General features: G+C 59.7%; 33 protein-coding genes and 1 pseudogene. 8 read left to right on the top strand and 26 right to left on the bottom strand.

Annotation, left to right across the window (positions count from 1 at the left end):
* The 7 genes and pseudogenes from VE23_RS26940 to VE23_RS03230 all read right to left on the bottom strand — a co-directional run.
* Positions 1 to 253 (bottom strand): annotated as a pseudogene (locus tag VE23_RS26940) (hypothetical protein); the annotation flags it as partial.
* 12 nt (positions 254 to 265) lie between these two features.
* On the bottom strand, positions 266 to 1528 hold the full coding sequence (locus VE23_RS03255) for a glycosyltransferase family 2 protein (protein ID WP_049867280.1): 1263 nt from the start codon (positions 1526 to 1528) through the stop codon (positions 266 to 268).
* Between the two features lie 4 nt (positions 1529 to 1532).
* Positions 1533 to 2882, bottom strand: coding sequence for a hypothetical protein (locus tag VE23_RS03250; RefSeq protein WP_049867279.1), 1350 nt, complete (start codon positions 2880 to 2882; stop codon positions 1533 to 1535).
* Entirely contained in the window at positions 2872 to 3714 is an 843-nt protein-coding gene (locus VE23_RS03245) for a GGDEF domain-containing protein (protein WP_021880197.1), read from the bottom strand. The genes VE23_RS03250 and VE23_RS03245 overlap by 11 nt, the downstream gene beginning before the upstream one ends.
* Positions 3684 to 5174, bottom strand: coding sequence for a glycan biosynthesis hexose transferase WsfD (gene wsfD, locus VE23_RS26935; protein WP_049867278.1), 1491 nt, complete (start codon positions 5172 to 5174; stop codon positions 3684 to 3686). The genes VE23_RS03245 and wsfD overlap by 31 nt, the downstream gene beginning before the upstream one ends.
* 286 nt (positions 5175 to 5460) lie before the next feature.
* A complete protein-coding gene (locus VE23_RS03235; protein ID WP_049867277.1) occupies positions 5461 to 5961 on the bottom strand; it encodes a GrpB family protein in 501 nt (166 codons plus the stop codon).
* A 12-nt stretch (positions 5962 to 5973) separates the two neighbouring features.
* Positions 5974 to 6450, bottom strand: coding sequence for a Fur family transcriptional regulator (locus tag VE23_RS03230; RefSeq protein ID WP_048749542.1), 477 nt, complete (start codon positions 6448 to 6450; stop codon positions 5974 to 5976).
* Positions 6451 to 6599: 149 nt separating this feature from the next.
* Here VE23_RS03230 and VE23_RS03225 point away from each other — a divergent pair, with 149 nt between their 5' ends.
* Positions 6600 to 7646, top strand: a complete 1047-nt coding sequence (locus VE23_RS03225) for a CobW family GTP-binding protein (protein ID WP_049867276.1) — start codon at positions 6600 to 6602, stop codon at positions 7644 to 7646.
* A 216-nt stretch (positions 7647 to 7862) separates the two neighbouring features.
* Here VE23_RS03225 and VE23_RS03220 read toward each other — a convergent pair whose 3' ends face one another.
* The 6 genes from VE23_RS03220 to VE23_RS26330 form a co-directional block, all read right to left on the bottom strand.
* Entirely contained in the window at positions 7863 to 9119 is a 1257-nt protein-coding gene (locus VE23_RS03220) for a GTP-binding protein (RefSeq protein ID WP_232316782.1), read from the bottom strand.
* 111 nt (positions 9120 to 9230) lie between these two features.
* Complete coding sequence (locus tag VE23_RS03215; RefSeq protein ID WP_049867275.1) at positions 9231 to 10205, bottom strand: metal ABC transporter substrate-binding protein; 975 nt, start codon at positions 10203 to 10205, stop codon at positions 9231 to 9233.
* A gap of 27 nt (positions 10206 to 10232) precedes the next feature.
* Entirely contained in the window at positions 10233 to 11129 is an 897-nt protein-coding gene (locus tag VE23_RS03210; RefSeq protein ID WP_049867273.1) for a metal ABC transporter permease, read from the bottom strand.
* Entirely contained in the window at positions 11075 to 11782 is a 708-nt protein-coding gene (locus tag VE23_RS03205; protein ID WP_048749550.1) for a metal ABC transporter ATP-binding protein, read from the bottom strand. The genes VE23_RS03210 and VE23_RS03205 overlap by 55 nt, the downstream gene beginning before the upstream one ends.
* 273 nt (positions 11783 to 12055) lie before the next feature.
* Positions 12056 to 12505, bottom strand: coding sequence for a Fur family transcriptional regulator (locus VE23_RS03200; RefSeq protein ID WP_049867272.1), 450 nt, complete (start codon positions 12503 to 12505; stop codon positions 12056 to 12058).
* Between the two features lie 170 nt (positions 12506 to 12675).
* On the bottom strand, positions 12676 to 12822 hold the full coding sequence (locus VE23_RS26330; RefSeq protein WP_157053899.1) for a hypothetical protein: 147 nt from the start codon (positions 12820 to 12822) through the stop codon (positions 12676 to 12678).
* A 161-nt stretch (positions 12823 to 12983) separates the two neighbouring features.
* Between VE23_RS26330 and VE23_RS03195 the strand changes: the two genes are divergently transcribed.
* Positions 12984 to 13256 (top strand): hypothetical protein, encoded by a 273-nt coding sequence (locus VE23_RS03195; protein ID WP_021880206.1) that lies wholly within the window; start codon positions 12984 to 12986, stop codon positions 13254 to 13256.
* Between the two features lie 74 nt (positions 13257 to 13330).
* Here VE23_RS03195 and odhB read toward each other — a convergent pair whose 3' ends face one another.
* The 3 genes from odhB to VE23_RS03180 form a co-directional block, all read right to left on the bottom strand.
* Positions 13331 to 14599 carry a 2-oxoglutarate dehydrogenase complex dihydrolipoyllysine-residue succinyltransferase gene (gene odhB, locus VE23_RS03190; RefSeq protein WP_049867271.1) on the bottom strand — a complete coding sequence of 423 codons (1269 nt, stop codon included), beginning with the start codon at positions 14597 to 14599 and terminating at the stop codon, positions 13331 to 13333.
* 6 nt (positions 14600 to 14605) lie between these two features.
* The gene (locus tag VE23_RS03185; RefSeq protein WP_048744247.1) at positions 14606 to 17458 is read right to left on the bottom strand and encodes a 2-oxoglutarate dehydrogenase E1 component; all 2853 of its coding nucleotides are present in this window, start codon (positions 17456 to 17458) and stop codon (positions 14606 to 14608) included.
* A gap of 334 nt (positions 17459 to 17792) precedes the next feature.
* Entirely contained in the window at positions 17793 to 19241 is a 1449-nt protein-coding gene (locus VE23_RS03180; protein WP_049867270.1) for an aldehyde dehydrogenase family protein, read from the bottom strand.
* A gap of 204 nt (positions 19242 to 19445) precedes the next feature.
* Here VE23_RS03180 and VE23_RS03175 point away from each other — a divergent pair, with 204 nt between their 5' ends.
* The 4 genes from VE23_RS03175 (at position 19446) to VE23_RS03160 (ending at position 23965) form a co-directional block, all read left to right on the top strand.
* Entirely contained in the window at positions 19446 to 19775 is a 330-nt protein-coding gene (locus VE23_RS03175) for a helix-turn-helix domain-containing protein (protein ID WP_048744245.1), read from the top strand.
* 438 nt (positions 19776 to 20213) lie between these two features.
* On the top strand, positions 20214 to 21077 hold the full coding sequence (locus tag VE23_RS03170) for a class I SAM-dependent methyltransferase (protein WP_021879804.1): 864 nt from the start codon (positions 20214 to 20216) through the stop codon (positions 21075 to 21077).
* 4 nt (positions 21078 to 21081) lie between these two features.
* A complete protein-coding gene (locus VE23_RS03165) occupies positions 21082 to 21858 on the top strand; it encodes an RluA family pseudouridine synthase (RefSeq protein WP_049867269.1) in 777 nt (258 codons plus the stop codon).
* Between the two features lie 217 nt (positions 21859 to 22075).
* On the top strand, positions 22076 to 23965 hold the full coding sequence (locus tag VE23_RS03160; RefSeq protein ID WP_049867268.1) for a copper amine oxidase N-terminal domain-containing protein: 1890 nt from the start codon (positions 22076 to 22078) through the stop codon (positions 23963 to 23965).
* 42 nt (positions 23966 to 24007) lie between these two features.
* On the opposite strand, the gene VE23_RS03155 is transcribed toward VE23_RS03160, so the two are convergent.
* Complete coding sequence (locus VE23_RS03155) at positions 24008 to 24418, bottom strand: MarR family winged helix-turn-helix transcriptional regulator (protein WP_048744242.1); 411 nt, start codon at positions 24416 to 24418, stop codon at positions 24008 to 24010.
* Between the two features lie 224 nt (positions 24419 to 24642).
* Between VE23_RS03155 and VE23_RS26325 the strand changes: the two genes are divergently transcribed.
* The gene (locus VE23_RS26325) at positions 24643 to 24822 is read left to right on the top strand and encodes a hypothetical protein (RefSeq protein WP_048744240.1); all 180 of its coding nucleotides are present in this window, start codon (positions 24643 to 24645) and stop codon (positions 24820 to 24822) included.
* Between the two features lie 153 nt (positions 24823 to 24975).
* Here VE23_RS26325 and gyrA read toward each other — a convergent pair whose 3' ends face one another.
* The 6 genes from gyrA to purT all read right to left on the bottom strand — a co-directional run bounded on the left by gyrA (position 24976) and on the right by purT (position 33855).
* Positions 24976 to 27429 carry a DNA gyrase subunit A gene (gene gyrA / locus VE23_RS03150; RefSeq protein ID WP_021879809.1) on the bottom strand — a complete coding sequence of 818 codons (2454 nt, stop codon included), beginning with the start codon at positions 27427 to 27429 and terminating at the stop codon, positions 24976 to 24978.
* Positions 27430 to 27441: 12 nt separating this feature from the next.
* Positions 27442 to 29424 carry a DNA topoisomerase IV subunit B gene (gene parE / locus VE23_RS03145; protein WP_048744236.1) on the bottom strand — a complete coding sequence of 661 codons (1983 nt, stop codon included), beginning with the start codon at positions 29422 to 29424 and terminating at the stop codon, positions 27442 to 27444.
* A gap of 85 nt (positions 29425 to 29509) precedes the next feature.
* Positions 29510 to 30496, bottom strand: coding sequence for an ABC transporter permease (locus tag VE23_RS03140; protein ID WP_048744234.1), 987 nt, complete (start codon positions 30494 to 30496; stop codon positions 29510 to 29512).
* Positions 30493 to 31488 (bottom strand): ABC transporter ATP-binding protein, encoded by a 996-nt coding sequence (locus VE23_RS03135; protein ID WP_373864552.1) that lies wholly within the window; start codon positions 31486 to 31488, stop codon positions 30493 to 30495. The genes VE23_RS03140 and VE23_RS03135 overlap by 4 nt, the downstream gene beginning before the upstream one ends.
* A 136-nt stretch (positions 31489 to 31624) precedes the next feature.
* Positions 31625 to 32440: a GDSL-type esterase/lipase family protein gene (locus tag VE23_RS03130; RefSeq protein WP_049867267.1), complete on the bottom strand. Its 816-nt coding sequence runs from the start codon at positions 32438 to 32440 to the stop codon at positions 31625 to 31627.
* Between the two features lie 230 nt (positions 32441 to 32670).
* Positions 32671 to 33855 (bottom strand): formate-dependent phosphoribosylglycinamide formyltransferase, encoded by a 1185-nt coding sequence (gene purT, locus VE23_RS03125; protein WP_048749050.1) that lies wholly within the window; start codon positions 33853 to 33855, stop codon positions 32671 to 32673.
* Between the two features lie 18 nt (positions 33856 to 33873).
* Between purT and VE23_RS03120 the strand changes: the two genes are divergently transcribed.
* Positions 33874 to 34104, top strand: a complete 231-nt coding sequence (locus tag VE23_RS03120; RefSeq protein ID WP_048749052.1) for a hypothetical protein — start codon at positions 33874 to 33876, stop codon at positions 34102 to 34104.
* Between the two features lie 305 nt (positions 34105 to 34409).
* Here the strand turns inward: VE23_RS03120 and VE23_RS03115 are convergent, their stop codons facing one another.
* The 3 genes from VE23_RS03115 to VE23_RS26930 form a co-directional block, all read right to left on the bottom strand.
* A complete protein-coding gene (locus tag VE23_RS03115; RefSeq protein ID WP_049869614.1) occupies positions 34410 to 36215 on the bottom strand; it encodes an ABC transporter ATP-binding protein in 1806 nt (601 codons plus the stop codon).
* A gap of 62 nt (positions 36216 to 36277) precedes the next feature.
* Positions 36278 to 38053, bottom strand: a complete 1776-nt coding sequence (locus VE23_RS03110) for an ABC transporter ATP-binding protein (protein WP_049867266.1) — start codon at positions 38051 to 38053, stop codon at positions 36278 to 36280.
* Between the two features lie 463 nt (positions 38054 to 38516).
* Positions 38517 to 40374, bottom strand: a 1858-nt coding sequence (locus VE23_RS26930; protein WP_198156128.1) for a dynamin family protein, incomplete at its 5' end; no start/stop codon positions are given.

Here is a 40374-nt window from a genome sequence, read left to right as displayed (position 1 = left end):
CGTCGGCCGTCGGCTGGGCCGCGGACGGCGTCGCTGCCGCATTTGCCGTCGGCTCCGCGGCGGACGGCGTCCCTGCCCCGTTGGCCGCCGGCTGGGCGGCGGACGAAGTCCCTGCCGCGTTGGCCGCCGGCTGGGCGGCGGACGAAGTCCCTGCCGCGTTGGCCGCCGGCACCGCTCCGGCGCTGCCCGCGCCGGGAAATGACGCAAGCAGGATGGATGCAAGCAACAAGGCGGCGATCGCTTTTATCTGCATTTCATTATCCTCCTAGAATCGTTCCGTTTTGTACCATCTGGCTTCCTTGCGCAGCACAGCGTCGCGGACGTACTGGTAAAATCCGATCACCGCCACGACGAGCCACAGCTGGCAGTAGGTGAAGTACATGACGGCGATGAGTCCGATGTTGCGCGGCCGGCTCTGTCCTTTCTCCATGCTGAGCGCGATCGCCATCTCCAGGATGAAGACCAGATAAGCCATGAACCAGAGAAGCACCGTATTTCCGGCTACATTGTATTCGATCAGCCCCATCATCCCGAGGATGAAAATGACGTCGGACAGCAGAGCCGAGCTCAGGAACAGGAAATAAACCGTGCAGAAATAAAGGAGATCGAACCGGATCCGGCGCGAATCGCGGGAAAAGAGAAGGCCCAGGTTTTTGAGCAGCACGTAGATGTTGCCTTTCACCCAGCGGCTGCGCTGCTTGATCCATACCGGGACCGTCTCCGGCTCCTGCTCCCAGGTCACCGACAGCGGCATGTACTGAATCCGGTAGCCGAGCCGGTAGATCCGGAAGCTGATCTCGGTGTCCTCCGCGATCGCTCTCGTATCCCATCCTCCCATCTCTTCGATGATGGAGCGCCGCACGACGAAGTTCGTTCCCGGTATCGTGCTCAGTCCGAACAGCTGCCATCTACCCGCCTGCACCATCCATTGGAATCCGAGCGTCTCGATGTTGATGAAGCGGGTAAGCCAATTTTTGGACACATTGCGGGTGCGGAATTTGCCGATGACGGCACCGAGCCGCTTATCCCGCTCCAGAGCGTGGACCAGAATTTTGAGCGCGGAGCGCTCCGGCGTATTGTCCGCGTCATATACGGCCAGAACCTCGCCGGCGCTGGCGAGATATCCGTTGTTGAGCGCTCCCGATTTTCCTTTCCCTCCGGTGACGGCATCGGTCGTCAGCACGCGCAGATTCACCTCGGGATGGTCGGCCTGCAATTGCGCCAGAATCTCTCCGGTACGGTCCGAGGAGTTGTCGTTCACAACGATGATTTCCAGCCTGTCCCGGGGATAATCCAGCTGGATGAGAGCCGATACGGTCTGGCCGATTACCCGTTCTTCGTTATGGGCGGGAATCAGCACCGATACCGAAGGATAGCTCTGCAGCGGCTCATCCACCCGCATCCTCAGCGTCTTGAGGTAATAAATATAACCGCCGATCGTGAGTACGATATTGATGAGCAGCATGACCCAGATGCAGATCATGCAATACAGGAAAAGATAGTCGACAACGCCAAGCTGCCCGTTCATGGTCTCACCTCAAAAACTTTCTGCGGTTGATCTGCCTGCCGACGACGAAAAAGGTGGCGAACGCCGCGGCGACGAGGATGGAAACGACAAGCAGCACGACCATGGCCGATTGGATGCTTTTGTTCACCAGCGTGAGCGACGTTTCGGCTTCCGGCTGGGCAGGGTCAGCCGGTTCGCCGCCGGGAGGAACATGCTCGGCGGGGAGATTGCCGTCGATCAGCAGCCTCCCTCCGGTCCGCTGGACGTCGCGGTCCCATTGAATCCGGCCGTCTACGAGGGATGCCTCGGCAAATACGGTGCCGCCGCTGGCCGCTTCCTCCAGCATCGAGGACATCGCTGCAGGATCGGCGCCGGCTTCAAGCCCGATGACGCGGGAAGCCGCCGCGGGCAGCTCCCCTTCGGAAGCGGCCGGCTTCAGCCCTTCCCGATAGGGAAGATAGATTCCGTCCCAGGCCTCCTCCGGGCCGATATCGCGGGAATACCCTTGCCAGGCTCCATCCTCCACGAATAGGCCGGTACGCCGAAGGATCGGCTTCCAGGACGGATCGAACAGCAGATCCAGCGGCCCGCTCATCCCGGCGATGTAAATTCCTTGCTGCGCGTAGGCATCCCACGCCTGCTTCATAAGCCGTTCGGGCTCCAATGAATCCGTCACTCCCGCGACCATGGAGCCTTCCACGTAGGACTGCCACTCATCCGGAGGCGACCAGCCCTTGAGCGGGGCGAGCAGCGGAATGCCGCCTCGTTCCAGCAGGCTTCTGACCTCGGCGAAATAAGCTTTTATTCCTTCCGATTCCGCGTTCACGAATACGGGACGAAGCTCCACGAAAAAGGAGATGTTCCTCTCCTGCAGCCACTCCCCTTTGCGCTCCAGCTCATTGAGATCCAGAAAGGGATTGACATCTTTCAGCATGAAATAGGAAAGGCCTGTCGTCGTGTCCCGGATACCCGGCTTCGGCACCCCAGGCTCTCTCGGTTCGTCCAGCGTTTCCAGGCCGATGCCTTCTTCAGCGAAACGTTTGCGCCAGGCGGAGGCGGCCGCCTCTGCCTGCTCGCCGATCACGTAAGCTTTCGCCAAGCCGGCCCACTCACCCGGCATCTCGGTACCGGCCAGCTGAAGCGCGACGGAGTCGTGAATCGACTTCAGCATCCGGTACTGGGCCATGAGCCTGTCTCTAGGAACATCGTTCCCGTAGAGCAGCATGACCTTATCCGGACGCTCCGAGGCCGAGGGAACGGAATGGCTGCTGCCGTTGCTGCCCGCAATGGTCAGCGCGGAGGCCGGAGCGGCGATCCATGCGCCGGCTATAAGCCCTGCTGCCAGCAGGGCGAGCAGCCGAGTCCTACACATCATATTCCATGTCCTTCTCCGCGATGCGCCGCAGCATGATGGCGTCCTGGTTCTGCTCGGAATCGTATTCCGCTACCCCTATTCTCAGCTCAAGCCGGACAGAGACGGTTTTGGCCGACCGCTCCAGCTCGTAGGAGTAGATCGTATCCTTGATTCTCCGCTTCACGATCTGGGCGCCGTCGGCATTGCCCAGCAGCAGCAGCGCGAACGTTCTTCCGTCCTCCAGCATATAGGCGGAGTCCTCCGTTCGGGTGCTGTTGACCAGCTGCTTGCCGATCCAGCGGACAACGTCGCCCATCGCTTCGTTGCCGACGATGCTCCGGATATCGTCGTAATAATCAAGCCGGACGAGCATCACCGACAAGGGAAGCTTGTAGCGTCTGGACAGGCCCATATACTGCTGCAGGACGGTGTGGAACACCTTGGCGTTGTCCAAGCCCGTCTTCTCGTCGATCGTCACGTATTCCGAATAGCGTTCCCGCAGGCGACCGTTCTCCCTCTGGATGGAACGGATGGACTGCCCCGCGGACGCCGTCATGATCGCGGCAGCCGGCAGCAGCACCAGCCAGTAGTAGACATGGGATTCGATTCCGCTTCCAAGGACGACGGCCCCGTACATGACATAGCTGCCGTAGAAGAAAATAGCGATGGCCGATACGCACAGAGCGACGACCAGGCTGCTCACATAGGAGACAAGCACGATCGCGAACAGCACGCTCATCAGAATGGCGTTTTCCAGATAGGTTTCCTTTGGCAGCAGAGCGAACCAGTTGACGATTCCGTACGCCAGGATGATGAGCGCCATCATCCAGATATCGAGTTTCTTGATTTCCACCGATGCATTCCTGCCTTCCATCGAATAGTCAGCCAACCGGCCAAGCGGCTGACCGCATGCACGAGCATGACGCCGAACATGAGATCGAAACAGACGTTGAACAAAAAGAGATGCTTGGCGAGGTCCGCATCTCCCGCCCCGAGAAAGGCGATCGCAAGCTGCGACAAGCCGATGACGCCGGGTAGCGCCATGACTTCCAGGCGGAACAGGTCCGCATGGCGACGCCGCCGCCATGCGCGGGCGTAATAGAAGGCCAGCCCGCCGTAATAGACGCCGTAATAAAGCAGAATGAAGCGGAATCCGTCCGGGAACAGCGACTTTTTCAGCGAGCTCCAGCCGGAGAAGAAGGCGGTCTTGGCCCCATAAGGCTTGCCGGCGCTTTTCTCGTAGTTGCCCATCGCATCCGGACGGATGGAGTAGGCCTGGGAGGCGGCCATGTCCAGCTTTTCGAAAGCGCGGTCCGCATGGCGGAGATAATAGCCGATAATCGTTCCGTATCCGAACTTCGAGTAGAACTCTTTTTCCATCAGCGGAGATTCGACCGGTTCAAGCTGATATTTGTCATAGTAGGTCGTCCCTGCAAGAACCGCGAACTTGGGGTCCAGGCCGAGCTCCTTCAGGTCGCGTTCCGGATTCAGGGAGCCTTCCAGTATTCCGCGGGTGACGGCATGGTACTGGTTGATATGCTTGATATCGTCCGTCATAAACAGATAGACGCCCACGGACGCGGCTGCGATTGCGGCCGTTCCGGCGAGCGCGGCACGCCGCCATTTGCCCTTGTCCATCCGAAAGGAAAGTCTTAGCCCCATCAAGGCAAACAGAATTCCGGCCGGGGCGTTCTGCTGCTTCGCTGCGGCGAACAGTACCGCGCATGCTGCCCAGGCGATGAACCACGCCGTCCATCCCGCCTTGCGCTCCGGCAGCCTCATCATCAGCACCAGCGACAGAAGGAGAAAAATATAGGAGGCCGGCTCGCCGTAGAAGGAATTGAAATAGACCGTATAGCCGGTATCGGCCAGAATGAAAGCCGCGGCAGCCGCGGCAAATGCCGCCATGCCCGGCTTCAGCCTGCTCGCCGCTTCCTTTACGATCAAATACACCGCGGCCAGGAACAGGACGGAATACAAAGCTGCAAGAAACCGAAGGTCGAATCGGTTGTCCCCCGTTATCGCGAGATCGATGCCGAGCGCGGCCCGAATCATCAGCGACAGCGAGGAGACGAAGCGGGAATTCGGGTCGTAAGGGTATTCCCGAATGCCGAATTCACGGTTGAAATAGCCGAAATGCCGGTCCTCGAAGCTGTCCGTCAAATAATAAAGCCCCGGATTATGGATTTCCCGGAAGTAATCTCCGTTGTCCGCCATGCCCGCGTAAGGCTTGGTGAAGAGAAGGACGATCAGCAGCATCCCGACCGCAGCGGCCGCGGCCGCTGCGGCTCCCGGTTTTGGAATTTTTCTCATGCCTGTCCACCCTTCATGGAGCCATTTCATCCCGGTCATGAAGAACTTGCTGAAATGCGTCTCTCTGTAACACGTTATGTATACATACCCGGTTCACTAGTAGCCTTATCTTATTTCTTTTAATAGAATTCGACAATAATCTACATTTTTCTAGTTTTGTCCTTACGGAAACGATTCTCCGCACCCTTTAACGCCGCGGGACGAAAAAAAAAGCCCCTATTAAAGGGGCCTCGTTTACTTCCTCACATTGTCATCGAGCTCGGTCCGGATTGGCCATATGCCAGTCCTAATCCAGCTCTTTGAACGCCTCCGTCGTCATCAGCCGCTCGAAGAATGCATTCTTCTCCGCCCGGTACTCGTCCATGCCGCAGCCCTCGTATCTCCGTTTCAGGGAATCATATTCCTGTAGATACGACTCGTTCCTGGCCAGAACCTCCCTGAACTTCCAGAAAAAATCGGTCTCCGAGCCTGCCACGGTGAGCTGGATGCCGAGCGGCGGCAGGGCGCCGTCGTCCTTGAATGCCCTGAAGTGCTCCGTGCTGGAGCTGCCTTCGTTACGCTCATAAAGGGAAGAGAGCATCACGACGGCTTCCGCGAAGCGGTCGGCCCGCACGCGTACTTGAATGTCCAGGTCGCCTTTGGTCAGTCCCCGGGGAAGGGAGGTGCTGCCTACATGCTGGATATCCGCCTCCGGAAGAACGGCGAGCAGCTTGGCTTTCTCCGCCAGGAACAACGACTCCGCAGCCTCCCTGAAGGCGCTGCTGTCCTGAAACCGGACCTCCTCCATCCTATCGTCCTATCACGAAACGGCTTTGCGCCGGCAGCTCTTCCTGCCGCAGTGCATGTAGGTGCCGGTGAAATCCAGCCTGTGATCGGTCACGGCAAAGCCGTATTCCTTGGCCACTCTGGCTTCCAGCTCAGCGAGCCAGTCGTCCTGGATCTCCTTGACGAGGCCGCATCGGCTGCAGATGAGATGATGATGCATATGCGCCTGGCCCGACGCCCGAAGATCATAGCGGACAACACCGTCGCCGAAATGCATCTTCTCCACGACGGCGAGCTCGCTCAGCAGCTCCAGCGTCCGATAGACCGTCGCAAGGCCGATTTCCGGATGCAGCTTTTTGACTTTCAAATAGATGTCTTCTGCGCTGAGATGGTCGCTTTCGTTCCCGATCAGCACTTCCAGCGTCGCCCGCCTTTGCGGGGTCAGCCTGTACCCTTTTCCGATCACCATGCTGTTGACAGCATCCATGAGCGCAATCGCATGCTGGGACATGAATCTGATCCCCCTTTGCCTGTGCTATTGTTTAGAATCATTCTTATTTGATTGTACCTCAATCGCCGAAAAAGATCAAAACGCCTCGTTCTAAGACAAGCCGGACAAGAGTACTTCTTGTAATACCCTTCGATGCGAGGTGAGCTTTCATGTCCATTCCCGTATTTATATTGACTGGATTTCTGGGCAGCGGCAAGACGACCCTGCTGCTGAACCTGCTCGTGGAGACGGAGCGGCGCGGCTTGAAGCCGGGAATACTGATGAACGAGCTCGGACGCGAGGATGTGGACGGCGCGATCGTGCAGGAGAAGATCAGCCTGCCGGTCCAAAAGCTGCTGGACGGCTGCATCTGCTGCACGAAAAGAAGCGAGGTCGAGGCAAGCCTGAAGCAGCTGGCTTCGGGAGAACCGGATCTGATCTTCATGGAATTGACGGGAGTGGCGGACCCTGCCGAGCTTGTCGCCATGTTCTCCCCGTCGAATGACGAGCTTCCTCCGGGACTTCAGCTCGAACGGGTCCTGACCGTAGTAGACGCATCCCGATTTCTGGAGCACAACAGCCGTTTCTCCGCGGAGAGGCAGCTGGTGCGCCTGCTCCGCAGCCAGGTAAGCGAGGCCGATATCGTGCTCATGAACAAATCGGATCTGGCTCCGGCCGGCGAGCTCGACAAAGTCCAGAAATCCCTGCGCAAGCTGAACGGGAAAGCGGCTCTCCTGCCGTCCGTCCGCAGTTCCATGGACGTTGCTTCGCTGCTCCACTCCGTTCATCCCCGTCCTCAGGCGCCGGATCGCCGGCAGCCGGCTGCCGGGAAGGCGATGCAGCCGGCGGGGATGCTGCAGGCTTCCCGCGCAGCGACGCTCGCTCCATTTCGAATGGCGTCCCCCGCTGGCCGTCAAGGGCATTCCGAAGGGAATCCAGCGGCAGCGATCCGCTCGTTGACCCTTCCGATGCCGCCGGACACGATGCAGCTGGACACCGAAGCCGTCGAAGCCTTCCTGTCCCGCCACGAAGCGTGTCTGCTTCGCGCCAAAGGACACCTCGTCTCCGGCGGCCGGATGCTGCTGCTGCAATTCAGCAGCGGGAGGGCGGAGTGGAGTCCGTCCAATTATCCCGGCAAGCCTTATCTGGTGCTGATCGGCACCGATCTGCCCGAACAGAGGCTGGCCGAGGAATGGAGGTCGCTGAAGCGGTCATGAAATGAAGGAAAGGCCGGGCTGAGCAGCCCGGCCTTTCCTTCGTTCATGCGATGCGCATTGCTCGTGCAGGCTTTGCTCGCGAGGTCTTTTCCCGTGCACGCATTGCTCGTGCAGGCTCTACCCGTGCAGACTTTGACCGTGTGGGCTTTGCTCGTCCGGGCTTTGCCCGTGCAGGCTTTGCCCGTGCGTGCTTTGCCCGTGTGGGCTTTGCCGGGACTAGGACGCTCCCGGCAATTCATCTTCAAGTCGGCTCCAATCATCCTCCATTTCCTCATCCGTAAGCAGGCAGCCGTCCAGGGACGCGGCAATCTGATCCGCTTCGAGCCCGATTCCGATGAAGACGACCCGGTTGATCCTGTCTCCGTAGAGCGGATGCCAGTCCTGCTTCAGATCCGGCTGCTCGCTCATGAGCAAGTCCAGCTCCTCGTCCGGGAGCGCCGCTGCCCAGTATCCCATCGGCCCGAAGCTGATGGATGGTCCCGCCTGGCTGATGGACTGAGCCGTTTCCATCCGGCTCGCCAGCCACATGAAGCCTTTTGCGCGGACGATCTGCTCCGGCCAGTCCCCCATCCATTCCTCCAGCCTTCGCGGATGGAAGGGGCGCGCGCGTTCGTACACGAAGCTGGAAATGCCGTACTCGTCTGTTTCCGGAACATGGACCGGCTGCTCCAGCTCTTTCAGCCACCCCGCCGACATGCTCGCCTCTTCGAAATCGAAGCGTCCGGTATTCAACAGCTCCGATGGAGCCACCCTGCCATGCTCGGCGCGGATCAGCTTCGCCCGGGGCTGGAGACGGCGCAGCGCCGCTTCCAGCTTCGCCAGCTCCTGCTCCGGCACCAGATCGCATTTGTTCAGCACCAGCACATCGCAAAACTCGATCTGGTCGATCAGCAAGTCGGCCACATCCCGGCTGTCGCCTTCGCCGACAGCCTGCTTCCTCGCCAGCAGCGAATCTCCGGAGCCGAGATCATGCCAGAACCGGCTGGCATCCACGACGGTCGCCATCGTATCCAGCCGGCAGAAGCGGGACAGGTCGATGCCCGATTCCTCGTCGGCATACGAGAACGTCTGGGCAACCGGCACCGGCTCGCCCACTCCGGTCGATTCGATCAGGATGTAATCAAAGCGGTTCTCTTGAGCGAGCCGCTCGACTTCCCGCAGCAAATCTTCGCGAAGCGTGCAGCAGATGCAGCCGTTGGACATCTCCACGAGCTTTTCGTCCACACGGGAAAGCCCTCCTCCATCCCTGATCAGGGAAGCATCGATATTGACTTCGCTGAGATCGTTGACGATGACCGCCACCCGCATTCCATCCCGGTTGGCCAGAATATGGTTCAGCAGCGTCGTCTTGCCCGACCCCAGGTATCCGCTCAGCACGGTAACCGGCAAAATCCGTCCTGGACCACTCTCCGCATTTCCTTCTACCCGCGCATAGCTGCTGCTGCCTTCAATCGTATGGGAATCCATAGTCAAAACGATCCACTCACCTTTTTGTAAATTTTACGATTTAATGGAGAGAATAAAGCCGGACGAATCCGGCAAAATAGTTATATTTACGATCATTCGACGTAAAGAAAGCGGCGGTTACTCGTTCAAGGCTTTCTTCAATGCAGCCAAATTCTTCTCCATGATGGAAATATAGTCTTCCTGCGCGGCCGTTTCTTCCTGCGTCAAGCCTTCCAGCGGATTGAGAACATCCGTGCCCGCGCCCGTCTCGGCCGCGATCGTATCGGCGATTTTGGAGTCGGCCAGCGTTTCGAAGAAAATGGTGCGGACGTTGTTGTCCTTGACGAACTTGACGACCTGAGCCATCTGCTCCGGCGAAGGCTCCTGCTCCGGCGACAATCCCGATATCGGAACCTGCTTCAAGCCGTATTCCTTGGCCAGATAAGCGAAGGCGGCATGGGACGTGATGAAGTCCTTGCGCTTGACGTCGGCTAGTTGGAATTTGAATTGTTCATCCAGGTCCTGGAGCTTGGAAGCATAAGCATCCGCGTTCTGCTTGTACTGCTCCGCATGCTCGGGATCGGCCTGGCTGAAAGCCGCTTCAATATTGCGCACTTCCTTCATCGCCAGAGCCGGGCTCAGCCACACATGGGGATCGACGGGGTGTCCATGGCTCTCTTCGGCGCTGTCGCCTTCATGATCGTGGCCTTCATGCCCTTCTTCCTCGACGCCTTCCAGCAGCTCGATGCCGCTGCTCGCTTCGACGGCAACCCGCTTGGTGCTTCCGGCGCTATCCAGCGCGCGCTCGGCCCATTCCTCTACGATGCCGTTGTAGACGAATACATCCGCATCGCTGATCTTGGACATGTCCTTTGCGCTCGGTTCCCAGTCATGCGGCTCCGTGCCGACCGGGACGAGAGCGGCGACATCGACGAGATTCCCTCCGACCTGACGGCTGAATTCCGCCATCGGATAAAAGGTGGCGACAACCTTGAGCTTGCCTTCTGCGCTGTCAGGGGAAGCGGCGTTCCCGTTCGTCTTGGCGCCGCAGCCCGCTAGGACCAGCGCCAGCGCCGCGGCTGCAGCCGTGCTTCGAATCCACTTGCTGTTCATGATGGTACATCCCTTCTTTCCGCTTGATTAATGGTTATGTGAATCCCCGCTCAGCCTTGGAATCGGGCCGTAGGTATGCATCTCCGTATCGGCAGCCGCCACATGGCTGCTTTTGGAGCGTACGAACCGGACCGCTTTCTTGAGTCCGACGCCGATCAGCAGCAGAGCGAGGAGAACCAGCGCGATCGTGCCGCCCGGAGGCAGGCTCAGCTGGTAAGAGGCCGTGAGGCCGGTAAATACGCCCGTCAGGCCGATGCCGACAGCGAGCAGAAGCGCGGCGCTGAAGCGGCTGGCGATCCGGATCGCCAGCGATGCCGGCAGGACGATCAGCGAGGAGACGAGCAGCACGCCGACGACCGGCATTGCGGCTGCGACGATCATGCCTGTGAGCACACTGAACATCATCGAGATGAGCCCGACGGGAAGGCCGCTGACTCGCGCCGTCTCCTCGTCGAAAGTCATCTGGTACAGCGGACGCCGCAGCAGGAAGAAGAACAAGCCGCCGATGACCGTTACGGCCGCCATCAGGACGAGCTGGGTCTGATCGACCGCGACAACGGATCCGAACAGATACGACGTGAAGCTTTTGCTGATGCTCTTGTTCATGCTCATGAGGACAACCGCCGTCGAAAGCCCTCCGACCATGATGATCGCAACCGATATCTCGCTGTACGTCTTGTAGGAACGGCGAACATATTCGACCGCTACCGCCCCGACGACGGCGGTTAGGAAGCCCGACAAGGTCGGGTTCCAATTGAGGTATGCTCCTGCGGCGACACCGGCCAGAGATACATGGGAGAGCATGTCCGCCATGAGCGCCTGCCGTCTGAGCATGAGGTACACGCCCAGCACGGAGGCGATGATCGCGATCAGCCCGCCGGCACAAAATGCCCGTTGCATAAAGTCGTACTGCAGCATTTCCATCCGCCCTCCCCCTTTCTCTCCAGCTCGATGATCCGGTCCAGGTAAGGTCGGCATTCATCCAGTCCATGCGTCACCATGACGATGGTCATGCCGTGGACTTCGACCATATGGCGCATCAGCTCGTAAAATCCGGCCCGGCTTTCCTGATCCATGCCCGTCGTCGGCTCGTCCATGATGAGCAGATCCGGCCGCTGGGTCAGCGCCCTGGCGATGATGATGCGCTGCTTCTGCCCGCCCGACAGCTCGCCGATGCGGCGGCTGCGAAGCTGCCACATCCCCACCTGGCGAAGCGACTTTTCCGCCGCAGCCCGGTCCTTCTCCGTCACCTTGCGGAGCCAGGAGCCGCGGCTGTGGACGCCGGAGAGGACGAACTCCTGCACGTTGCTCGGAAAGCCTCCGTTGAAGGCGGCGATCTGCTGCGGCACGTAGCTGACGGTCAGCCTGCTGCCGTCGTCCCGTTTCCGCGCCAGCTGCACCTTGCCTTTCCACGGCTTCAGCAAGCCGAGCATGAGCTTGAGCAGCGTCGTCTTGGACGCTCCGTTCGGTCCCGTCACGGCGACAAACTCGGCGCTGTGCACCTCGAGGGAGGCGTTGTGGAGCGTCGGCACATCGCTGTATCCGAAGTCGACGTCTTTCAAGGATGCCAGAAGCATGGCCATCCCTCCTTCTATGTTCTATCGTAATTATTACATATTTGGTAGATTGCTTGCCGCCATTCCTGCCTGTCGGAAGGAATTTCAGCTTAATAGTAATCATTACACCTCGACCATTCTATCAGGGTCGGTTCTCAAAGTCAATGACCGGGGCTCCCCGTCAGAAGGCATGTCACGGAAACAAGCTGGAGCCCTGTCCGGAAAAATCCCGGCCGCCTCTCTGCAGGCCGTCATCCAGCAGCGCAGCTCCGCAAAAAAAGAACAAGCCGGCCATCAGCTCCCCGCTTGCTCCTTTTGGCATTGCTCGCAAATGCCGTAGACTTCGAACCGGTGGTTCATGATCTTGAAGTTGCCCGGCAGCCGCATTTCCTGCTCCATCGGGCAGTAGTCGAAGGTAAGCGTCTTTTCGCAGTTCGTGCAGATCAGATGATGATGATGGTGATGGAAGCAGGCGGCCTTGAACTTAAGCCCAGCATCCATGGAATAGAACTGTTCGAGCACGCCCATCTCGCTCATGAGCCGCAAATTGCGGTACACCGTATCGAAGCTTACGCCGGGGTAAGAGACCGCCATCGCCTCGTACACATCCTTGGGAGACAAGTAGCCTTCGGTCGCAGAGAAAATATCCGCCAGCTTGCGGCGCTGATCGGTGATTCTCCATCCGCTCCTGGACATCGCGTCCAGCATCACTTTGGCTGTTCCGTTCGTCTTCGTTCCCGCCATCGCAAGTCTTCCTTTCCGCGTAACAATCATAGGATATCCCAAGTATACCATAGGAATGCCTTTCCTCGAAATCCGTCCATTCCGGGCTTTGCCTGAATGCGGCGCCCCCGTCCCCGCAAAAAAGCGGACAGGGAACCTGAAAAGTTCCCTGCCCGCCTGCGGTGCAGCCGTTACAGCTTGCCGTTGCGCCCGGCCAGCTGGATGATCGATACAACCAGCGCCAGCAGCGCAATCAACGTGTCCGTGCCCATAAGTGCCGCCTCCCGAAAGACATGCTTCCGTCGGCCGGCGTCCTCTCCCATGAACAAGCGGATCAAGCTTGGCTCCCCGTACAATCCTATGCGGCAGCGGCCGGAGACATTCCGATTATTCCGCAATAAAAACCATTCCCACATCCTGGAATGCCGACGTATAATATAGGATACAGCGCGCTCACCGGCCGCCTGACCCAGCTCATCAACAAGGGGATACAGCCACCATGAATGTGTATCTGCTGCTGCTCGCTCTGATCATTTATGCCGTCGCCTATTTCACCGGCGTCAGACGCACTCCATGGCTGCTCGCCGCCTTCGCGCCCGGCCGCATCCGGGACCGCGACAAGCTGTACCGGACCGTCGCCATGTACAATCTCATCGCCAGCGTCGTCGTCCTTTTTGTCGGCGTCATCAACCTTCCCGAAATGTCCTACCTCCTCGTCTGCATCGGGGCCGGGTATGTCATTCTGCTCCTGTACTGCAACCGCAAGATGTAAGGGATAACCAAGGAAGAATATAAAAAGCCCGGAGATGCCATGGCATCTCCGGGCTTGTCTGTTTATGGGCTGTATCAGCCTTCGAGAAGGAGCGATTCCGGATCTTCCAGCAGTTCCTTGACGGTCACGAGGAAGCGGACCGCTTCGGCGCCGTCCACGATACGGTGGTCGTAGGACAGGGCGATGTACATCATCGGACGGTTCTCCATGCGCTCTTCGTCGATGGCTACAGGACGGATCTGGATCTTGTGCATGCCCAGGATGCCGACCTGCGGAGCGTTCAGGATCGGAGTCGACAGCAGGGAGCCGAAGACGCCGCCGTTCGTGATCGTGAACGTGCCTCCTTGAAGATCGGAGAGCGCCAGCGTATTTTTGCGGGCTTTGCCTGCAAGCTCGGCGATCGATTTCTCGATGCCGGCGAAGCCGAGGCGATCGGCGTCGCGCACGACCGGAACGACGAGGCCGTCCGGAGCGGCGACGGCGATGCCGATATCATAGTATTTCTTGAGAATCAGATCGTCGCCGTCGATTTCCGCATTGAGCAGCGGGTATTTCTTCAGCGCGCCGACGACAGCCTTCGTGAAGAAGGACATGAAGCCGAGGCCGACTTCGTTCTTCTCCTTGAAGGCGTCCTTGCGGCGCTTGCGCACGTCCAGAATCGCCGTCATGTCGACTTCGTTGAACGTCGTCAGCATGGCAGCCGTATGCTGGGCTTCCACCAGGCGCTTGGCGATCGTCTGGCGGCGGCGGGACATTTTCGTACGCTCGACCGGCTTGCCTGGCTGCTCCGTGAAGCTGGGCTTCGCTGGAGCGGCCGGGGCTTTGGCTGGCGCTGCCGCAGGAGCGGCAGGAGCGGAGCCGTGGTTCGCCACGTCCTGGTTGTAGATGCGGCCGTTAGGGTCCGTGCCTTTGACCTGGTTCAGGTCGATGCCGCGCTCGCGGGCAAGCTTGCGCGCGGATGGCGAGGCGATGGCGGAGCCTTCGCTGCTGGCGTTCGCAGGCGCCGGAGCCGGTGCTGCGGCCGGTGCCGGTGCGGATGCAGGCGCTACCGGCGCTTCCGTCTGGACCGGCTGCGCAGGAGCGGCGGCCGGTGCGGATGCGGCCGCGCCGCCCTCTCCGATGACGCCGATCGTCTCGCCGACGAGGACGGTGTCGCCCTCGCCTTTGACGATGCTGCTCAGCACGCCGCTGGAATCGGCGCTGATTTCCAGGTTGACTTTATCGGTTTCAAGCTCCAGAAGAAGGTCGCCTTGGGCTACGGCTTCCCCTTCTTTCTTGAGCCATTTGGTGATCGTTGCTTCCGAGATGGATTCGCCTAATTCAGGCACTTTGATATCAGACACTTGCTTCTACCTCCCAAGTAAAATCGTGTTCAACGCTTTTTGCTGCAGCGAGAGCGAGATGATGGATTGTTGTTCGGCGGCGTGAACGTCTTGGTGGCCGCTTGCCGGGCTCGAACGGTCCGGGCGTCCGATATAATGGACCGCTTTGCCGCCCGCAACTTCGCGGATGCGGGGTTCCATGAACGTCCAGGCGCCCATGTTTTTCGGCTCTTCCTGTACCCATACGATTTCTTCCAGCTTGCCGTAACGGGCGATGATTTCGGCGATTTCCTTTTGCGGGAACGGATACAGCTGCTCCACGCGCACGATATGCAGCCAGCTCAAGTCCTGATCGCCGGCCGATTCCAGAGCTTCCTCGAGATCGACGGCGACTTTGCCCGAGCACAGAATCAGGCGCCGGACCGCAGCCGGCTTCGCGCCAAGGCCATTCTGCTCCAGAACGAGCTTGAAGCTGCCGTTCGCAAGATCCTCGCCGGGCGATAGGACGCGCGGATTGCGGATCAGGCTTTTCGGCGACATCATGACGAGCGGACGAGCTCCCTCATGCTCGGTCCAGGCAGCCTGGCGGCGGAGCAGATGGAAGTACTGGGCCGCCGTGGACAGGTTCGCCACCGTCCAGTTGTTCTCTGCGCACAGCTGCAGATAACGTTCGAGGCGGGCGCTGGAATGCTCCGGACCTTGGCCTTCGTAGCCGTGGGGCAGCAGCATGACGAGGCTGGAGCGCTGCTTCCATTTCGTGCGCCCCGCCGAGATGAATTGGTCGAAGATGACTTGCGCGGAGTTCGCGAAGTCGCCGTATTGGGCTTCCCAAATCGTGAACGTCTCCGGCGAGAAGACGTTGTAGCCGTACTCGAACCCGAGCACCGCGCCCTCGGTCAGCGGGCTGTTGTGGATCGCGAACGATGCCTTCGCCTGCGGGAAGCGGTGCATCGGAGAGAACTTCTCGCCCGTCTTATGATCGTTGAGGACGATATGGCGATGCGAGAACGTCGCGCGCTCGACATCCTGGCCGCTCATGCGGATCGGCTTGCCGTCGGCAAGAATCGTCGCGAACGCCAGCGTCTCGGCGAGCGCCCAGTCGACTTTTTCGCCTTGGTCGAGCATGGAGCCGCGGCGCTGCAGGATGCGCTGCAGCTTCGGATAGACGGTGAAGCCCTCCGGATATTTAAGCAGCTCGGCGTTGATCTCGCGCAGCTTGTCGAGCGGAACGGCCGTCTCGGTATTTTCCGGAGCAACCGGAATCGGACCCGTGTCGGCATGCTTGCCGTTGGCAGCATTTTCCTTCATGACGTCGTAGGCGTCCTGAAGCTCCTGAAGCGTATTCTGGATCAGCTTGTTGATCTCGTCCTCGGAGAGGGCTCCCTCCGCCTTGAGACGCTCGGCGTACAGGCTCGCAACCGTCATGTGCTTGCGCACCTTCTCGTAGACGAGCGGCTGGGTGCCTTCCGGATCGTCCATTTCGTTGTGGCCGTAGCGGCGGTAGCCGACAAGATCGATCAGGAAGTCCTTCTTGAACTTGTTGCGGTACTCGCAAGCCAGGCGCACGGCCGCGATGCAGGCTTCCGGATCGTCCGCGTTGACATGCACGATCGGAATTTCGTAGCCTTTGGCGAGGTCGCTCGCATAGTGCGTGGAGCGGGAATCCTTGCTGTCGGTCGTGAAGCCGATGCGGTTGTTCGCGATGATATGGATGGAACCGCCGTTGCGGTAGCCGTCGAGACCGGTGAAGTTAAGCGTTTCCGCAACAATGCCTTCTCCCGGGAACGCGGCGTCGCCATGGACCTGGATCGCAATGGACTTGTCGAGCTCCTGCACCGGATAGCCGGCCTTGCTGCGGTCCTCCTGAGCGGCGCGGGAGAAGCCCTCGACCACCGAGTTGACATACTCCAGATGGCTCGGATTGTTGGCGAGCAGGATGCGGGCGCCGGTTTCGATGGAGCGGTCCGCGCCAAGATGGTATTTCACGTCGCCGGCCCAGCCGGAGTTGATGCCCATCGAGCCTTCGGAAGGAACGAGCTCCTTGTTCGGCGCATGATGGAATTCCGAGAAGATCTTCGCGTACGGCTTGCGCAGGACATGGGCAAGCACGTTCAGGCGGCCGCGGTGCGCCATGCCCATCAGGACATGCTCGGCTCCGTTCCGAACGGATTGGCGGACGATTTCGTCGATGACCGGAATAAGCATGTCGACGCCTTCGACGGAGAACCTTTTCTGGCCGACGAACGTGCGGTGCAGATACGCTTCGAATTGTTCCACATGAATAAGCAGGTCAAGGAGAGCTTTCCGCTCTTCCGGGTTCAGGGAGGAGTTGGCAATGCCGGATTCAGCCTTGGCGCTGAGCCAGTCCCGTTCCGTCTGGGTATGGACGTGGCTGAATTCGAATCCGATGGATTGGGTGTAAGACTTGCGAAGCTGCTGGATCGCCTGCCAGCCGTTCGTGACGCTGGCTGGAGCATGATCCCAGAGGATGGAAGCCGGGAACCGGCTGAGGTCCGACTCGGTGAGATCGAAAGTCGCGGGCTCGACAAGGCGAGTATCCGAGGAAGCGCGAAGTCCGAGCGGATCGGTGTTTGCGGCCAGATGGCCGTAGGTGCGGATGTTGCCTACCAGCTTCTCCGCGGCGGCAAGCTTTTTCAGAAGCGAGACGTCGACGGAAACCTGGCCGGACGGAGCAGCACTGTGAACCGCTGCAGGAGCAAAGTCCGCCGGCGGTTCGCCCAGCTCCGCGAACAGGTCGCGGAAAGAGGGATCGACCGATTCGGGATCGCTGCTGTAGCGCTCGTACTGTTCCTGGACGTAGCCCAGGTTGGGTCCGAAGTAATCATTCCATTGCCGTTTAGTGTTTGATTCGTCGGTCATTTGCCAACTACCTCCGTTAAGTGAAAAAGGTTGGTACGGATGATAACAATGAAGCCGCCTCGCAAGCATCAGCCCGGCAAAAAGCCGCCGGCTTGGTAACCGGCGGCCTGACAATGGCAGGTTGAAAGTCAAGGAGGCCCGGGAAAGATCCCGGCTCCTTGGAGTCATTGAACAGGATCGGCTTCGTTTGTGCTTCTATTATAAAGAAAACGCGGCGCTTATTCAATGTTTGTCGACAACCTTTCGTAAAATGCGACGAACGGTGCAGCCGCCGCCCGCTCTTCCCTACCGCTGCCGCCCCGAAAATGCTGTAAAGGCTTCCATGAACTGCATGTCAGCCCTTGAAGAAACCGCTGCGGAAGCTGACGAGCTTCGGCTCGGTCATCTCCTCCATGGCGTACCGGACTCCTTCCCGGCCGCTGCCGCTGTCCTTGACCCCTCCGTAAGGCATATGGTCGAGCCGGAAGGTAGGGACGTCGTTGATCATGACGCCGCCGCAGTGGAGACGGTCTGCCGCCTGCAGGGCATGCTCCATATGCTTCGTGAATACGCCTGCCTGCAGGCCGAACCTCGATCGGTTGGCCGCCGCGATCGCCTCCTCCCAGCTGCCGAAAGGCGATACGACCGCAACGGGACCGAAAGCCTCCTCGCAGCTGAGCTCCGCGTTCTCCGGCACGTCGGTTAGCACGGCCGGCATCATCAGAGAGCCGTCGAACTGCCCGCCGCAGCGCACGCGCGCACCGCCTTCCTTGGCCCGCTCAAGCCAAGACTTCAGGCGTTCCGCGGCCCGCGCGTTGATGAGCGGAGTGATGTCCGTCCGCTCGTCCAGCGGATCTCCGGCGGTCAGCTTCCGCGCGCGCTCCGCGAGCAGCTCCGTGAAGGCTTCGGAATGCTCTTCATGCACGAGTACCCGCTGCACCGATATGCACACCTGTCCGTTGTAGGCGAAAGCTCCCGCCGCCGCCTCGTCGGCGATGGCCGCAAGCTCCTCCGGTGAAAATCCGCGGTCGATCAGCAGCGGGGAATTGCTGCCGAGCTCCAGCGTCACCTTGCGCAGACCCGCCTGCGCCCGGATCTGCCGGCCCACCTCCGGACTTCCGGTGAAGGTGACAAAGGCGATATCGGGATGCGAGGAAAGCGTCTCCCCGAGCTCCTTGCCGCTGCCGGGGATGATGTTCAGTACGCCGTCCGGCAGGCCGGCTTCCTCGAACAGCTCGGCGAGGAACAGCGCCGATAGAGGCGTCTGCTCGGCGGGCTTGAGCACGATCGAGTTGCCCGCCGCGATGGCCGGACCGACCTTGTGGGCGACGAGATTGAACGGGAAGTTGAACGGCGTAATCGCGCTTACGACGCCGACAGGCTCTCGCCCGAGCATCGCCCTTCGTCCTTCGCCGCGGGGAGCCGCGTCCATCGGAATCGTCTCTCCCCTCAGGTTTCTCGCCGCCTCCGCGGCAAACAGATAGGTCTGCACCGTACGCGCGATCTCGGCCCGGGCAGCCTTGATCGGCTTGCCCGCTTCCAAGGCGGCGATCTCGGCCGCTTCGGCGCTGCGGCGCTCCAGCAGATCGGCAGCCTGATACAGGATCGAGCTTCTGCGATGGGCGGGCACGGCACGGAATTCGCGGAAAGCGTCTCTTGCGGCGATGACGGCTTGCACGGCCTGCTCCTTCGAAGCATAACCGATTTCCGCCAGGCACTCTCCTCCATAAGGCGCTTGAAGCGGCTCGGTTCGGCTTCCTTCTACCCATTTTCCGCCAATCCACAGCTTCGTTGTTTGAATCATTCCTTCCCTCTCCCTCCGATGTGGCCCGCAAAGGTTCCAGCCGTTGAATTAGTGTTTGCGATTCGCGTTATCCGACAGGATCTCCTTGCGTTCGCTTGACAATGATACATATTGTATCATAAAGTTTGATTGAGGCCGTGCCGCCGCATGCCCGCAATCTTCAACAGGCACTGCCGCTTAGAACGAAGTAAGGAGCAGCCCGACATGACCCTGACGATGGGAGATCGATTGCGTGAACTCCGGCTTAACAAGAACATGTCCCAGGAGGAGGTATCGAAAAAGATCGGCATTACCCGCTCCGCCTACAGTCATTATGAAATCAATAACCGCCAGCCTGTCTATGAAACCTTGATCAAGCTTGCCGCGTTTTTTGAAGTCTCCCTGGATTATATGATCGGCGGAGAGCAAAATCAAAGCGAAGCCCAGGTCGCTCCGGAAACGTTCGAAATTCTGAAAATTCTGAACGGAATGGATGCCGAGAAGCGTCAGCGTTCCATTGACCGGATGATGGATGTGCTCAAGCAAGCCGAATAGGCGCCTGCCTTCATGCCGCGGGAGGGGCAGGCGCTTCGGCTTCCCTGCCGGGGTCCGCCTCAGACGCCTTTTATGCTTTTCAAAGCGAATCCACCCGCTTTTTTTCTCCTCCACCCGCTTTTCCGCCGCAAGCGTTCCTGCCCGCTTTTCCGTCTCCAGCCTTCCTGCCCGCCCTCCTTCCTGCCTCCTTTCATGATCTCCTTGCCATTTCCTGCTCTTCGCTTTTCTAAAAGGTTCGAGCATTCTCTATTCCTCTTAAGCTTCCCTGATCGGCCACGCTGCCGGAATCCTTTTTTTACCTTCGTTTTCCGGGAATCTCCCTGTTCGTTTCAAGTTCCTGCGAATGTCCCCTCTCCTTGCCGCTTTCATTGCTTCCCCAACGGCCACCCGATATAATAAGTGGACGATTGTTGAAGCAAAGGGGCCAAGCAGACCACTATGTACATTGCAGACCAATGGAAAGACTACGAACTTATCGATACTGGCGACGGAGACAAGCTGGAGCGCTGGGGGGATGTCACCCTGCGCCGGCCGGATCCGCAAATCATATGGCCTTACCGGGGCGACCGCCGCAGCTGGTCGAGCGCAGACGGCCATTACCACCGCAGCTCGGCCGGCGGCGGGCAATGGGATTTCCGCAAGCAGCTTCCGGACAAATGGACCGTATCCTACGGTGAACTGAAGTTCAACATCAAGCCGACCAACTTCAAGCATACGGGACTGTTTCCGGAGCAGGCGGTCAACTGGAGCTGGATGATGGACAAGATCCGCGGCGCAGGGCGCCCTGTCCGCGTGCTCAATCTGTTCGCGTATACCGGCGGAGCCACCGTTGCAGCCGGAGCGGCCGGAGCCGACGTCTGCCATGTCGACGCGGCCAAGGGCATGGTCCAATGGGCCAAGGAAAATGCTCAGCTGTCCGGCCTGGCCGACCGGCCCATCCGCTACATTACGGATGATGTGTTCAAATTCGTGCAGCGCGAGCAGCGCCGCGGCAGCAAATACGATGCCATCATCATGGATCCTCCGTCCTACGGACGAGGTCCGGGCGGAGAAATGTGGAAGCTGGAGTCCAGCTTGTTCCCCTTCCTGGAATCCTGCATGGAAATACTGACCGACAACCCGCTCTTCCTGCTGATCAACTCCTATACGACGGGCTTGTCGCCGCAGGTGCTCCACAACCTGCTCCATATGACCGCAGGCAAGCGCTTCGGCGGCAGCATCAACTGCGGCGAGATCGGCCTTCCGATCAGCGCGTCCGGTCTCGTGCTGCCATGCGGCATCCTGGGCCGCTGGGAGGCCTGAGAGCATGGCGGCCTCTACGGGCATTCCCGTGCTTTACGAGGACAACCATCTGCTCGCGGTCGTGAAGCCGCCTGGCATTCCGTCACAGGCGGATGAGAGCGGCGACGAGGATATGCTCACGCTTCTCAAGCAGGACTTGAAAATACGGCATGACAAGCCCGGCAACGTGTTTCTCGGGCTCGTCCACCGCTTGGACCGGCCGGTAGGAGGCGTCATGCTGTTCGCCAAGACGTCCAAGGCTGCCGGGCGGCTGTCCGATTCCGTGCGGACGAGAACCTTCAGCAAGACGTATTTGGCCGTTCTGAACGGAAGGCCTCCACAGTCCAAGGGACAGCTGAAGCATTATCTGGCCAAGGACTCGAAGCGCAACGTCGTCACGGCTTATGACAAGCCCCGGGGAGACGCCAAGGAAGCCAAGCTTTCCTATGCCGTGCTCGGCGAGGCGGATGGCTTGGCGTTGGCGGCCGTCCGCCTTCATACCGGCCGGCCTCATCAGATCCGAGTGCAGATGGCTGCCATCGGCTGTCCGCTCCATGCCGACCTGAAATACGGAGCCCCCGTCCCTCGCGGAGACAAGTCCAGAAGCGGCCATGCGGACATCGCGCTCTGGTCGGCGGAAGCAGGCATTCCGCATCCCGTCAGCAAGGAGTGGATGTCCTTCGCCTCCCGTCCGCCAAGCTCCTTTCCCTGGAACCTTTGGGAGGACAGCCTGCTCGACGGAGCCGCCCGGCATCTGGAAACGGAATTCGGAGCGGAAGCAGGAAACGCAGAACCCCGCTAAATACGGAGACGATAGTACAACAACAGCGGCAGCCTGAGGAGAGCAAGCTCTCCAAGGCTGCCGCTGTTGTTCGTTTCCGGAACGCTTCTATCCTTTTCCGCAGCCGGACTTGTACGCAGCCGGCATGAGCAGCCATGCAACTTTTTAGAGCTGACAGCGTCGAAGAGGATAAGATTGTTTCCATTCTGTTCCAACGAGAGCGAGTTGATCCGATAACATGCCGTTCCGCTTCCGAAGCCGCCTGCTGCTGACCGCTTCATTGCTGGGCTTTGCTTTGCTTCCGTCCCCTGCTGACGCTGCCGGCTCTGCCCCGGACCCGGCGCCGATCAAGCTGATTGTAAATGAACAGATAGTCAAAACGAATACCGCTCCCTTTCTGGACAATGGGACGGCTTATCTCCCTCTCCGGTTATCCGGGGAGCTGCTGGGCTGCCTCGTATCCTGGGACTCTCCGTCCAAAACCTTCACGCTGCAGTACCCGAAGAGAACGGTCAAAATGACCTACGGCGCGGCCGCTGCAACGGTGAACGGACAATCCGTTCCTTTGAGCGGGCCGCTGCGGATGGTCGACAGCCAGATCTATGTGCCGCTTCGCTTCCTGTCGGAAGCCGTCGGCAGCAAAATCTGGTGGGATGCTCCCAGCCGGTCCTTGCACTTGAAGGGAAACGATGAGTATATCAAGCGCTCTATCCCCAATGACCGGATGTGGCTGAGCCGCGACAGCGGGGATCTGTACCTGTCCAAGGATGAAAGCTCCCCAGCCGCGCTCGCCGGCCGCGTCGAGGCTGATTTCCAAGGCACCGTTTCCCTCGAGGGGAATGGATTTTTTCTGAACGGCAGCGTCATTACCGTTGTGGACCGTTATGGAGCCGACCGCAGCCGCTATGACGTCTACAGCCTCCTTCTCCATGACGGCAAGATCGCCGTCCAGACCAAAGCAGGCTATGTAGGATTCATGGATCACAATGCAAGCTTCACACAGATTGAAGGTCCGGACGGCTTGACCTCCTATACCATCTTGACGGACGGACGAACCGCTGCCTTGTACGATGAAAAGGCTCTCCCCGCCAAGACATACGACATGGCCGAGCTTGCCGGCAAAGAAGACCGCTATTTCCTCCATGGCATCGGGCAGGATTATATGATTGTTCGGCCAATGTCGACCGGACTGCTGACCTTGATCGATTTCAAGGATCATACCGTTACGGTGCTGGCCGACAAGCTTCTTTCGGGCAAGGACCTGGAAGATGCCTACCGTATTCCTTCCAACGGAGACGGGCTGGTGGTGGCCGCCGATATGGGCGCCGGCCAGCTGGACTTCTTTTACGACAGCTCTCTCGACGGGAAGGACGGCAACTATGAACGGCTTACCTACCTCCGTCCTTCCTACGAAAAGGAACGGCAGAGCCTGCCGAAGCCGCGTACTGTGGATGAGCTCGCGGCCGATTGCTCCAGCAAGACGGTCAAATCCGTCTCCATGCAGGATGCCGATACCGTCTACATCTCTCTCAACGGAGCCAACCCGAACGATAAGGCGTCTATCGCCACTGTCTGCGGCATTCTGAAGAAATTCGCCGCAAAAGGAGTCCGGGAGACCGTTGCCAAAGTGCCCGACGATCAGTTTTTCCACGGCATGACCATCTCGTTCAACCAAGGGGACGGCACGTCGCTGTATGCCGCTTCCGGCAGCAAGCTCGTATACGGAGCGACCGGAGGAAAGGACAGCCTCGTCCTGAACGATTCTGCGGCCGTCAAGGACTTCAATGCTTTGAAGGTGCTTCCTTTCATGGACATTTCCCCCCATCCCATTGTCATCGGTCAGACGGTCCATTTGAAAGGAAACAACGGCGGCGACGAACCTTCCGGCGATTTGATCGTCTGCTGGACGTCTCTCGCCGTGAAATCTACAAACGTCAATCTGACGATCTTCAAGGGAAAGCTTGCTTTCGGATCCTTTGATGTCCGCTTCGCCATGCCTGCTTATGGAACCAAGCCGGATGGAACGAAAGTGAAGCTGGAGCCGGGCAAAGGTTATTTCACCATGAAAGCAGAGAACGGCTCGCGTCCGTATCTGGTCGAGCTGCTGCCGCCGAAATCATCTTCCTGAAGCAGGCAGCGAGGCTTCCGAATTGAAAAGCGAACGCCGGCTTTAACCGGCGTTCGCTACTTTGCCAAGCAGATAGACCAGCAGCTGCTGGTTGTGGGAAGAGATCCGGTCCAGAGCACCGCGGATGAAGGCTTCCCTGACTTCCATGCCGCGCGCGGCTTCCTTCTCCCCATGCTCGGTAACCGTCACCCAGACGATCCGGCGGTCGGCCAGATCCCGGCCACGCTCGATCAGGCCGCCGCGCTCCATCCGGTCGAGCAGCGTCGTGATGGCAGCCGGCGTCGTATGGAGATGCTGCAGCAGCTCGGACGGCTTCATCGGCTGATGCTTGATCAGCAGCTCGAGCGCGTTGAGCTGGCCTTCCGTCAAGTTCGGCAGCAGGCTGTCTTCCAGATGGGTTTTCCACTCCCTTGAAAGCTTCATCCACAATTTGGCGAAATCCTCCGTAATCATAACCGACAACGACTTCAACCCCAATCTGTTCAGTTGGCCAGGCTCGTCCGCAGGAAGCCCGGGCAAGTCCTATTGCTGATTCCTATCCTAAATTATACCATCTGAAAATGTCGAAAGAAAGGTTAATCGGATTAATAATTGCAGACCTTAATCGATACCATTCCGAACCATTAGACACACTCTGACATAGACTGCAGAGAAGAACTTCGAGCGAAGGCGAAAGGGTGGTAACCGTGGAAGAGCATAAGGAATCCGTGATCCGCAAAATACGCGCATACGGAATCATCAAAGACTCGGTCTGGCTGGAGAAGCCGGATGAGCCGGTTCCGATGTGGGTTTTGCTGGATGCGCTTTTACAGGTTATCGACCGACTTGAGCCTTCCGAGGACCGGCCGTTCGACTGAGCGCAGACAGAGCTGGCAGAGCTGACAGAACTGGCAGAGCTGGGACGGCGCTTTCATCCAAAAAGAGCGATGCCTGCTTTCGAATACGAAAAGCCCGACCGGCTTGCTTAAGCCGGTCGGGCTTCGTTTGCTGCTTGATTTTCTGCGGCTGAATCAGCCTTGTCCAAGCTCTGGACGGGCATACAGCTGCTGCACGGAGTCGTTCTTCTCGACCTGAGCAAGCTGCCGCCCGATCGATCTGCGGTCCTCGATCGGCGTCTTCTCCGTCAGGAAGCGCTGCACGCTTCCGCTGGAGAGCTGCACGTTCAGCTCGCGAGGCTGACGGCAGTACCAGGCGCCTGCAAGCCGGCTGCCGTTGGGCTTGACCCGCTTGCCTTCCTTGAATTCAAACGACTGCACGCCCTTGCCTCCGCGCCCTTGCACCGGGTAGTCGGCCAGCAGGCTGCGCTTGCCGTAGCCGAGGTCGCTGATGACGAGAATCTCGCCTTCGTCTTCCCGGCTCACCTCAAGCGCCGCGGCCAGCTCGTCGCCTTCCTTGAACTGCATGCCGCGCACGCCTCCGGAGACGCGTCCCATCGGACTGACCTCTTCCGCCGGGAAGCGGATGGCCGAGCCCAGCTTGCTCACGAGCAGCAGATGGCTGGCGCCGCGCGATTGCATGACGGCCACGATTTCATCTCCGTCCGCGACCTTGCACGCTGCGACTGCCGTGGAACGGTTGGTCGCGTACTCCTTGAGCTCCGTACGCTTCACCTGTCCTTTGCGGGTGAAGAAGAACAGCGATTCGCCCGGCTTCTGGATGTCCTTCACCGGAATGACGGCGACGATGCCGTCATCCTTCGGAATCGGGATGACGTTGACGATCGCGGTGCCCGCATCCTTCCATTTGAATTCCGGAATCGCATGGACAGGAAGCATGTAGTAGCTTCCCTTGCGGGTGAAGACGAGCAGGCTGTCGATCGTGCTCGCCTCCAGCAGATAACGGATGGAATCCCCGTCCTTGACGCCGGAGGCATCGATCTCGCCGCCGGAGCGGGTGAAGCTGAGCATGCCGGTGCGCTTCACATAACCCTCGCGGCTGATCGCCACGAGCACGTCCTCCGCGCTCACGAGCACTTCAAGTCCGACCTTGAGCTCCTCCACCTCGCCGCGCAGCTCCGAGCGGCGGTCAATGCCGTATTTCTCCCGGATCTCCGTCAGCTCGTCCTGAATGACCTTGATCAGCTTGCGCTCGCTGTCCAGAATGGAGCGAAGATACTGGATCTTTTTGGCCAGCTCGCGCAGCTCCTTCTCCAGCGAAGTAATCTCCAGATTCGTCAGCCGGTACAGCTGGAGCGTCAGGATCGCGTCCGCCTGGCGCTCGCTGAAGCCGAACTGCAGCATCAGGTTGTTCTGGGCATCCGAACGGTTTTTGGAAGCTTTGATGCTGGCGATGACTTCGTCGAGGATGTTGAGCGCCTTGACGAGCCCTTCCAGCACATGGGCGCGGTCTTCCGCCTTCTCCAGCTCGAAGCGCGTCCGGAAAGTGACGACTTCCTTCTGGTGGCTGATATAGGCCGACAGAATCTCCTTGATCCCCATTTGGCGCGGAGCCTTGTTGACGATCGCGACCATGTTGAAGTTGTAGGTCACCTGCAGGTCGGTCTTTTTGAGCAGATAAGCCAGGATGCCTTCGGCGTCGGCGTCTTTCTTCAGCTCGATGACGATGCGCATGCCTTCGCGGCCGCTCTCGTCCCGCACCTCGGCGATGCCGTCGACCTTCTTCTCCAGGCGGATGTTCTCCATCGCTGTCACAAGACGCGACTTGACGACCTGGTAAGGAATTTCCGTGACGACGATCTGCTTCTTGCCGCCCCGCAGCTCCTCCACTTCGGTGCGGGAGCGCAGATGGATGCGGCCCTTGCCGTTCGTATACGCCTCGCGGATGCCGTCCTCGCCCATGATGATGCCGCCTGTCGGGAAATCCGGCCCTTTCATGATGCCCATCAGGTCGGAGACCTCAAGGCTGCCGTCCAGCATGAGCGCGATGCAGGCATCGATCACCTCGCGGAGGTTGTGCGGCGGAATTTCCGTCGCAAAGCCCGAGCTGATCCCGCTGACTCCATTGACCAGCAGATTCGGGTAGCGGGCGGGAAGCACGACCGGCTCCTTGGCGGTATTGTCGAAGTTGTCCTTGAAGAGGACGGTGCGCTTCTCGATATCGCGCAGCAGCTCCATCGCGATGTTCGACAGGCGCGCTTCCGTATAACGCATCGCCGCCGCGGGATCGTCGTCGATCGAGCCCCAGTTGCCGTGGCCGTCGACGAGCGTATGCCCCATCTTCCAAGGCTGTGCCATCCGCACCATGCCCTCGTAAATCGAGGAGTCGCCATGCGGATGATAGTTGCCCATCACGTCGCCGACGGTTTTGGCGGATTTGCGGTAAGGCTTGTCCGGCGTATTGCCGGAATCGTACATCGCATACAGGATGCGCCTCTGGACCGGCTTCAGGCCGTCCCTGACATCCGGAATGGCGCGGTCCTGGATAATATATTTGGAATAGCGACCGAATCGGTCGCCGACGACTTCCTCGAGGAAAGCCGGCAAAAACTGCTCGCTCGTGCTCATGGGTGTATCCCCCTATTCCTCGTATTCCCTGAAGTCCACATTGTCGATGATCCAGCGCTTGCGCGGGTCGACCTTGTCGCCCATAAGCGTCGATACGCGCCTTTCGGCCTTGGCCGCGTCCTCGATCCGTACCTGCAGCAGCGTGCGCGAATCCGGGTTCATCGTCGTTTCCCACAGCTGGTCGGGGTTCATCTCGCCGAGTCCCTTGTACCGCTGCAGCTCGTAGTTCTTGCCCATTTCCTTGCTGTAATTCTGCAGCTGCTCGTCGGTCCAGGCGTACCGGACCGTCTCCAGCTTGCCGGATTTGCGGCTCATCTTGTAGAGCGGCGGCTGCGCGATGTAGATCTTGCCGGCGTCGATGAGCGGCTTCATGTAGCGGTAGAAGAACGTCAGCAGCAGCACCTGGATGTGGGCGCCGTCGGTATCGGCATCCGTCATGATGATGATTTTGCTGTAATTGCATTCGGATGCTTCGAACTCAGGTCCGACCCCTGCGCCGATCGCCGCGATGATCGCCTTGTACTCGTCGTTCTTGAGGATGTCGGCCAGGCGGGCCTTCTCCGGATTCATCGGCTTGCCCTTGAGCGGCAGAATCGCCTGGATCTTGGAATCGCGTCCTTGCTTGGCGGAGCCGCCGGCGGAATCGCCCTCGACGATGAACAGCTCGTTGCGCGTGGAATCCTTGGACTGGGCCGGCGTCAGCTTGCCGCCGAGGTTGGAGCTTTCGCTGCGCTTCTTGCCGCTGCGGATCTCGTCCCTCGCCTTGCGCGCCGCCTCGCGGGCCTTCGAAGCCTGGATCGCCTTTTTCAGGAGCATCTGGCCGACCTGCGGGTTCTCCTCCAGGAAGACAGCCATCTTGTCCGCGACGACCGCGTCGACGGCGCTTCTCGCGGAGGAGCTGCCGAGCTGGTCCTTCGTCTGGCCGACGAACTCGACCTCGGACATCTTGATGTTGATGACGGCCATCATGCCTTCGCGCAGGTCGCCGCCCTCGAGATTCTTGTCCTTCTCCTTGATCATCGCCGTGCGCCGGGCATAATCGTTCAAGACGCGGGTATACGCGGTCTTGAAGCCGGTCTCGTGCGTGCCGCCGCCGCGGGTAGGGATCGAGTTCACGAAGCTGACGATCGTCTCCGTGTAGCCGTCGTTGTACTGCAGCGCGACTTCGACCTCGATGTCGTCCTTCTCCGCGCTGAAATGCACCGTTTCGTGAAGCACCGACTTCTCCTCGTTCAGGAACTCGACGAACTGCTTGGCGCCGCCTTCGTAGTGGAAGACGTTCTCGCTGCCCGTGCGCTCGTCCTTAAGCACGACCTTGAGGCCGGAGTTGAGGAATGCGATCTCCTGCAGCCGGTCCGAAAGGGTGTCGAAGCTCAGCGACGTATGGCCGTGAAACACTCGGGAATCCGGCTTGAACGTGACCTTCGTGCCCGTCTGGCGCGTCGTCCCCGTCACCTCGAGACCCGTGACCGGCTCGCCGACATGCTCCTTGCCGTCCTTGTCCACCCAGTACTCGAAGCGCTGTTTATGTATCTTGCCGTCGCGGAAGATCTCCACCTCGAGCCATTCCGAAAGCGCGTTCGTAACCGAGGCTCCGACGCCGTGAAGGCCGCCTGACTTCTTGTAGCCGCCGCCGCCGAACTTGCCTCCGGCGTGGAGGATCGTAAAGACGACCTGAGGCGTAGGAATGCCCGTCTTGTGCATGCCGGTCGGAATTCCCCGGCCGTTATCGTGAACCGTCACCGAGCCGTTCTTGTGCAGCGTGACGTTGATATCCGTGCAGTATTTGGCCAAATGCTCGTCGACGGCGTTGTCCACGATCTCCCAGACGAGATGATGCAGACCTGAATTGGTCGTGCTGCCGATGTACATGCCGGGGCGCTTGCGCACCGCGGTCAGCCCCTCCAGGATCTGAATGTCGTCCGCGCCATAGGAAGGGCTGCCTGTCGCCGTATTCGCCGCTTCGGTTGCGTAGAGGTCCAGTTGTTCGGCCATACGCGTCCCCCTTTTCGTTGTGAAGCCTGTGCCCGGAGCGTCCCGCCGGGCGGGAATCGATGCGCTTCCGAGAATCTTAGCTATTTTAATTCAAGATGTCCTGTTTCGTAAAGATGCCGAAAGATACGGCCAAAGCCGCCGCGGACCATGCCGCGAGCACGCCTAGCGAAAAAACGAGATTCATGCCGTCGATCGGCGCCGGCACCCCTTCGAGGTAATCGGTCAGGTCGATGTTCACCGAAAACAAATATTTCGCGCTCTCCCAGGAGGATGTCATGCCGGAAAGGATCGTGCCGGAAATGACGGCTGCCATCATCGTCACGATGCTGGCAGCGGTGCTTCTCAGCAGCACGGAAACCATGAGCGACAAGACGGCGACGGTCATGCAGGACACCCAGATCAGCCCGCTCTGCATGAACAGGTACAGCCACTGCGGCACCGCATGCACGCCGCTGGCGTCGATCGTGCCGCCCTGGACGCCGAAGCCCGTGAACACCGGCATCGTCCAGCCTCCGTAGCCGAATACGGCGCCCGATATGAGGTAGGAGACCGCTCCTGTCGCTACGATCGCGAGCGATACGTACAGCGTCAGGGCGACAAGCTTGCTCATGAGGATCTTCCAGCGCTTCACCGGCCGCGTCAGCAGCATCTTGATCGTGCCGCTCGAGCGCTCTCCCGATACTAGATCGGAGGCGATCGCCAAAATCATTAGAGGGAAGAAGAGCGAGACGGAGCTCGCCATGAACTGCCTGGTGAACGAAACGGCGTCCGGACTGCTTGGATTCACGTCGTGATCGAGATAATACTGCAGGCGGAGAATCTCGATGCGGTCGTATTTCTTCCACTCCTCGGGCACCCTGTCGCTGGCCAGCGTATTCTGCAGATCCGTAATCTGCTGCTGGATCTGGTTGCGCCAATCCTTGAAGTGGACGGCGTTGGTCTGCGACACCCTCATCTGCGCATAAGTAAAGATCGGAATCAGCACCAGTAGAATAAGAAGGATAACATAGAACCGTTTCTTTTTCCAAATTTTCAAGGTTTCATTCTGGATCAGCGGCAGCAGGTCTCTCACGATTCATTCTCCTCCGTCAGCGTCAGGAACATCTCTTCGAGCGTTGGCGCGACGCGCTGCACCGCATGGATGGCGATGCCCGCTCCCGCGAGGCGGGCGACAAGTCCGGGCAGCACAGCCTCGGGGACGGTCGTGACGACAGCTCCCTCCAGATGAGCGAGCGCGCTCTCGTCCATCCGGTATTCGCCTTCCCTCAGAATACGCAGCTGCGGCTCCTGGAGCAGGAGGCTCTCCGCCTCCGCAGGCCGGTCGGTCTTCCACAGCACATAGGAGCCGGCTTGCGCCACCAGCTCGTCCACTCGTCCAACCGACAGCACGCGCCCGCCGGCGATGATCGCGACCCGGTCGCACATCAGCTGGATCTCGCTCAGCAGATGGCTGGAGATGAACAGGCTGATGCCGCTGTCCGCCAGCATCCGGATGAATTCGCGCAGCTCCTTGATTCCCTTCGGATCCAAGCCGTTCGTAGGCTCGTCGAGAATGAGAAGCTTGGGACGCCCCAGCAGCGCCTGCGCGATGCCGAGCCTTTGGCGCATGCCGAGCGAGTAGGTTTTGACCTTGTCATGGATGCGGTCGTCGAGCCGGACGATCTCCGCCACCTCGCGGATGCGGTTTTTGTCGATCCCTCTCTGCATGCGGGCAAAATGCTCCAAATTCTCCCATCCGCTCATGAACGGATACATCTCCGGATTTTCGACGATGGAGCCGACCTCGGCGAGCGCCCGCTCGGGATTCCGCTGCACGCTGTGCCCTCCGATCAGCACTTCCCCTTCCGTCGGCTTGATGAGATCGACGAGCATGCGGATCGTCGTCGTCTTGCCGGAGCCGTTCGGCCCGAGAAATCCGAAAATCTCGCCGGCCTTCACGTCGAAATCCACTTGATGGATAATCCATGTTCCCCGGATTTTCTTCTTCAGTCCGCGCACGGACAGCACGGTCGCCGCTTCGGACAGGCGCTTGTCCCTTCCGTCCGGTTCCGGCTCCAGCTCCAGCTTCTGCGGCAAGACCTCCTTTTCCTGATCAAGCTTCCTGATTTTGTACTCTATCGTCACGATGGCCGCCTCCTGTCCTGATCCTCTATATCTGGGTCCGTTCCCTGTTTCCGAATCATCCGGCGATTCTCTTCATTCAGCTCAGCGACTGGATGATGCGGTCCGAGATTCTCTCATAGCCTTCGTGATTGGGATGAAAATGGTCGGAGGACAAATAGCCGGAGCCATGCAGCTGGAACAGATCCAGCACCGGAACGAGAACCGCATGCGGGTCCTTGCTCAGGACGGCGAAAGCCTCGTCGTTCCATTTCTGTACGGGAACGATTCCTTCTTTCAATTCGGGAATGTCGTAGAATGGATTATATAGGCCGGCATAAGCGATGGTCGCGTCCGGATTGATGGCGCGGATCCGGCCGATCACGCTCTTGAACGATGCAATGGCTTCCGGAATGCGCGACGCGACGCTTTCCACCGAAATATCGGATGCATTGCCTTCCTCCGCTTGCGACAATGCAGACCGGAACAAGTCGTTGCCTCCGATCGTGAGCAAAATCAGGTTCGCCTGCCGGATCGGGTAGGCCATCCCCTGGTCCTTTTCCAGCATTTCGTCCAGCTCGCTGGCCGTCAGGCCGGCGACAGCCAAGTTGTTGATTTGCTGAACCGGTTTTCCTGTCGCCTGGCCGAGGCCTTTGATCACCTGCTTCACATACCCTTCGCCGGTGTTGTCCCCGACGCCTTTCGTCAAGGAATCCCCCAGCGCGGTCACATAAATGGTTGAAGCCGCTGCGAAGGAACCGCCCGTCTCCGCGAGGACGGGCTTTTTTGCCGGAGCTGTCAGCCCGCTTCCGCTGCCGAGCATGTCCTGAACGGCATAAACAAAGCCTCCGCCGAGCAGCAGCGTGGCTGCAAGCGAGCCGGTGCCAAGAATCCGCCATAACCGGCTGGAATCCATTCTCTTTTCCCCCTTGACTCATTTACCGTTTTTTAATTTACGACGCTTTGTACTTAAAAATAAGGCTTTCGACAAGAATTTGCAAATAAAGCCAGCACAATGATTTCCGGCTTTTGACACCCTAAGGTCCCGCATCGGGAGCGACATGAAAAAACCGCTCCGGGATTCTCCTTGAAGCAGGAGAACCGGAACGGCTGTGCATGCGCCGAGCTGCCGGCGACGCCGGCAAATCAATCGTTGTAGCGGACGGATAAAGCTTCGGCGGCGGATCTGGCGAGAGCTCTCGCTTCCTCGGCATTCGAGGCGGTGCTGAGCGCTACCGCCATGCGGCGGCCCTTTCTCGTGTCGGGCTTGCCGAACACCCGAACTTGAGTCGATGGAACCGCAAGCGCGTCCTCCAGGCCTTCGATCGTGAAATCGCGGTGGTCCCGGGTCGCCTTGAGCGTATGGCTCGCTCCAGGGGACAGCAGACGGACAGAAGGAACCGGGAAGCCGAGAATCGCCCTCACATGCAGCGCGAATTCGGACAGGTCCTGGGTGGCCATCGTGACCATGCCCGTATCATGCGGCCGCGGCGACACTTCGCTGAACAGGACGCCCTCTTCCGTCAGGAACAGCTCGACTCCGTACAAGCCCCAGCCGCCGAGAGCGTCCGTGATCTGCCTGGCGATATGCTCCGACTGCTCCAGCTGGGCGGCGCTCATGCCGTGAGGCTGCCACGATTCGATATAATCGCCGTCCTTCTGCACATGGCCGATCGGCTCGCAGAAGACCGTGCCCGATACGGAACGGACCGTGAGCAGCGTGATTTCGGATTGGAAATGGACGAAGCCTTCGACGATAACGCGTTTCTTCTTGGCGCGTCCGCCTTCCATGGCGTAATTCCAGCAGCTGGCGATCTCCGCTTCGGAGCGGCAGACGCTCTGGCCTTTGCCCGACGAGCTCATGATCGGCTTGATGACGCATGGCAGTCCGAGCTCCAGCACGGCGTCGCGCATCTCCTCGTAGGAGTCGGCGAACCGGTACGGCGCTGTCGGCAGGCGCAGCGTCTCGGCTGCGAGCCTGCGGATGCCCTCCCGGTCCATCGTCAGCCTGGCGGCTCTTGCCGTCGGAACGACCTTGAAGCCCTCCTGCTCCAGCTCTACGAGAGTGGAGGTGGCGATCGCTTCGATTTCCGGAACGATGAGGTCGGGCTTCTCCAGCTTGATCAGATTCCGGAGCTGCTCCGGATCCAGCATATCGATGACATGGGAGCGATGGGCGACGCCCATGGCGGGAGCGTCTGCATACCGGTCGACGGCGACCGTCTCGACTCCCAGACGCTGCGCTTCGATAATCACTTCCTTGCCGAGCTCGCCTGAACCGAGCAGAAGCATTTTGCGGGCCCGCGAAGAGAGCGGAGAACCGTAGGACATGATGATACCCCCTATATAATGGCGTTGATGGCATCTGCCTCCATGGCAATGTATACCGAGACGAATGTCATCTTATTGTGGATGCTGTCTATCGAAAAATCAAGCTTGCCTTATGGAGAAACCTATGCTGATGAGCTCTTGGATCGCCTAGGGAACGATGAATCGGTGCCTGAAGCTGCGATGCACGCGAAACGATTCAGCCAAGAGTATAAGGCAGCTGTTCCGCATCAGGAAGCCGTCATTGTTTGAACGAGAAAAAAAGGGAAGACCCGGGATCGGCAGAGCGCGCTCTGCCGATCCCGGGTCTTTTCTAATCGTTCGCTGCCGCATTCGGCAGGTGAATCGCAAATGATCATTCCGTCCCCAAAGCTCAGCCTGGAAAAATAAGGAGCAGGCTCGGAACGGACCTTATCGGTGCATGTCCCGCTTTGCATGAGCGAATCAAGGCTTGAAACGAGCTTTATTCCTGCCAATGCGGCTTAGCGGAGGGAAGGGATCTATCCTGAAGCCTACGGCTTGGAAGCAGCCTTGGCGCCTCTCCTCCAGCCGCTCGCCTAGGCGGAGAGGAACCGGTACTGGGCATCGATGAGCCCGCGGTACACGCCTCCGTACAGCATCAGCTGGGCATGGTCGCCCTGCTCGACGATGCGCCCGTGATCCAGCACGATGATATTGTCGCAGTGGCGGATCGTAGAGAGACGGTGAGCGATGATGAAGCTCGTGCGGCCGGCCAGCAGCGTCTTGAGCGCTTCTTGAATTTTGAGCTCCGTCTCGGTGTCGATGCTCGCCGTCGCCTCGTCGAGGATGAGAATCGCCGGATCGGCGAGCAGCGCCCGGGCGAAGCTGAGCAGCTGCCGCTGGCCCATCGACAGCACGCTGCCGCGCTCCTGGACCTCGGTGTCGTAGCCGTCGGGAAGGCTGGCGATGAAATCATGGGCATGCACGGCGCGCGCCGCCATCTCCACCTCCTCGTCGGTCGCGTTCAGCCGCCCGAAGCGGATGTTGTCGCGGATCGTGCCGGAGAAGATGAACGTGTCCTGAAGCACGATGCCGACCTGCGTGCGCAAGCTTTCGAGGGTGACGTCGCGGATGTCGGTGCCGTCGATCGTCACCCTGCCTTCCACCGGATCGTAGAATCGGCAGAGCAGATTGATGATCGTGCTTTTGCCTGAGCCCGTATGCCCGACGAGGGCGATCGACTGGCCCGCGCGAGCCTCCAGCGAGATGCCTTTCAAGGCCGGGCGGCCCTTTTCATATTCAAAGACAATATTCTCGAAGCTGACATCGCCCTTGATGCCGGTCAGCAGGCGGGCGCGGCCGCTTTCCTTGACGGTCGGATCCTCGTCGATGAACTCGAAGATTCGCTCCGAGCTCGCCATCGCGACGAGCAGCTGGGAGTACATCTGGCCAAGCCGGTTGATGGGATCCCAGAAGTTGCCCACGTAGTTGGCGAAGCCGACGAGCACGCCGATCGTGATCGCTCCGACCTGGATGAGATGGGAGCCGTACCAGAACAGAATCAGCGTGCCGATCGCCGAGGTGATTTCGATGACCGGACCGAACGTCTGGTTGAGCGCCGATGCGCGGTTCCAGCTGTTCAGGTTGACCGTGTTCATATTGTCGAAGAACTTGTAGTTTTCTTTCTCCTGGACGTAAGCCTGCGTCACCTTCATTCCCTGGATCGCTTCGTTGAGATGGGAATTGAGGCGGGACTGCTTGATCCGGACGTCCTGCCAGGCGAAGCGGATCCGCTTGCGCAGAGCCGTCGAGACGACGAACATGAGCGGAACCGTGATCATGACGGCGAGGCCGAGCTTGAAGTTCCAGAGGAGCAGAATCGCCACGATGCCGACGAGCTGGATGCAGTCCATGAGCAGGTTGACGACTCCGCTCGTGAACAGGTCCTGCAGCGAGTTGACGTCGTTGGTGACGCGCACGAGCACGGAGCCGGCCGGGCGCTTGTCGAAGAAGCGGAAGCTGAGCTTCTGGATATGCTCGAACAGCTGCTGCCGCAGGTCGAAGATGACCTTCTGTCCGATAATGTTCGTATACTTGATCCGGATCGCGTTCGCAATCCATTGGATGATGTAGAGAGCCAGCATGACGCCGCCGTACATGAGCAGCATGCTCTTGTCGTTTTTGCCGATGGCGTCGTCGATGGCCAGGATGATGACGGCCGGAGCGGCCAGGCGCGTGAACGTGCCGAGCAGCATCATGAACACCATCGGGATGAGCTGGCGGTAATACGGCTTCATGTAGCCGAACAGGCGTCCGATCTGCTTCCAGTTGAACGGCTTCTCGATGATGTCGTCATCCTGGTACTTGAACCGCTGGCGCTGGGATTCCGCCGCGGCCTGCATTTGTCCGTCCAGGCTTCCCGCCTGGCCGGTTTCCGCAAGGATGTCCTTCTTCTTGCTTGCCATTATGCCGTTCCTCCCTTCACGGCCGGCTCGTCTTCGCCGCTTTGCGGACGGTCGGCGTACTGGATGTTGTAGACGTCGCGGTAAGGACCTTGCTGGCGGATCAGCTGCTGATGGGTGCCGCGCTGGGTGATCCGGCCTCCGTCCAGGACGAGAATTTCGTCGGCGTCCTTGAGCGAGCTGATGCGGTGGGCGATGATGAACGTCGTCCGGCCCCGCATCAGTTCCTTGAAGCCGGCCTGGATCTCATGCTCGGTTTCCATGTCGACCGCGCTCGTAGCGTCGTCGAGCACGAGGATATGCGGATTGCGGATCAAGGCCCGGGCAATCGCGATCCGCTGCTTCTGGCCGCCCGAGAGGCCCATGCCGCGCTCGCCGACGAGCGTGTCGTAGCCGAGCGGCAGCTCCATGATGAATTCATGGGCTTTGGACAGCTTGGCCGCGCGTTCGATCTCCTCCATCGTAGCGTCCTTGTTGGCATAAGCGATGTTGTCGCGGATCGAGGCCGAGAACAGGAAGGTTTCCTGGAAGACGGTCGCGATCTGGCTGCGCAGGCTCTGGACGTCGACGTTGCGGATATCGAAGCCGTCGACCGTGATGCGGCCCTGCTTGACGTTGTAGGCATGCATCAGCAGCTGGATGATCGTGCTCTTGCCGGAGCCTGTGCCGCCCAGCAGGCCGATCACCTTGCCCGGAGGGGCGTCGAAGCTGATGTCCCGCAGGGCAGGCTCCTTGTCCGCATAAGAGAAGGTGACGTTTTCAAACCGGACATGGCCTTTGATCGTATCCTTGTCGAGGACGACCGCGTCCTCGACGCTTTTCACATGGACGTAGGAATGGAGAAGTTCAAGCACGCGCTCCCCGGAAGCCTTGGACTGCGTGTAGTTGTTGATGAGGAAGCCGATGTTCCACATCGGACCGATGATGTACCAGATCATGCTGAAGAAGGCGACAAGCTCCCCAAGCGTCAGAGGCCCGTCGATGACCCGCAGCCCCCCGGCTACGAGCAGGATGACGACGCCGATATTGGCCAGCAGCTCCATGAGCGGGAAAAAGCGCGCCCAGATGGTCGCGGCTCCGACCTGGTTGTTCTGATAGGCGGTGCTGCGCACCGAGAATTTCTCCACCTCATGCGATTCCCTGGCGAAGGATTTGACCGTGCGGACGCCGGTGATGTTCTCCTGGACCGCCGTCGTCAGATGGCTGAGCGCCTGCCTCATCTCGCGGAAGGCGGGGTGGATGTTCTTCTCGAAGCGGATCGCCGCGAAGGCGAGCAGCGGAATCGTGACGAGCGTCATCAGCGTCAGCTGCCAGTCGATGCTGAGCATCATGATGCCGCCGAACAGGATCATGAGCACCGTATTCAGAATCTGGGCGAAGCCGAAGCCGACGAACTGGCGGATCGCCTCGAGGTCCGCGGTCAGGCGGGACATCAGATCCCCGGTTTTGGCCGTGTCGTAATAAGGAAAGCTGAGCTCCTGAAGCTTGGCGTAGGAAGCGTTCCGCATCCGGTAAGCGACGCGGTTGCCGAGCCTGCCGCCGAAAAAGCCGCTCAGAAAGTTGAGGCATCCCTTCAGCGACACGACGCCGACGACGGTCAGGGACAGCGCAGGCACGACTCCCCAATTCTTCGTCTGGATGACGTCGTCGATCAGGTACCGAAGCAGGTTCGGATATACCAGGCCGAGCGCCGTCGCGCAGGCCAGGCACAGGATCGAGGCGAAGATGAACTTTCGCTCGACCCAGTAAAACGGCTTGAGATTCTTGAAAACCTCCAAGTTGATGTCTCCCCCATTTGTTAGGTTTGGTGATGGAAATCCTTGCAATATGGATGAATGTTATCAGCATCCATCTCCTCCGGCAAACGCCTTCAGAAGCCGAATATCCACCTCTGCCCCGTTCAGCGATAGTGAGGGAAGCGGGAGAGGGGGTATTCTCCGAATAATCACGTTATTGTCACTCGTAGGACACATTTGCTCCAAAATAAGCTTATAGAGAGTCTTTTTGTTGAAAACGGATTAATTTGTTCTTTACCGGAATGCATGCAGCGGAATAATTAGGAGGGTGATAGAAGGCCGGATTCAGCCGGGTTTCACGGCTTTGGCGATATAGTATCGTCCGCCTGGCATGGACGGGCTGCTCTGCGGAACAAAAAGAAGAACGGCCCTGGATGCGCTGCTCTAAGGAAGAAAAGAAAAGCACGGCCTCCACATGGAGGCCGTGCTGGAAAAAAGATGGCGGTCATATCGCAGCTTGCAGACGATCCAATCCGCCGCGCATCTCGCGCAGCGATTCGAGGCCGCTGTTGTCCTGGAGCGACAGCCTTGTTCCGTCGGAATATCGGATAAAGGCTTCCGACAAAGCCGACATGACCTCTTCAAGGCCGGTTGCAAGCCGGGAGGCATAGGCCGCCTTCCAGTCTTGGCCGGCGGCATCCATCCATTCGCGGATGGATGCTCCAAGCTTCGCCTCCAGCTCGTCGCGCAGCTTCTTCTTGCCTTCTCCCTCAAAGAAGCTCCGCGGGTTGCGGAACATTCCATACAGCCATTTGGCCTCCACGGAATCGCATTTCCACGGGGAAGGCTCCGGCGGAGACGGGAAGGCGATGCTTTCGAACGGTTCCGGCATGAAGCCGGGAAGACGGTCCTTGAGCTTCGCGGCGCTCTCCTCGTAGCGCTTGCGGATGAGCGCGTTGCCGGCGCTCTCCAGCCGAAGCGTCGTCGCCAGCAGCTCTTGGGAGAGCTCCATCTGCAGCATGCGCTGCAGCTCCAGCCACGAGGTCCATACCGCGCGCCGCAAATCCCGTCCGTCGTCCTGCAGGCTCGCAGGATTGAAGGCGTATTGGTAAAACTCGCCGAAACCGTACTGAATCCGCTGCTGGATGTAATAGAACAGCTCCTGCAGCTCCTTGTCCAGCTCTGCGGCCGGCACGTTCTCGCGGGCTTCGTTCGGCAGCTGCCGAGCTTCGGCTGCAAGCTCCTGAAGCCGCCGGAGCTCCGCAGCCCGGCTGCCTGCATCGCCTTCGGCAGCGGCGAGCCAGCTGTCGATGACGGAGACGGAGCGGCTGATCTCCATGTCCGCCGCCTGCACGGCCAGCGAGCCGAGCTCGTCGCGCGTGAAGGAGAGGAAGCTGCGCTCGAAGGCCGGAAGGCCGGATTGCTCCAGCTTCTCGTTGTCCCCGGACTGCTTGCCCTGCAAGCCGAGCAGGCTCGAGACCGGATACAGCCGCGGGAACCGGATGCCATGCTGCAGCAGATTGCTCTCCACATGGCCGAGCACGTCCTTCAGCTCCCCTTCCGAGGAAGCCAGATCGGCCGCGTTGACGAGGAAGAACATTTTGTCGAGCTCGAACTGGTCCTTCACCCTGCCCAGCTGCATCAGGAACTGCCGGTCGGCTTGCGAGAAGGCATGATTGTAATAGGTGACGAACAGGATCGCGTCGGCATTTTTGATGTAGTTGAACGCTACTCCCGTATGGCGGGCGTTGACGGAATCGGCCCCCGGGGTGTCCACGAGCACGATGCCCTGGTCGGTCAGCGGCGAGCTGTAATACAGCTCGATTTCGCGGACGAAGCAGGAGCGGCTTTCTTCCGCTACGTAGCGCCTGTATTCTTCCTCGCCGACGCGCAGCTCCTGTCCGAGCAGCGGCGAGAGCTCCGGCCAGCCGGCAAGCGCCGCTTTGAGAAAGCTGTAATGCGGCCGTCCGGCGGCGTGGACGCCGTCGGGCTGCAAGGCTCCCATCCGGCGCAGCAGCTCCTCTTCGCCGGCGGCGGAAGCGTCTTCGCCGAGCAGCGACAGCGAGTAGCGCAGATCGTCGAGCAGATCATCCCGCGACTTCATCGAAACGCGGGCCGTGCCATGCGGCTGCTCCGGCGTCGGAGCGAGGATGCGGTTGATCGCCGCCGTCGTCGGATTCGGCGATACCGGCAGCGCGCGCTCGCCGATCAAGGCGTTGGCGAGCGAGGACTTGCCGGCGCTGAAGGCGCCGAACAGCGCGATCGTGAAGCGGCTCGCGCCGAGGCGCGCCGCGCGGGCGAGCATCGCGTCGGCCGCGCCGGCAAGCGCCGGATGCGGCGCCAGCAGCGCAGCCGCGGCGCGG

The sequence above is a fragment of the Paenibacillus sp. D9 genome (assembly GCF_001188365.1).
Lineage (GTDB): Bacteria > Bacillota > Bacilli > Paenibacillales > Paenibacillaceae > Paenibacillus_O > Paenibacillus_O humicus.
Note: the sequence above shows the minus strand (reverse complement) of the source record. Positions and strands in the feature narration are given on the sequence as shown.

Coding starts and splice junctions, on each gene's coding strand:
- VE23_RS03255 (WP_049867280.1), bottom strand. CDS start 1,528: ATGAACGGGCAGCTTGGCGTTGTCGACTATCTTTTCCTGTATTGCATG.
- VE23_RS03250 (WP_049867279.1), bottom strand. CDS start 2,882: ATGATGTGTAGGACTCGGCTGCTCGCCCTGCTGGCAGCAGGGCTTATA.
- wsfD (WP_049867278.1), bottom strand. CDS start 5,174: ATGAGAAAAATTCCAAAACCGGGAGCCGCAGCGGCCGCGGCCGCTGCG.
- VE23_RS03235 (WP_049867277.1), bottom strand. CDS start 5,961: ATGGAGGAGGTCCGGTTTCAGGACAGCAGCGCCTTCAGGGAGGCTGCG.
- VE23_RS03230 (WP_048749542.1), bottom strand. CDS start 6,450: ATGTCCCAGCATGCGATTGCGCTCATGGATGCTGTCAACAGCATGGTG.
- VE23_RS03225 (WP_049867276.1), top strand. CDS start 6,600: ATGTCCATTCCCGTATTTATATTGACTGGATTTCTGGGCAGCGGCAAG.
- VE23_RS03215 (WP_049867275.1), bottom strand. CDS start 10,205: ATGAACAGCAAGTGGATTCGAAGCACGGCTGCAGCCGCGGCGCTGGCG.
- VE23_RS03210 (WP_049867273.1), bottom strand. CDS start 11,129: ATGGAAATGCTGCAGTACGACTTTATGCAACGGGCATTTTGTGCCGGC.
- VE23_RS03205 (WP_048749550.1), bottom strand. CDS start 11,782: ATGCTTCTGGCATCCTTGAAAGACGTCGACTTCGGATACAGCGATGTG.
- VE23_RS03200 (WP_049867272.1), bottom strand. CDS start 12,505: ATGGCGGGAACGAAGACGAACGGAACAGCCAAAGTGATGCTGGACGCG.
- VE23_RS03195 (WP_021880206.1), top strand. CDS start 12,984: ATGAATGTGTATCTGCTGCTGCTCGCTCTGATCATTTATGCCGTCGCC.
- VE23_RS03185 (WP_048744247.1), bottom strand. CDS start 17,458: ATGACCGACGAATCAAACACTAAACGGCAATGGAATGATTACTTCGGA.
- VE23_RS03180 (WP_049867270.1), bottom strand. CDS start 19,241: ATGATTCAAACAACGAAGCTGTGGATTGGCGGAAAATGGGTAGAAGGA.
- VE23_RS03175 (WP_048744245.1), top strand. CDS start 19,446: ATGACCCTGACGATGGGAGATCGATTGCGTGAACTCCGGCTTAACAAG.
- VE23_RS03170 (WP_021879804.1), top strand. CDS start 20,214: ATGTACATTGCAGACCAATGGAAAGACTACGAACTTATCGATACTGGC.
- VE23_RS03165 (WP_049867269.1), top strand. CDS start 21,082: ATGGCGGCCTCTACGGGCATTCCCGTGCTTTACGAGGACAACCATCTG.
- VE23_RS03160 (WP_049867268.1), top strand. CDS start 22,076: ATGCCGTTCCGCTTCCGAAGCCGCCTGCTGCTGACCGCTTCATTGCTG.
- VE23_RS03155 (WP_048744242.1), bottom strand. CDS start 24,418: ATGATTACGGAGGATTTCGCCAAATTGTGGATGAAGCTTTCAAGGGAG.
- gyrA (WP_021879809.1), bottom strand. CDS start 27,429: ATGAGCACGAGCGAGCAGTTTTTGCCGGCTTTCCTCGAGGAAGTCGTC.
- parE (WP_048744236.1), bottom strand. CDS start 29,424: ATGGCCGAACAACTGGACCTCTACGCAACCGAAGCGGCGAATACGGCG.
- VE23_RS03130 (WP_049867267.1), bottom strand. CDS start 32,440: ATGGATTCCAGCCGGTTATGGCGGATTCTTGGCACCGGCTCGCTTGCA.
- purT (WP_048749050.1), bottom strand. CDS start 33,855: ATGTCCTACGGTTCTCCGCTCTCTTCGCGGGCCCGCAAAATGCTTCTG.
- VE23_RS03120 (WP_048749052.1), top strand. CDS start 33,874: ATGGCGTTGATGGCATCTGCCTCCATGGCAATGTATACCGAGACGAAT.
- VE23_RS03115 (WP_049869614.1), bottom strand. CDS start 36,215: ATGCAGGCCGCGGCGGAATCCCAGCGCCAGCGGTTCAAGTACCAGGAT.